Annotated in this window: 38 protein-coding genes and 4 tRNA genes (1 of these 42 only partly in view); 16 read left to right on the plus strand and 26 right to left on the minus strand. The window is 63.5% G+C overall.

What is annotated here, in order from left to right; all coding sequences use genetic code 11:
* The first annotated feature begins 84 nt into the window (after positions 1 to 84).
* A complete protein-coding gene (gene rluB, locus G520_RS0119035) occupies positions 85 to 1197 on the plus strand; it encodes a 23S rRNA pseudouridine(2605) synthase RluB (protein ID WP_246542793.1) in 1113 nt (370 codons plus the stop codon).
* Between the two features lie 44 nt (positions 1198 to 1241).
* Positions 1242 to 1796 carry a transcription elongation factor GreB gene (gene greB, locus G520_RS0119040; RefSeq protein ID WP_028537046.1) on the plus strand — a complete coding sequence of 185 codons (555 nt, stop codon included), beginning with the start codon at positions 1242 to 1244 and terminating at the stop codon, positions 1794 to 1796.
* A gap of 52 nt (positions 1797 to 1848) precedes the next feature.
* Here greB and G520_RS24135 read toward each other — a convergent pair whose 3' ends face one another.
* The 6 genes from G520_RS24135 to minC all read right to left on the minus strand — a co-directional run bounded on the left by G520_RS24135 (position 1849) and on the right by minC (position 7296).
* Positions 1849 to 3786: a M12 family metallopeptidase gene (locus G520_RS24135; RefSeq protein ID WP_028537047.1), complete on the minus strand. Its 1938-nt coding sequence runs from the start codon at positions 3784 to 3786 to the stop codon at positions 1849 to 1851.
* Positions 3787 to 4022: 236 nt separating this feature from the next.
* Complete coding sequence (locus G520_RS23485) at positions 4023 to 4454, minus strand: MarR family winged helix-turn-helix transcriptional regulator (RefSeq protein ID WP_156877018.1); 432 nt, start codon at positions 4452 to 4454, stop codon at positions 4023 to 4025.
* Positions 4455 to 4520: 66 nt separating this feature from the next.
* Complete coding sequence (locus tag G520_RS0119055; RefSeq protein ID WP_028537048.1) at positions 4521 to 5459, minus strand: LysR substrate-binding domain-containing protein; 939 nt, start codon at positions 5457 to 5459, stop codon at positions 4521 to 4523.
* A gap of 7 nt (positions 5460 to 5466) precedes the next feature.
* On the minus strand, positions 5467 to 5730 hold the full coding sequence (minE, locus tag G520_RS0119060) for a cell division topological specificity factor MinE (protein ID WP_028537049.1): 264 nt from the start codon (positions 5728 to 5730) through the stop codon (positions 5467 to 5469).
* A 2-nt stretch (positions 5731 to 5732) separates the two neighbouring features.
* Positions 5733 to 6545, minus strand: coding sequence for a septum site-determining protein MinD (minD, locus tag G520_RS0119065; RefSeq protein ID WP_028537050.1), 813 nt, complete (start codon positions 6543 to 6545; stop codon positions 5733 to 5735).
* A 31-nt stretch (positions 6546 to 6576) separates the two neighbouring features.
* Positions 6577 to 7296, minus strand: a complete 720-nt coding sequence (gene minC, locus G520_RS0119070) for a septum site-determining protein MinC (protein ID WP_028537051.1) — start codon at positions 7294 to 7296, stop codon at positions 6577 to 6579.
* A 372-nt stretch (positions 7297 to 7668) separates the two neighbouring features.
* Between minC and G520_RS0119075 the strand changes: the two genes are divergently transcribed.
* Positions 7669 to 8241, plus strand: coding sequence for a phasin family protein (locus G520_RS0119075; protein ID WP_028537052.1), 573 nt, complete (start codon positions 7669 to 7671; stop codon positions 8239 to 8241).
* A gap of 728 nt (positions 8242 to 8969) precedes the next feature.
* Here the strand turns inward: G520_RS0119075 and G520_RS0119080 are convergent.
* From G520_RS0119080 to ppa, 3 genes are all read right to left on the minus strand, one after another.
* On the minus strand, positions 8970 to 10019 hold the full coding sequence (locus G520_RS0119080; RefSeq protein WP_028537053.1) for a beta-N-acetylglucosaminidase domain-containing protein: 1050 nt from the start codon (positions 10017 to 10019) through the stop codon (positions 8970 to 8972).
* An 82-nt stretch (positions 10020 to 10101) separates the two neighbouring features.
* Entirely contained in the window at positions 10102 to 10809 is a 708-nt protein-coding gene (locus G520_RS0119085) for a hypothetical protein (protein ID WP_028537054.1), read from the minus strand.
* 188 nt (positions 10810 to 10997) lie between these two features.
* Positions 10998 to 11531: an inorganic diphosphatase gene (ppa, locus tag G520_RS0119090; protein WP_028537055.1), complete on the minus strand. Its 534-nt coding sequence runs from the start codon at positions 11529 to 11531 to the stop codon at positions 10998 to 11000.
* A gap of 153 nt (positions 11532 to 11684) precedes the next feature.
* On the opposite strand from ppa, the gene coq7 reads away from it, so the two are divergent.
* The 4 genes from coq7 to G520_RS0119110 all read left to right on the plus strand — a co-directional run bounded on the left by coq7 (position 11685) and on the right by G520_RS0119110 (position 17136).
* A complete protein-coding gene (gene coq7 / locus G520_RS0119095) occupies positions 11685 to 12305 on the plus strand; it encodes a 2-polyprenyl-3-methyl-6-methoxy-1,4-benzoquinone monooxygenase (protein ID WP_028537056.1) in 621 nt (206 codons plus the stop codon).
* 247 nt (positions 12306 to 12552) lie between these two features.
* A complete protein-coding gene (locus tag G520_RS23490; RefSeq protein WP_036666596.1) occupies positions 12553 to 13791 on the plus strand; it encodes an efflux RND transporter periplasmic adaptor subunit in 1239 nt (412 codons plus the stop codon).
* A gap of 4 nt (positions 13792 to 13795) precedes the next feature.
* On the plus strand, positions 13796 to 15745 hold the full coding sequence (locus G520_RS0119105) for a MacB family efflux pump subunit (RefSeq protein WP_028537057.1): 1950 nt from the start codon (positions 13796 to 13798) through the stop codon (positions 15743 to 15745).
* A 38-nt stretch (positions 15746 to 15783) separates the two neighbouring features.
* Positions 15784 to 17136, plus strand: a complete 1353-nt coding sequence (locus G520_RS0119110; RefSeq protein ID WP_246542680.1) for an efflux transporter outer membrane subunit — start codon at positions 15784 to 15786, stop codon at positions 17134 to 17136.
* Here G520_RS0119110 and G520_RS0119115 read toward each other — a convergent pair.
* Positions 17101 to 18255: a YbfB/YjiJ family MFS transporter gene (locus tag G520_RS0119115; RefSeq protein ID WP_028537059.1), complete on the minus strand. Its 1155-nt coding sequence runs from the start codon at positions 18253 to 18255 to the stop codon at positions 17101 to 17103. The genes G520_RS0119110 and G520_RS0119115 overlap by 36 nt on opposite strands.
* Positions 18256 to 18319: 64 nt before the next feature.
* Here G520_RS0119115 and G520_RS0119120 point away from each other — a divergent pair, with 64 nt between their 5' ends.
* The gene (locus tag G520_RS0119120; protein ID WP_051229527.1) at positions 18320 to 19219 is read left to right on the plus strand and encodes a LysR family transcriptional regulator; all 900 of its coding nucleotides are present in this window, start codon (positions 18320 to 18322) and stop codon (positions 19217 to 19219) included.
* Between the two features lie 21 nt (positions 19220 to 19240).
* On the opposite strand, the gene G520_RS0119125 is transcribed toward G520_RS0119120, so the two are convergent.
* The 4 genes from G520_RS0119125 to G520_RS0119140 form a co-directional block, all read right to left on the minus strand.
* Positions 19241 to 19315: transfer RNA gene (locus G520_RS0119125), tRNA-Glu, on the minus strand.
* 4 nt (positions 19316 to 19319) lie between these two features.
* Positions 19320 to 19396 (minus strand) — tRNA-Arg (locus tag G520_RS0119130).
* Between the two features lie 22 nt (positions 19397 to 19418).
* A tRNA-Glu gene (locus tag G520_RS0119135) sits at positions 19419 to 19493 on the minus strand.
* A gap of 5 nt (positions 19494 to 19498) precedes the next feature.
* Positions 19499 to 19575: transfer RNA gene (locus G520_RS0119140), tRNA-Arg, on the minus strand.
* Positions 19576 to 19735: 160 nt separating this feature from the next.
* On the opposite strand from G520_RS0119140, the gene G520_RS0119145 reads away from it, so the two are divergent.
* Positions 19736 to 21115, plus strand: a complete 1380-nt coding sequence (locus G520_RS0119145) for an exonuclease domain-containing protein (RefSeq protein WP_028537061.1) — start codon at positions 19736 to 19738, stop codon at positions 21113 to 21115.
* Position 21116: 1 nt separating this feature from the next.
* Here G520_RS0119145 and G520_RS0119150 read toward each other — a convergent pair whose 3' ends face one another.
* Genes G520_RS0119150 through flhB form a run of 6 tightly spaced genes read right to left on the minus strand, consistent with a single transcriptional unit; the run spans position 21117 to position 28220 of the window.
* Entirely contained in the window at positions 21117 to 21866 is a 750-nt protein-coding gene (locus tag G520_RS0119150; protein ID WP_028537062.1) for a flagellar motor protein, read from the minus strand.
* Between the two features lie 50 nt (positions 21867 to 21916).
* On the minus strand, positions 21917 to 22660 hold the full coding sequence (locus G520_RS0119155) for an RNA polymerase sigma factor FliA (RefSeq protein ID WP_036666597.1): 744 nt from the start codon (positions 22658 to 22660) through the stop codon (positions 21917 to 21919).
* Positions 22657 to 23532, minus strand: coding sequence for a MinD/ParA family ATP-binding protein (locus G520_RS0119160; RefSeq protein ID WP_248620857.1), 876 nt, complete (start codon positions 23530 to 23532; stop codon positions 22657 to 22659). Before G520_RS0119160 ends, G520_RS0119155 begins: the two co-directional genes overlap by 4 nt.
* Complete coding sequence (gene flhF, locus G520_RS0119165) at positions 23529 to 24959, minus strand: flagellar biosynthesis GTPase FlhF (protein ID WP_028537065.1); 1431 nt, start codon at positions 24957 to 24959, stop codon at positions 23529 to 23531. Before flhF ends, G520_RS0119160 begins: the two co-directional genes overlap by 4 nt.
* Before the next feature lie 6 nt (positions 24960 to 24965).
* Positions 24966 to 27050 carry a flagellar biosynthesis protein FlhA gene (gene flhA, locus G520_RS0119170; protein WP_028537066.1) on the minus strand — a complete coding sequence of 695 codons (2085 nt, stop codon included), beginning with the start codon at positions 27048 to 27050 and terminating at the stop codon, positions 24966 to 24968.
* Positions 27051 to 27056: 6 nt separating this feature from the next.
* Positions 27057 to 28220, minus strand: coding sequence for a flagellar biosynthesis protein FlhB (flhB, locus tag G520_RS0119175; RefSeq protein WP_028537067.1), 1164 nt, complete (start codon positions 28218 to 28220; stop codon positions 27057 to 27059).
* Positions 28221 to 28363: 143 nt separating this feature from the next.
* Here flhB and G520_RS0119180 point away from each other — a divergent pair, with 143 nt between their 5' ends.
* The 3 genes from G520_RS0119180 (at position 28364) to G520_RS0119190 (ending at position 30680) form a co-directional block, all read left to right on the plus strand.
* On the plus strand, positions 28364 to 29158 hold the full coding sequence (locus G520_RS0119180) for a thymidylate synthase (protein ID WP_028537068.1): 795 nt from the start codon (positions 28364 to 28366) through the stop codon (positions 29156 to 29158).
* Positions 29155 to 29646, plus strand: coding sequence for a dihydrofolate reductase (locus tag G520_RS0119185; protein ID WP_028537069.1), 492 nt, complete (start codon positions 29155 to 29157; stop codon positions 29644 to 29646). The genes G520_RS0119180 and G520_RS0119185 overlap by 4 nt, the downstream gene beginning before the upstream one ends.
* Before the next feature lie 362 nt (positions 29647 to 30008).
* Complete coding sequence (locus G520_RS0119190) at positions 30009 to 30680, plus strand: GntR family transcriptional regulator (protein WP_028537070.1); 672 nt, start codon at positions 30009 to 30011, stop codon at positions 30678 to 30680.
* Here G520_RS0119190 and ubiG read toward each other — a convergent pair whose 3' ends face one another.
* Positions 30681 to 31382, minus strand: a complete 702-nt coding sequence (ubiG, locus tag G520_RS0119195; protein ID WP_036666598.1) for a bifunctional 2-polyprenyl-6-hydroxyphenol methylase/3-demethylubiquinol 3-O-methyltransferase UbiG — start codon at positions 31380 to 31382, stop codon at positions 30681 to 30683. It abuts the gene before it with no gap.
* A 2-nt stretch (positions 31383 to 31384) separates the two neighbouring features.
* Entirely contained in the window at positions 31385 to 32704 is a 1320-nt protein-coding gene (locus G520_RS0119200; protein WP_028537072.1) for a TRZ/ATZ family hydrolase, read from the minus strand.
* Between the two features lie 287 nt (positions 32705 to 32991).
* Between G520_RS0119200 and G520_RS0119205 the strand changes: the two genes are divergently transcribed.
* Positions 32992 to 35817 carry a bifunctional diguanylate cyclase/phosphodiesterase gene (locus G520_RS0119205; protein ID WP_028537073.1) on the plus strand — a complete coding sequence of 942 codons (2826 nt, stop codon included), beginning with the start codon at positions 32992 to 32994 and terminating at the stop codon, positions 35815 to 35817.
* A gap of 92 nt (positions 35818 to 35909) precedes the next feature.
* Positions 35910 to 37550, plus strand: a complete 1641-nt coding sequence (locus G520_RS0119210; protein WP_036666600.1) for a methyl-accepting chemotaxis protein — start codon at positions 35910 to 35912, stop codon at positions 37548 to 37550.
* Here G520_RS0119210 and G520_RS0119215 read toward each other — a convergent pair.
* From G520_RS0119215 to G520_RS0119225, 3 genes are read right to left on the minus strand one after another with little or no spacing between them, the layout of a single operon-like run.
* Positions 37535 to 43288, minus strand: coding sequence for a TcdA/TcdB pore-forming domain-containing protein (locus G520_RS0119215; protein WP_028537075.1), 5754 nt, complete (start codon positions 43286 to 43288; stop codon positions 37535 to 37537). The two genes, G520_RS0119210 and G520_RS0119215, sit on opposite strands and share 16 nt — an antisense overlap.
* A gap of 24 nt (positions 43289 to 43312) precedes the next feature.
* Complete coding sequence (locus G520_RS0119220) at positions 43313 to 49063, minus strand: TcdA/TcdB pore-forming domain-containing protein (RefSeq protein WP_028537076.1); 5751 nt, start codon at positions 49061 to 49063, stop codon at positions 43313 to 43315.
* Positions 49057 to 54831 (minus strand): TcdA/TcdB pore-forming domain-containing protein, encoded by a 5775-nt coding sequence (locus tag G520_RS0119225; protein ID WP_028537077.1) that lies wholly within the window; start codon positions 54829 to 54831, stop codon positions 49057 to 49059. The genes G520_RS0119220 and G520_RS0119225 overlap by 7 nt, the downstream gene beginning before the upstream one ends.
* Positions 54832 to 55093: 262 nt before the next feature.
* Here G520_RS0119225 and G520_RS0119230 point away from each other — a divergent pair, with 262 nt between their 5' ends.
* On the plus strand, positions 55094 to 55888 hold the full coding sequence (locus G520_RS0119230; RefSeq protein WP_169449860.1) for an SH3 domain-containing protein: 795 nt from the start codon (positions 55094 to 55096) through the stop codon (positions 55886 to 55888).
* A gap of 33 nt (positions 55889 to 55921) precedes the next feature.
* Here G520_RS0119230 and G520_RS0119235 read toward each other — a convergent pair whose 3' ends face one another.
* Positions 55922 to 56644, minus strand: coding sequence for a DUF554 domain-containing protein (locus G520_RS0119235; RefSeq protein ID WP_028537079.1), 723 nt, complete (start codon positions 56642 to 56644; stop codon positions 55922 to 55924).
* A gap of 173 nt (positions 56645 to 56817) precedes the next feature.
* Between G520_RS0119235 and G520_RS23495 the strand changes: the two genes are divergently transcribed.
* Positions 56818 to 57671 carry the 5' portion of a LysR family transcriptional regulator gene (locus G520_RS23495; protein ID WP_211222883.1) on the plus strand. It continues 46 nt past the right edge of the window, so only the first 854 of its 900 coding nucleotides appear in the window; it begins with the start codon at positions 56818 to 56820; its stop codon lies off the right edge, out of view.

Here is a 57671-nt window from a genome sequence, read left to right on the forward strand (position 1 = left end):
CCGTTCAACCGCGACGAACGCCAGCCGTTCAACCGCGATGCGCAGCCGGGCAACCGCGATGCGAGAAAACCGTTCAACCGCGATGTGAAAAAAAGGGAAGGCCAGGACGAGCGTCAGCCTGGCACCGGTACATCGACTCGCGACGATCGCAAAGCGTTCAACCGCGACGTGCGTCAGCCTTTCCAGCGCGATGAGCGCCAGCCGGGCGTCGCCGCCGACCGCGTTCCGTTCAATCGCGACGAGCGCCAGCAGGCTGAGCGTGACGAACGCCAGCCATCCTATGTCCGCAGCGCCCAGGCCGCGCATGTCGCCGGTCTGGCCCGTGGCAAGTTTGCTCCCAAGGTGGCGCGCGCCAAGAAAATGTCCTTGCGCGATCCTAATCAGAAACTGATGGACAAGGCCAAGCGCCTGCGCGAGACGCGCGTCGATTGGGATGTGATCGAGCCTACCCGGTTGCAGAAGGCCTTGTCGCAATCCGGCGTCGGATCTCGGCGCGAGATGGAAGAATGGATTGAAGCCGGCCTGATCACCGTCAACGGGCAGGTTGCAACCCTCGGCGATCGCGTCGGTCCGCGCGATCGCGTGATGGTCAAAGGCCATCAGATCAAACTCAAGTGGCCTGACCGTCTGCCGCGCGTGATCCTGTATCATAAGCAGGAAGGCGAGATGGTCACCCGCGACGATCCACAAGGTCGAGTGACGATATTCGATCGGCTGCCGCAGGCCAAGAGCAGCCGCTGGATCGCGATCGGCCGTCTCGACGTGAATACCAGCGGTTTGCTGATTGTGACCACGAGCGGCGAATTGGCCAATCGTCTGATGCACCCCAGCTTCGAGGTTGAACGTGAGTATGCGGTCAGGGTGCTGGGCGAACTGACCGATGAGCAGCGCAAGGAGCTGTGCCGCGACGTCGAACTGGAAGACGGGCCGGCACGCTTCGAACGTATCATCGATCAGGGGGGGGAAGGCGCCAACCACTGGTATCGTGTCGTGATCAAGGAAGGCCGTAACCGTGAAGTGCGCCGCTTGTTCGACCACTACGATCTTCAGGTCAGCCGCCTGATGCGGGTGCGGTTCGGCAATATCGGTCTGCCGCCGCGTCTGAAGCGTGGTCATTTCTACGAGCTTAACGAGCTGGAAGTCGCCGCGGTAATGAAATGGTCAAACCTGACCGTGACCGGCAGCGTCAAGAAATAAGGTTCGAGGAAGGGAGCCCGCCGCTGGCGGGCTTTTTCACAGCGATGAACAAAGCTTTTACCCGAGAAAACGACGATCCCGAAGACGATCTGCCCATTGAGCGCAGATTGCCTCCCTCCACTAAAAACTACATCACGCCGCTTGGCTGGCAACGGCTGAAGGACGAGCTCTACCATCTGGTTCATCGCGAGCGCCCGGAAGTCGTGCAGATCGTAAACTGGGCGGCGAGCAATGGCGACCGCTCGGAAAATGGCGACTACATCTACGGCAAGCGCCGGCTGCGCGAGATCGACCGTCGTATCCGCTTTCTGACCAAGCGGTTGGAGATCGCGGAGGTGGTGGATCCCGAAGCGCGCGAGAGTACCGACCAGGTTTTTTTTGCCGCCACGGTCGTGATTTTGCGTGGCGACGGCAGGGAACAGCGGCTGTCCATCGTCGGCGTCGACGAAATCGACGTGGCACGCGGGCATATCAGCTGGATTTCTCCGATCGCGCGTACGCTGCTGAAGGCGCGCGAGGGTGACAGCATCCTGTTCCGTGGCCCGGATGGAGACGAGGACATCGAGGTGCTGGAGGTCGTCTACCAGCGGATTGGCTAGCGCCCAGTCCCTTTTCCGGCACCGGGCGCCAGCCCGGCGCATCTCCGTCCTCTCAGCGCCAGTCCCACTGATGACGCGCCGGTTCCTGTTCTCCTGCCAGTGTTTCGGCGCGCACGGCGTCATGGCGATCGTAGTGCAGCCCGAGGGCGCTATTTCCCGTATTGATCAATTGTCGCTGCGCGTTGTACTGCCATAGCTGGTCGACCGTGTTGCGGCAAGGCTGCAGCACGGCAAAGCTGCGATCGGGGCCGGATTTGCCCAGGCAGAGTCCGGGATAGGCGGTGTTGACTATTTCGCCACTGCCGAGCCGGATCCAGTCCTGCTCGCTCGCCGGGCGGCAGGCCTGCAACCGCAGGGTGCGGTTGCCATTGCCCGGGAACGCGCTGTGGCCATCATCCATTGCCTCCAGGCACAGACCGTTGGCGCGTGCCACCAACTGGTGCCGGGTTCTGCGTTCGGCGGCGCGGGCGACGACACGGACCGGCAACTCCAGCTGCTGCTCGCTGCCGTCGCTATAGCGCGCGCGCAGCGCGAGCCGGGCCTCTCCGCGGAAATGGCGCTTGGGGGTGATCACCAGATTGCGTTCGTTGTACGGCCTTTGCTGGATGTCGACTTCGAGCGCGGCGTGCGGTCTCGACTCAAGGCCGCGCAGGGTGCGACTGCCGCCATAGAAGGCGATGTGGCCGACGCCGTCCTCGTCTATCGTCAGCGCGCGACTGCCGAGCGTGCCGGGACGAACGGCAGCCGGTGGCGTCGATGCCCGGATGGTCGCGGGGACGGTGGGGGAAGGGGCAATGGCGCCACGGGTATTCACGCTGATGGCCAGAGTCAGGGTCTCGCTTGTGTCGTCGACATGTCTGAGATCCAGCTTCAGTGTGGCATGACCGGGGCTGCCGGCCAGGGCCGTGATCCGCAAGGTCGGGGCCGCCGTGCTTCCGGGCAGCACTTCAACCTTGAATCCCGTGGGAATCTGCATGCTCGCATCGAAGCCAGGTCCGGCGTCGAGGATATGGACGAGGGCGCTGCGGTTGCGCTCCAGCGCCAGCGATGGCAGGTCGAAGCGCGCCGTCCGGCGCGCGGGCTGCCGCCGATCGGGACGCGGCTGCGGCGTGCCGTCTGGCCGTCCGGTGATGGCGGGAGGCGGTCCCGGGTAAAACGCGTTGATGGACCGGATGTCGCCAGCCGACAGGAAATCATGGCTGAGGATACGCTGCCGCGGGTCGAGCGGACTCAGGCCGGGCAGATTGTAGTGGGTGACGGATTCTAAGTCATAGGGAAAACGCGTATCCAGCCGCGTATCGATATCCATGCCGTCGACGGAATCATAGGCCGCGTCGAGAGCGAGATAGCTGCCGCGGTCTGGGCGCTGATGTTCGTGGCCGAAGCCGAGTGCATGCATGATCTCGTGGATAAGGGTATGTTGAGCCGGGCAGCGTATCTCCATCGGTTGCGGGCCGCCGGTATAGCCGAGACTGGACAAGCCGCAATGGCTGCCGTCGTCGGGCAGGGTGCGTACGTCGATATAGCCTGGCTGGGTGCTGCGCTCGACGAAACGGACCGCGGTGTGGCTTTCAATATCCTGTACGGCGGCGGCGAAGGCGGTGCGAGTGTCCTGGTCGGCTCGCCGCAGTGAATAGTAGACCGTGTTGTTGGGCCACAGCCGTATATAGCTTGCCTTGACTGCGGCGGCCCGCTTGTTTCGCCGCCCGCGTTGATCGTCCGTTTCATTGTTGGCGCGCTGTATTTTGAACGGGGCGAACCCGTGCTCTTGCAGTTCACTATGCCTGCCGACGATCATGTCCTGAACGATGGCGTCGTCGTCGCGCACCCGGTAGCGCAGTTTTTTCCCCGTTGCCGGGTCTATGGCTTCGGCACTGCTCAAGTCGCGCGGGATGCCTGCTTGAGCGGCGGCGAGGACGGTGCCGCATGGCAGCAGGATGGCAACAAGGCTGCACAGCAGGACTTTGTTCCGGGGTGGGCGGTGTGGCATTGCATTCTCCTGGTGGTTGCAATGGAAACGATCGGCCATCCTCGTGCAGTTTATTTTAAATACTATGTTATAAGTAAAGAAGACTACAGGGGGTATGAATAGAGGTAAAGAGGTCGCGGCAAAGACTGACATCAGCTTGCCCGGTACGCATTTGTCCCCGGGACTGAAGACGTGAAACCGGAATTTTTACGTGCCTGTACGGCGTTCGCACGGTTGGCAAGGCCGTGCAGGCCGACTCAGCGGGAAGCGTCGTCGCTGGCAGGTGGGGCTTCCGGGCCGCAGCCCGACATCAACTGATTGACTTGCAGCCAGCCGTTGACGGCCGTCGCTTCCGCTTCGTTGAAGGCGCGTTCGAGCAGTCGCGCCTGTTCCTTGTGCAGCAGTTCTTCCAGTTTCTTTCCTTCTGGCGTGAGCTGCAATTGCTTGACGCGTTTGTCATGACTCGCGACGTCGGCCACGACAAGGCCCATCTGCACCAACTGGCGCAAGGGGATATTGATGGCTTGTTTGGTCACGCCAAGCGCCTTGAGCAAGTCCTTCACGCTCAGCCCCGGGTAATGGGCCACAAAAAACAGGATGCGGTGATGGACGCGTGCGAGCCCCCGGCGGGCCAGAATTTCGTCGGGCCGGTCGGTGAAAGCCATGTAAGCGTGAAAAAACGCTTCCATGGCGCCTCTGAGGTCGATGTGGGGCGTTGGGCGGGATGGGCCGCGTGTGTCGGACATGGTGTGCGCTCAGGCCTGCATGGCTTCGTCTTCCAGCATGTCGACACCGGGAAGGCCGGACTGGAAAACGGCTTGCTGCAGGGTGTCGATGGCCTTGCGCCGGAAAAATTGCTTACGTGTCACCAGCAACACGCGCCGATTGGGCACCGGTGCGGTGAACGGGCGCACCGTGAGCAGCGGCGCATCGGCACTGCTGACCGAGGTGGCCGGCATGACGGTGATGCCCATGCCGCTGGCGACCATGTGGCGGATCGTGTTGAGCGAACTGCCCTGCAGGGTGCTGGCCAGCCCGCCGCTGCTGTTCTGCCGGCTGGAGAGATCGCTGCAGGCCTGCAGCACCTGGTCGCGGAAACAGTTGCCTTGCGTGAGCAACAACACGCTCTGTTCGGCGAGTTGCGAGGGATTGACCTGCGACAGGCTTTCCCATGGATGCCCCTTGGGCGTCGCGACGACGAAAGGCTCGTCGTACAGAGGCCAGGCCATGGTGCCGGCTTCGTCGAAAGGATCGGCCACGATGATGGCGTCGACTTCGCCGCGCTTGAGCATCTCGGACAAACGCGCGGTGTAGTTTTCTTCGATGAACAGCGGCATGTCGGGCGCCAGCTCGCGCAGCGCCGGGATCAGCTTGGGCAGCAAATAGGGGCCGATGGTAAAAATGACCCCTAGCTTGAGCGGACCCACCAGCTCGTTCTGGTGCTCTCCAGCCAGTCGCTTGATGGTATCGGCTTCTTCCAGAACCCGCTGCGCCTGTTCTACGACGCGTTCTCCGATTTCAGTGACGGCGATTTCCTGCCCTCCCCGCTCGAACAGGGCGATACCCAGCTCGTCCTCGAGCTTTTTGATGGCGATGGACAGGGTGGGTTGGCTGACAAAGCAGCTCTGCGCGGCACGGCCGAAATGCCGTTCGCGCGCCACTGCTACGATATAGCGCAGTTCGGTTAGCGTCATGGGTGGGTCAGCGCTGGTTATTTTCCGGCAAGACGATATTCACCTCCAGGACTTCGTAATTGTCCTGGCGCTCGAGTTGCACTTTGATATCGTCCTGATTGACCGATACGTATTTCGAGATGACTTCGACCAGCTCGCGCTGCAACGCCGGGAGGTAGTCCGGCGTGCCGGTCTTGCCTCCGCGTTCATGCGCCAGGATGATCTGCAGTCTTTCCCGGGCGATGGCGGCGGTCTTCTGCCGTTTTCCGAAGATCATTTCGATCAAGGACATGTTCAACTCCCAAACAGGCGCTTGAGCAGACCCACTTTGGGCGCATCGAGGAAGCGCATCGGGCGATCATTGCCGAGGAATCGCGCTACTACATCCGAGTAGGCTTCGGCAACGTCGGTTCCCTTTAGATGGATCGCCGGTGTCCCGGCATTGGATGCTTGCAGCACGGCCTGGGACTCGGGAATGACGCCGATGAGCGGGACGCGCAGGATTTCCTTGACGTCTTCTACCGACAGCATTTCGCCCTTGTCCACGCGTTGCGGTGCGTAGCGGGTTAGCAGCAGGTGTTCCTTGACCGGTTCGCGGCCTTCCAGTGCACGGCGCGACTTGGCGGACAGTATGCCGAGAATGCGGTCGGAGTCGCGTACCGAAGAGACTTCGGGGTTGGTGACGATCAGCGCTTCGTCGGCGAAGTAGAGCGCCATCAGGGCGCCCTTCTCGATACCGGCCGGCGAGTCGCAGACGATGAATTCGAAGCCCATCTCGTCGAGTTCCTTGAGTACCTGCTCGACGCCGTCTTCGGTCAGCGCATCCTTGTCCCGGGTTTGCGATGCAGGAAGAACATAGAGATTGTCGCAGTTCTTGTCCTTGATCAGCGCCTGATTCAGGGTTGCTTCCTTGTTCACGACGTTTATCAGATCGTAGACGACGCGACGCTCGCAACCCATGATCAGATCCAGGTTACGCAAACCCACGTCGAAGTCGATAACGGCTGTCTTGTGGCCGCTGAGTGCCAGGCCCGAGGCAAAGCTGGCGCTGGTCGTGGTCTTGCCCACGCCTCCCTTGCCGGAGGTCACGACGATGATTTTTGCCACGTGTCATTCCTTGCTTGTATTGAATTAAGCGTCATTCCCCGAGCGCCTGCATCACCAGGCGCTCATTTTCCAGAAAGACCTGTGTTGGTTTCCCTTTGATACTGTCGGGCAGGGCCTGCTCCAGCGTCCGGTAGACGCCGGCGATGGAAACCAGCTCGGCCTCCATGGAGCGTACGAATATCCGTGCGCCCGTATTGCCCCGCGCGCCCGCCAATGCCCGACCGCGCAAAGGGGCGTAGACATGGATATTGCCGTCCGCGATGACTTCGGCTCCGGCGCTGACCATGGCCAGCACCACCAGGTCGCTGCCGCGGGCGTAAATCTGCTGCCCGGCGCGGACAGGGCGTTCCACGATCAGCGTCCCCGCGGCTTCCGTCATGGGGGCCGGGGCGGCGGCAGGCGCCGCATCCTGTGTCACCGTTCCGCGCGCACTGTTCGCGCCGTTGTGGTAGGCCAGGCCATGGCGGGCAGCCAGCGTGGCCAGGGCATGGTCGGGATGGCGCAGGCCGAGGGCACGAATGCCATACTTCTCAAGTAGCGGCAGCAGCGTGGCCAGATCCAGCTCTGCCGGTCGCGGCAGTGATTCCAGATCCAGCACGAAAGCTTCAGCCAGGCCCTGAACGCCATTGGAGGTGCCGAAACGCGCATCCAGCGCGGCAGTCAGCTCATCAAGGCGTGCGGTTTTCAGTATTAACGCCAGCACATCCAGGCTGGCGGATTTTATGTCGAATGCGTTGGCCGTCTGGCTCATTTTTGTCTTGGCACTTTATAGATAGATTTATTCTATTGTGCGAGTGTACTGTGTTGTGCACACCCTTTCAATGTAACCGAGGCACAACACCTGCCTGTCCTCTATGCCGGTTGACAGCGCGTAGACGGCGGCGACGACGACGGGACTCTTGCGCTGCGGCCTGCTATTATTGAAAATTGTCATTTGCCGCAATGACGATGAAATTATGGTGTGGTAAAAAACCAAATAAAATAGATGCTTACTTCATTGTGCAGTGCAATAATCAGTTGACCCGCACAGCAATAGTGCGTAGAGTCGTAATTGTTGCGGTGCAGCATTCAGCCGCAGGATTTACCGTGTTGCCGAGTTGTCCCACACAATACAGGAGTGAACATGTCTTACAACACACAGGATATTTCTGCTCTCGGGCAGGCCCAATTCGACAAGGCGGTACGCCTGTCCTCCATCGTTCTGACGGGAGCCGAACGCTTTGCCAATCTGCAGCTGGAACTGTCGCGCAAGCTGCTGGCCGATCAGGCTCAAGTGTTCAAGTCGCTGGCCGATGTGAAGGATCCGAAGGCTTTCGCCGAATTCCAGTCCGGTTTCGCTCAGCCGAGCATCGATCAGGCTTTCGTCGTTGCGCGCAATCTGTACGATGCTGCCGTTGCGACCCAGAACGAACTGGCCGCCTTTGTTGAAGAACAGGTTTCCGAAAACAACAAGACCCTGCTGAGCTCGCTGGATCGTTTGGCCAAGAATGCGCCGGCGGGTTCTGACGTTGCCGTGTCCGCCATCAAGAGCCTGGTGAATTCTTCCAGCGCCGCTTTCGAAAGCGTGAGCAAGACCGCCAAGAAAGTCAGTGCCGAAATCGCCGAAGCCGGAGTCGAAGCGGCGACCAGTTCCGCCAAGGCCGCTTCCGCTGCCGTTTCGCGTGCCAAGAAAGCGACGCCCGCCAGCGCTGCCTGATTGATTGCACTTCCCGCATCCAGAACCCCCGGGGCCAGGCTCCCGGGGGTTTTTTGTGTGGTGCGCCCGGCAGGGCGCACTCCCGCGGGTGCAGGTCCGGCCGCAAGTTGATCACAGCGAACGAAGCGAAGCGCAACGGCATGCGGGCGGCCCAGTGCGGGGAGGAAGCGTGGAGCATAAACGGTGAGCCGATGAACAAAAATCGGATATGAGGCGCTGCCGAGCAGGGCAAGCGGGCACGAAACCGCGAAGCTCTCGCGATCAAGGCGAAGTGGCGTAGATCGGGCGGTTGTGCAGTGAAGGAGTGCGTGCTTACCTGTGGAGATCTCGCCTGATGCCTGAAAGGGCGACGGCTTTGCCGGAGCGATGAAGTCAGCAGCGGTCGTAGCAGTCGGGGCTACCTGGTGAAGGAGCAAACGAGAAGGAGCGTCGAAGGCCATGTCGATGTCAAAGGCAATGCGTCAGATGCCTGCGCGAGCGGGGCGGGTCGGCGTAGCCAGCGGTGACGCCGCTGACGATCCGATCTGCGACGAAGCCGATGGCCCGCGACATGAAACCGGAGACACAGGGTCAGCATCGATCAACGCGATGCTGACGATAGCCTGCTTTGACCAACCCGGGGCTCCCCGACTCAGCTACCTCAACTTATCTAACCGCCCGGTGCGGACCCACATGCCGGGTGGCGTGGCAGGGTGCGGCCTAAAGGCCGCCCCCCATGCCGATCGCTCTCAGGCCGGAGCATTGATCCAGGCGATGATTTCTCGGGTGTAGCGCTTCTCGTTTTCTCGGGTGAATGCGCCGAATTCCTTGAGCAGGCGCTTGCGGGTGAAGTCGCTGAAGCTTTCTCTGCCCTCGTAGACCAGATACGGCAGGTTGTCGTCTATGGCCTGCGCCAACCCTTCTCCGCACAGTCCGCGCAATGCCTTCAGATAGGAACGCCGCGGCTGATAATCCTGCTTCTGCGAGAAAAGGTCGAACAGGGTCGACAAGGGGATCAGCGACAGGTTCGGCTGCGTCATCGGGTTGGCGGCGAGGCCGCGGATACTGTCCTGCAATTGCCACGGTCGTCCGGGTATCGCGAACAGGGGCAGCCGGTTGTGCAGCCAGGCCGGGTCGTTGACCGGCCAGTTGTCCCACACATACGGTTGGCGGCCGAACTGCCCGGCCATCCTTTCCATCTCGTCCGGGTCGTGGCCGAGAGAGATCACATGCTGGCCGGTCCAGAAAATGTCGAAAGAGGACGCGATGCGGCCCAGGTCATGCCAGTAGTCGGCCGGCATCGGGCCATAGGTCCTCTCCAGCAAAGGATCTTTCGAATAGTAGGTGCCGACCAGGAAGAAGCGCTTGGCATTCGATACGCTGGCCAGGTATTCGGCGATGTCGACCTGGCGCCGTGCGAGCTCGGGCAGCTTGCTGGCGAAGTCGTCGAAGGCGACGCTGAGCAGATCAGGCTCCAGTGCGTCGTCGATCTGCTGCATCCGTGTCTTCAGCGCCTGCCGCGTGTCCGTGTCCAACCGCTCGACCTGATATGGCGTGAAGCCGATGCCGAAAGCCACGCCGCGCTCGCGCAAGCGGTGTCTGAACTTGCGCAGCGAGTCCAGTACCGGTTCGGGCCAGTTCTCGCGCCAGTGCTCGCGCAAGTAGATATCGCTCTTGGGGGCGTACAGGTAGTAGGCCGCCCCCTTGTCATGGCAGAAGTCCGCAAAGTGCATTCTGTCGTCCCAGTCCCATGGAGTTTGGGTATACAAGCCTTCGATGATTCCGAGTTCCAGCGTCATGGCGTTGTCCTCAACATGTCGGCGCAGCAGAGTGCTGCCTGCTTATTAGACAATGTTTAAAATACGAGTCAACGGCAGGCGGTCAGGTGGAAGGGGGTAGCGAGAGGAGCAGATCGCGCAACGAGGCGCTTTGCCCAAGGGTCAGATCGATAAAGCGCGCGAGGTTGAGGGCATAATGCGTGCCGTCCGGCACCGGCCAGTGCTTTTCGCCGGCGTCGGCGTGCGGTGCGGATGATGTGGGGTAATAGCCGACATAGTGTTGCGCTAGCAGCAAAACCATGCGTGCGAGTTCGGCTTGCCCGAGCAGGCCGGCTTGCCAGTCGGGAGGAGCGGGGGCGTGCCCGGAGATCGGGCACTGTGTTTGCAGCGCGAGCTGGACGCTACGGCTCAGGACATCGAACACCCGTGCCGTGAACCCGGCGGCGCCGGGCGGACCGCAGGGTAGCCAGGCGCCGGGCAGGGGGGCGAGCGGGTCGGCGATGGCGGCAAGCGCGGCGAGCGCTCGCTCGTCGCCGCCGGCTTGCATGACAAATCCCCATTCTTCGCCGACGGGCTGCCAGTGTGCCGCAATCTCGGCGAAGAGCAGACCTTCGCCGCGGCACAATCGCCCGAGCCGCTGCGCCCTTTCCATTCCGGCCGCTTGCAGGTCGACGCGCAGCGTGCCGAGCGCCAGGCCGTTCCATTCCGGCCATGGCGAGTCGACGCGCGCGACGTCGATTCCGCCTTGCGCCAGGCGGCGCGCGACGAGGTCGAGAAAAGGGGCCTTGCCCTGTAGCATGACGGGATGCATGCGGTTCTCAGGCAGCCATCGGCAAAAGCGGTAGCGTGGGCACAGTCGTGGTTTCTCATGGCGAAGAAGATTCAGTCAGCATGGTAGCATGGCGCCGACCAGGGCTGTGTGACGCGCTCGAGGCGGAAAAGAACGCGCCGCATGCGCGGCGCGCCGTGCGACCGGAGCGAATGCCCGGTCGCAGTGGATTACTTGGCGGCGGCCGCGCGCTTGATGCCTTCGTTCAGCTCGACAGTAGCGTCCTGCAGCGTGCCCCAGCCCTGGATCTTGACCCATTTGCCCTTTTCCAGATCCTTGTAGTGCTCGAAGAAATGCACCATCTGGTTGCGCAGCAATTCCGGCAGGTCTTCCAGCTTCTGGATCGCCTTGTACATGGGACAGAGTTTTTCGACCGGAACGGCGATCAGCTTGGCGTCGATGCCGGATTCGTCTTCCATCTTGATCATGCCCAGCGCGCGGCAGCGGATCAATACGCCGGGCGGCAGGGGGAAGGGGGTGACGACCAGCACGTCGACCGGATCGCCATCGTCGGACAGGGTTTGCGGGACGAAACCGTAGTTGGCCGGGTAGAACATCGAGGTACCCATGAAGCGGTCGACGCACAGGGCGCCCGAATCCTTGTCGAATTCGTACTTGATCGGTGCGCCGTTGGCGCTGATTTCGATCACGACGTTAAAGTCGTTGGGCATATCCTTGCCAGCGGAGATACGGTCGAGATTCATCGGATTCAATCCTTTCAGGTAAGCCGTTTAAACGTGCGAATGACATCGCGCATTATAGCGCAGTGGCCGTTCCTGTTCGATGGCAGGGGAGGTCGTCGTGCGCGGGGCGCGCTATACTCGGCATTATTGTCATTTCAGTGGGATGTTTCCGCCATGTTTGATCAGTTGATCATCGAGTTCGACAAGGGGTTGCGCACCCTGTTTGCTTCGAGTCACAGCGCCCGGCCGCACCCCGACCAGGACATGGAGCAACCGGAACTGGACGAAGCGGCCACGCGCCATGCCCTTGGCCTGATGCGTGTCAATCACTGCGGCGAAGTCTGCGCCCAGGCCCTCTATCAGGGACAGGCCTTGACCGCGCGCGATCCCGTCGCGCGCGACGCGCTCAAGCAGGCCGCGTTCGAAGAAGTCGAACATCTGGCATGGACGGAAAGGCGTATTCGCGAGCTGGGCGGTCGTCCCAGCGTGTTCAATCCCCTGTGGTACGGTGGCTCGCTGGCCATCGGCATCGGTGCCGGCTTGCTCGGCGACAAATGGAATCTGGGGTTTCTGGAAGAGACCGAGCACCAGGTGGCGGCCCACCTCGACGGTCACTTGAAAACGCTCCCCGAGGGCGACGGTAAAAGCCGTGCCATCGTCGAGCGCATGCGCGACGACGAACAGCGCCATGCCGCGATGGCGCACGAGCATGGCGCTGCACCCTTGCCTTTGCCGGTGCGCGGCTTGATGAAGCTCAGTGCGCGTTTGATGACGACGGCCAGTTATCGGGCCTGATCCGGCGGCGGCCGGGCATCCATGATGTGCCGGCACCGCGTTCTGCGGCGCCGGCACCCTGGTGCGCTAGCGTTTTTCTGCCTGCCTGTGACGGAAAACGCGAATCCCCTGCCGCGATTTACCTCCGCCAGTGGTGCTCTCTCCACATTTCGTCCACCATTTGAGCCTATTGTTGCTGCATGGCGCCTGTCGTCGCGGCTTTATGGCATGCGATGCGGCGTTCCCGTGACCAACGTTCAGGATACGCATGACTACGTTTCGCGCTCATACCCGGCGCTATCTGCTCATCATTCTGCTGCTGGCAGTGGCCGCCGTGGCGATCAAGAAAGTCTATTTCACTCCCCCCGATGGCCCGCATTTCCTGACCGGAACGGTCCATCGTGCGGATATCGAAGACACCGTTCTGGCAAGCGGGACCCTGCAGGGCATCGACGAGGTCAGCGTCGGCTCGCAAGCGTCGGGTCAAGTCAAGTCGCTGTACGTGCAACTGGGACAGCGCGTGAAAAAAGGGCAGCTTGTCGCCGTGATCGATTCCCTGACGCAGGAAAACAGCCTGCGTGCCGACCAGGCCGCCCTGGAGAACGTGCTTGCGCAGAAGCGTTCGAAACAGGCGACGCTGCATCAGGCCGAGCTGACCTTCGCCCGCGAGCAGACATTGCTTGCGCAGGATGCGGCGGCACGCGCGGACTACGAATCGGCCGAAGCGACGCTCGCGTCGACGCGGGCCGACATCGCCGCCCTCGACGCCCAGATCCGCGAGGCGCAAGTCACCGTCGATAATGCCAAAGTCGACCTCAATCACACCCGCATCACCTCCCCCATCGATGGCACGGTGGTCGCCATCGTCACCAAGCAGGGGCAGACGGTGAACGCGACCCAGTCGACGCCGACCATCGTCAAGGTGGCGCAGCTCGATACCGTATTGATCAAGGCGGAAATATCCGAGGCCGACGTCACCCGCGTCAAGCCGGGGCTGGAGGCCTACTTCACGATCCTGGGCGAGCCGGATCACCGCTACGACACGCGCCTGAGCGCGATCGAACCCGGACCGGAGGCCATGAGCGAAGACAGCTTCAGTTCGTCGTCGAGCTCGACCTCCTCCACGTCGTCGAGCAGCTCCTCTTCGTCCTCGTCGAGCACGGCCATTTATTACAACGGCCTGCTGATGGTCCCCAACCCCGATGGCAAGTTCCGCATCTCGATGACGGCACAGGTCAACATCGTGCTCGCGAAGGCGCGCGCGGCGCTGATCGTGCCGGCTTCTGCCCTCGGCCCGCGGGCGGGCGACGGCCGCTATGCGGTGCAGGTGGTCGGGGCGGACGGCCGTACGGTGCATGCGCGGCAGATACGCATCGGCATCAATAATCACGTCAATGCGCAGATTCTCGACGGCCTGCAAGAAGGGGAGCGCGTGGTCATTCGCCAGGCTGCGGCCACGGCCAGCACCGAGTCGACGCACCCGGGCCCGCCACCGGGAGGAATGTAAGCCGATGACAGCCCCCTTGATCGAGTTGAGTGGCGTACGCCGCGAATTTCCGGCGGGCGAGACGACCGTAGCCGTGCTCAAGGATATCGACTTGAGCGTGCATGCCGGCGAGATGGTCGCGATTGTCGGCGCTTCGGGTTCTGGCAAGTCGACGTTGATGAATATTCTCGGCTGTCTGGATCAACCATCCTGCGGCAGCTATCGCATCGCCGGGCGCGAAACCGGACAGCTGCAGCCCGACGAACTGGCGGAATTGCGGCGCGAGCATTTCGGTTTCATTTTCCAGCGCTACCATCTGCTGCCGGATCAGACGGCCCGCGGCAATGTCGAAATACCGGCCATCTATGCCGGACGGGACCGGTCGGCGCGGCGGCGCCGTGCGACCGAACTGCTGGAGAGGCTTGGCCTGGGCGAGCGCGGAGATCATCGCCCGGGGCAGTTGTCGGGCGGGCAGCAGCAGCGCGTCAGTATCGCCCGTGCGTTGATGAACGGCGGACGGGTGATTCTCGCCGACGAGCCCACCGGCGCTCTCGACAGCAAGAGCGGGCAGGAAGTGATGGCCATTCTGGCCGAGTTGCATGCGGATGGCCACACGATCATCCTCGTGACCCACGATATGAAAGTGGCGGAGCATGCTGATCGCATCATCGAAATCAGCGATGGCGAGATCATCGCCGACCGGCGGCGCGACGATCGTCCGCTCGCCGCGCCGCGGCCACTGGCGCCGGTCGAGCGCGAAGCCGGCTGGCTCGCCGTGCGCGACCGCTTCGGCGAAGCTTTGCGCATGTCGCTCGCGGCGATGCTCTCCCACCGGCTGCGCACCTTTCTGACCATGCTCGGCATCATCATCGGCATCGCTTCCGTGGTGTCCGTGGTGGCGCTCGGCGACGGATCGACCCAGCGCATCCTCAAGGACATCAGTTCGATGGGCACCAACACCATCGATGTGTTCCCCGGCAAGGAGTTCGGGGACATGAAGTCGTCTTCCATCCACACGCTGGTCCCATCCGATGCCGATGCGCTAGCCCAGCAGAGTTATGTCGACAGCGTGACGCCGTCGGTGTCGACCAGCGTCACCGCCCGTTATCGTTCGATCGCGGTTTCGGCTACCGTCAACGGTGTCGGCGAACACTATTTCCGTGTGCGCGGTCTGGAAATGGCGCAAGGGCAGGTCTTTGACTCGGAGAGCGTCAAGCGCCTGGCGCAGGACGTCGTGATCGACGATAACACTCGCAAAGGCCTGTTCCCCGGCGGCGAGAATGCCGTGGGCGCGGTCATCCTGCTCGGAACCGTACCTTGCCGCATCATCGGCGTCGCCGAGAAAAAGGACAGCGGCTTCGGCAACAACAGCAGTCTCAACGTCTGGGTGCCTTACACGACGGCGATGAGCCGGATGCTCGGTCAGTCCTACCTCAAGGGCGTGACCGTCCGCGTCAGCGATTCGGTCGCGAGCCAGGATGCGGAACGCGGCATCATCGAGTTGATGACGCAGCGGCACGGCACCCGCGATTTCTACGTCTTCAACACCGACAGCATCCGTCAGACGATTGAGAAGACCACGTCGACGCTGACCTTGCTGGTGTCGCTGATCGCCGTGATTTCGCTGGTCGTCGGGGGCATCGGCGTGATGAATATCATGCTGGTGTCAGTGACCGAGCGCACGGGTGAAATCGGTGTGCGCATGGCTGTCGGCGCGCGGCAGAGCGATATCATGCAACAGTTCCTGATCGAGGCGGTGCTGGTCTGCCTGTGCGGCGGCATCCTCGGCATCAGCCTGGCCCTGCTGGTCGGCGTCGTGTTCGCCCATTTTGTCAGCGGTTTCAGCATGATTTATTCGACGACGTCGATTGTCGCCGCTTTTGTCTGTTCCACCCTGATAGGGGTGACTTTCGGCTATCTGCCGGCGCGCAACGCCGCGCGCCTGAACCCGATCGAAGCTTTGGTGAACGAGTGATGGCTTTATATTCCGCTATTTTACGAGTGCTCCCACTGTTGGCACTGAGCGCTTGCGGTTCGCTGCTTGCGACGCCTTACTCTTCTCCCGCGACCGAGATTCCCGCGCAGTGGGCGCACGGCGCGACGCGCATCGGGGCGGCGGAGCGGCTGAGCGATCCATGGTGGCGCGCTTTCGGCGATCCCGGGCTGAACGCGTTTGTCGACGACATTCTCGCGCGCAACAACGATCTGGCGGAAGCGGCGATCACGGTTCGGCGCGCGCAGTACAAGGCCGGCCTCAGCGACGACAACCGCTATCCCGCTCTTTCCGCCAGCGTGACGACCAGCAGCAGCAATCATCTGCGCGGCGACTCGCAGACGACGCGCTCGTCTTCGGCGAGCGTGAGCGTGAGCTACGAGGCCGATCTGTGGGGCAAACTGTCCAGCGCCAACGATGTGGCGCAGTGGGAGGCAAAGGCGACGCAGCAGGATCTGGAAAGCAGCGCGCAGTCGCTGGTGGGCACGGCGGTCACCCTGTACTGGAAACTTGCCTATCTGAACGACTATATCGGGCTGCAGCGGCAGAGTATCGACTATACGCGCAAGGTTCTGGCGATCGCCGAGGCGAAACACGCGGCTGGCAGCGTTTCCGCGATCGATGTTTTCAGCGCGCAGCAGACGCTGGCCGGACTCGAGGCTGATCTGAGCACGCTGGAGGAAAGCCGGGTAGAGACCCGCAATTCGATCGCCCTGTTGTACGACAGCCCGCAGACGGCCAGCTACCGCGAACCGCAGAGCTTGCCGGCTTCGGCTTTGCCGGCGGTCGATGCCGGTCTGCCGGCCGGTCTGCTGGCTCGCCGGCCCGACCTCAAGGCGGCCGAGCTGCGCTTGCGCGAGTCCCTGGCGACGGTCGACTATACTCGCGCCAGCTATTATCCCGACCTGACATTGACCGGATCGCTCGGAGGCAGCAGCACGGGGCTGTCGCGAGTATTGAGCGATCCCATCGGCACCCTGAGTGCGGAACTGACCCTGCCGTTTCTGCAATGGACGCAGACGACGCTGAATATCAAGGTGGCACGCGCCGATTACGACAAGGCGGTCATTTCGTTCCGCCAGACCCTGTACCAGGCGTTGGTCGACGTCGACAATGCGTTGTCGGCCCGTCAACAGTACGCGGTACAGGCCGAACGTCAGTCGGCCTCGCTCGAGGCCGCGCGCAAGTCGGAACGTTTGTACGAGGCGCAGTACCGCAACGGCTACGTTGCCCTCAAGGGCTGGCTCGATGCGCAGGATACCCGGCGCAGTGCGGAAATCGCCTTGCTCAAAGTGCGCTACAACCAGTTTGCGAATCACGCCGTGCTGTGTCAGGCGCTAGGTGGGGGCACCCGGTTGGCGGAGGAGCGCTAGCGTTCCGGCCATCAGGCCGAGTCCCGCCAGCCATGCGATGAGGGCAGGCGACATGGCGGCCGCGGCCGCCGCCCCGACCAGCAGGGGGCCGCAGAGCTGGCCGAACGCGAAAGCTGCAGTCATCCTCGCCATCAAGTTTTGCGCCTGCCTGCCCGCGACGGCGCGCGCCTCCTGCATACCGAGCATGGTAAGCAGCATGAAGGTTCCGCCGACGCAGAGGGCGGCAGCAAGCAAGGCGCCCAATCCCTGCCGCCACTGCGGCAGCAGTACGCCTGCCGCCATGACCCATTGCGCGCCGGCCCACAGGCGGCGCCGCGGCACATGCCCTTCCAGCAGGCTGCCCGCTAGCGTCGAGATCAGAGCGGCGAGCCCGAAGACGGGCCATACCCAGCTGAAGACGGCGGGGTCGGCCACCAGCGCGCGTGCCTGTGCCGGCAGGAAGGTTGCGGGCAAACTGTAGCCGAATCCGGCCAGGCCATAACACACGATCAAGCCGCCGTGTCCGGATCGGGTAGAGGCCGTCATGACGGCCGGCCGTGTCTCCGCTACGGCGGTGGTCCCCGCCCGCAGGCGCGGCCAGACGAAAGCGCTGCCCAGCGCCGCCGCCGCCGCAAGCACCCCCCATCCTTCGCGTGACGAACCGCCGCAAGCGGCGACGGCGGCGCACAGCAGGCCGGCAACGAAGATGCCCGCACCGACCCCGGCGAAGCTCATCCCCGCCAAGGCGCTACGCTCGAGCTCGGCCAGCCGCGCCATGCTGATGCTAGCCGTCGCGACCAATACCCAGGCGCTGGCGATGCCGGCGCCAAAGCGCAAGATCAGCCAGACCGGGTAGTCCAGAGGTGCAGCCATGAGCGCGGTGGCGGCCACGACCAGAATCAGGCCGCCGCGCAGCAGGCCTTCGGGCCGGAAGGTGGCGCGCGCCGCGACCAGAGCGCCGACCAGATAACCGGTGTAATTGGCGAAGGCGAGCGTGCTGCCGCGCGCGAGCGACAGTCCGGCGTCGGCCTGCATCAGCGGTAGCATGGGGGTAAAGGCAAAGCGCCCTATGCCCATGGCGACGGCCAGTGCCGTCAGGCTGGCGAGGACGATGACAAGAGCGGGGCGGTTCTTTTGCATGCCTCACTGTACCGCACGGCCGAGTATGAATAATATTGAATACTCATAAACGTGGATTCTCAAATTGAGAACATTGGAACTGGAGGTGCTGGCGATGTTCCGTGCCGTCGCCACCCTGGGGGGAATTACGCGCGCGGCCCAGTCTCTGCATCGGGTGCCATCCAATGTGACGACGCGGATCAAGCAACTCGAAGCACGGCTTGGCGTGGCTTTGTTCGAGCGCCGCGGGCGCGGCCTGGTGCTGACAGAGGAAGGGCAACGGCTGCTCGGCTATGCCGAACGACTGCTGCAGCTGGCCGCCGAGGCCGAGTCGGCCATCACGTCGGGGCAGGCGCTGGGAGCGCTCAGGCTGGGGGCCATGGAGAGCACGGCCGGGGCGCGGCTGCCGCCGCTGCTATCGCAGTATCACGCTGCGGTGCCCGGGGTGCGGGTCGAATTGCAGACCGGGACCAGCGGCGCGCTGATCGGGCGCTTGTTGCGGCACGAGATCGAAGCCGCTTTTGTCGCGGAACCCTATTCGGCGCCGGGACTGTCCGGGCGGGAGGTGTTTGCAGAAGAACTGGTGCTGATCAGCGAGAAAGGGCGGGGGGCCGTCGCATCGGCTGCCGAGCTCGGACGCACGACGCTGATTGCGTTTGCCGGGGGCTGTTCCTATCGTCGGCGTTTCGAAGAATGGCTGGCGGGGGCCGGCATCCTGCCCGACCGCGTGCTGGAGTTTTCGTCCTACCCGGCGATCGTGGCGTGTGTGGCGGCGGGGACCGGAGTGGCGCTGGTGCCGCGTTCGGTACTGGCTTCGCTCAGTGCCGCGGTGGATGTGAAAACGCATGAAGTGCCGCCTGCGATACGCGATAACCGCAGCCATTTGCTGTGGCACCCGGCGAACACGTCGCTGGCCTTGCTTGCCTTGCTGGATCTGTTGCCGCCCTTGCCTGCGGCCGAACGCAAAAAAACGCCCAAAGCGTAGCATTGAGCGTTTTCCGAATCCTGGCGTCCCCACGGGGAATCGAACCCCGGCCGCCGCCGTGAAAGGGCAGTGTTCTAACCGCTAAACTATAGGGACTTGCTGGTGCACCCGGAGCGATTCGAACGCCCGACCCTCTGGTTCGTAGCCAGATACTCTATCCAACTGAGCTACGGGTGCAGCTTGTGAAACTGGGTGAAACTGGCGTCCCCACGGGGAATCGAACCCCGGCCGCCGCCGTGAAAGGGCAGTGTTCTAACCGCTAAACTATAGGGACTTTACTGGTGCACCCGGAGCGATTCGAACGCCCGACCCTCTGGTTCGTAGCCAGATACTCTATCCAACTGAGCTACGGGTGCACTGCTTACTGCAAGAGAGGCGGATTTTATATACCCGGTTTCTGCTTGTCAACATTCCCTGTGAATTTTTTTCCCGAAACGTTAAAATGACCGGATTCGCCTGTCGTGCGGCGTCCACATTCACCACCGAGCGGTAGATCCGCCCGCGTAGAGACAGAATATGCTGTTTGATCGTCCTCTTGCCATCGTTGACCTGGAAACTACGGGTGGACACATCGTTCGCGACCGCATCACCGAAATCGGTGTCATCTTTATCGACGGTGCCAGGGTCGAGCGTTTCTCCACCCTGATCAATCCCGGGCAGCCCATTCCACCGTTCATCGAACATATGACCGGCATCAGCGACGCCATGGTGGCCTCCGCGCCGGCGTTCGCCGATGTGGCGGCGGATTTGCTCGAGCGTCTGCAGGGGCGCTTGTTCATTGCACACAATGTCCGCTTCGACTATGGCTTCCTGAAAAATGCATTCAAGCGGCTGGGGCTGCGCTTTCAATGCGACGCGCTGTGCACCGTCAAGTTGTCGCGCCGCTTGTATCCGCAATTCTACAAGCACAATCTGGACAGCCTGATCGAGCGGCATGGTCTGGTGCTGGCCGATCGCCACCGCGCTCTGGCCGATGCCGAAGCCCTGCGCCTGTTTCTGGATAGCGCGCGTACCGGGTTGGGGGCCGCGGCACTGGAGGCCGCCGCGGCCGAGGTGCTCGCGCAACAGACCGTGCCGCCGGGAGTGGACAGCGAACTGGTGGATGCGCTGCCGGACGTACCGGGCGTATTCATGCTGCACGGAGAGGGCAACGAAGTGCTCTACGTCGAGCGCGCAGACAATCTGCGTCAGCAGGTGCTCGCGCATTTTTCGTCGGCAAGCCCGCAGGACCGGGTGTTGCGTGTCGATTGGCACGAGACCATCGGTGAATTCGGCGCCCGCTTGCTGGAGCTACGCTTGCAGCGCGAGCACAAGCCGCGACTGAATCCCCGCGCCAGGCTCGCCGAATGCTGTTCGATACAGCTGGAAGCGGGAGAGGGCGGGTTGCTGCGTCCGCGCATCGTGACGCCGGAAGAGATCGACTTTAGCCGTACCGACAGTCTTTTCGGCTTGTTCCGCGGTGCGCGCGAAGCACGCAAGGTGCTGCAGGAGATGGCGCGTGCGGCCGGTTTATGCCAGTCGGTATTGGGAGTGGAACAGGTAACGAGTCGCAAGGGCGAGGCCTGTCACGGCCATCGTGGCGGCTATTGCCGCGGCGCCTGCATCGGCCGCGAGTCGGCCGAGTCGCATAATGCACGCCTGAGAAAGGCGCTGGAGCGGGTGAAAGTGAAAGCATGGCCGTTCGCTGGCGCCATCGAGATCGAAGAGTGCGACGAGGTCAGCGGTGAAACCGCCACCCATGTCTTCGACCGCTGGTGCTATCTGGGAAGCCGCCGGGGCGGCGAGGCGGCCGCGGCCGGAAACCCCTTGTTCGACAGCGACATCTACCGCCTGTTGAGCGGCTATCTGCGCAAGCCGACGCCGGCGTCGATCTTGCGCGAAGCCGGCGCCGCCTGAATCACTCGTGCATTGCCAGGAAGCCGCGCAGACGGCTTTCGATGATGCGCGGGTTCTCGCCGTTGGCGATGGCGACGATGCCCTCGACGACCAGTTCCTTCATCGCGATTTCCGAAGCGACGATGTTGCGCAGCTTGCTGCCTATCGGCAGGAACAGCAGGTTCGCCGAACCGACGCCGTATACTGTCGCCACGAAGGCGACGGCGATGCCGGCGCCGAGTTTGGAGGGGTCGCTGAGGTTTTCCATCACATGGATCAGCCCGAGTACCGCGCCCAGAATCCCCATCGTCGGGGCATAGCCGCCCGCCGATTCCCAGACACGGGCCGCCTGCTTGCGCGCATGCTCGAACATCATCATCTCGACTTCCATCACGGCGCGCAGGGTATCGGGCTCGGCGCCGTCGACCAGCATTTGCAAGGCTTTGCGCGTGAACGGGTCGCGCTGGCTGTTGACATAGCCCTCCAGCGACAGCAAGCCGCCGCGGCGGGCGCTCTGACTCCAGGTGATCACTTCGCGTATCATTTTTTCATGGTCGAACGGCGGGGGGAAAAACACCCAGCGCATCATGCGCAGCCCCGTTAAAAACTGCTTGGGGGTGCACTGCAACATGACTGCACTGGCGGTGCCGCCGATGACTATCATGAAAGCCGTCAATTGCACCAATGAGCCGACGTTCCCGCCTTCCAGCGCCTGGCCGGCGATGATGGCGGTAAATCCCCCGATAATGGCGACTATACTGATCTTGTCCACAAACGCTTTCCGTGAGTATTCCGCCGCGGCCTGACCCCGGCGATCGGGTCTTACAACCAGTCTCTCAAATGAGCACGCAGGCGGACGATCGCCTGCGTGTGCAACTGACTGACGCGCGACTCGGAGACTCCGAGCACGGCGCCGATTTCCTTCAAGTTCAAATCCTGTTCGTAGTACAAGGCCATCACCAGCCGGTCGCGTTCGGGCAATTGCCCGATGGCTGCGATCAGATCCTGGCGGAAGCCCGAATCCGCCAGCGTGCCCAGCGGGTCGGGCGACTGCGGGTCTATGATGTTGGCCAGTGCATCGGCGACGCCTTCATCGGCATCGCCGAAATCTTCGAAATGCAACAGGCTCATGCCCTTGCAATCACCGAGCGCGTCCTGATAGGCGTCCAGCGACAGATTCATTTCCGCTGCAATTTCCGAATCCAGCGGCGCGTGGCCGAGGCGATGCTCGAGCCGGGCGACGGCTTCTTCGATCTGGCGCGCCTGCCGCCGCACATGGCGCGGCATCCAGTCCTGGCGGCGCAGCTCGTCGAGCATGGCGCCGCGCACGCGCTGGCTGGCGAAGGTTTCGAATTGTACGCCTTGCCCCGGGTCGAACTGGCGCGCGGCATCGATCAGGCCGATCACGCCTACCTGAACCATATCATCAATGTCGATCGAAGCTGGAAGGCGCGCGACCAGAATGCCCGCCAGCTTTTTTACCAGAGGAACATACTCTGTTACGTCGATGCCGATTTCGCCCGACGCACTCAGATAGCCCGAGCGTTTGTATGAGCCTGCGATCATTGGCCCCCGCCTTTTTCCTGTTCCGCCCAGTCGCGCGAGGCGGCGATCAGCATATCCATGAAGCCGGTGCCTGCATGTGTGGTCTCTGCGGTGTGCCATTGTGGCAACATCGAAGCCAATTGGGCGAAGGCGACGCTCGATTCGCTGTTCGCAAACGCTTCTTGCAGCGGCCGATGCAGGGCCTGGCTGCGGCGTATGGCCGGGTCGCGCGGGACGAAACCGAGCCAGCGCAGCGAAACAGTGAGGAATTCGCTCGCGACCGACGCCAGCCGGGTAAACAGCTCTCTTGCCTGTTCCATATGTTGCACCCTGTTGACCAGGACATTGAAGCGTTGCCGTCCATGTGTATTCGACAATCGCTTGATTGTAGCGTATGCAGCGGTCAGTGATTCGGCGTCGGGGGTCAAAATCAAAATAAGATTGTCGGCGACGGCGCTGGGAACCGGATCCAGCACCGGACTCGGCACATCGACCAGCAGCACGCCGGCGTCGCGTTCGAGCGCGGCGAACTCGCTGCCCAGTCTTAGCCACAACTGGGCCGAGAACAGGGCGCGTTGATCCGGGCGCGCGAACAGGTTGACCAGAGTCACTCCCTGGCGCGACTGCGTCATCATCTCGTCGAGGCCGCCCTGGCTGACCACCTGGCTTTCCAGCGTGGCGGTGGTGGGTACGCCGAGGTAGCGCGCGAGCACCTGCCCCTGGCGGCAGTCGACCACCAGCGGCCGCAGACCGGCATAAGCCAGGCCGACGGCCAGTTCGGTGATCAGGGTCGTGGCCCCGGAACCGCTCGAGCCGAGAAAGGCGAAGCTCGGCGCGCGCAAGGCCTGGGCGTGCAGCAATCGCAGGCTGGAGGCTTGATCCTGCATCGTCATAACCACCCGGCCTGGGCCGCATTCATGATCGGCAGTTCATCCTGCTGCAGGGCGAATGGCGAACCGCCCTGCGGAGCCCGCAACGCGCGGTCGATCAGGAAGCCTCCGTTGGACGAGTGCAGATCCTCGGGGACGCGCTGCCCATTGGTGATGTAGTAGACCTTGAGCCGGTTGCGGATCAGTACGTCCAGACTCGCGCCCATGGCTACGCATTCATCTATCTTGGACAGGATGCAGCCAGCCAGTGCATCGCCGCGGTAATGGCGTACGACATCTTCCAGCGTATGCCCGTCCGCATTGGCGGCCAGTACCAGGATGCGTTCGACCGGTCGGCCGACCGAGCGGAACATTTGCGACTGGTTGCTGACGCGCGCATCGCGCTGGCCCATGCCGACGGTGTCGATGAAGACAATGTGGCGCGAGCCGAGGTCTGCCAGCGTCAGTTGCAAATCGGCTTCGCTTTGAATCGAGAAGACCGGCACGCCGAGGATCTTGCCGTAGATGCGCAGCTGATCTTGGGCACCGATACGGTAGCTGTCGGTCGTAATCAGGGCCACGTGTTGCGGGCCAAATTTCATGGTCGCGCGTGCTGCGAGCTTGGCCACCGTGGTGGTTTTGCCGACGCCGGTCGGACCGACGAGGGCGAACACGCCGCCGCGTCCCATCAGCTCGTGGTCGGCTTCGACGCATTTGAGGTTGTGCAGCAGGGCCGAACGTGCCCATTTGAGCGCCAGTTCGCCTTCGTACTGGGCGGGCATTTTTTCTATCAGTTGCCGGATCAGGGTCGCACTCAGGCCCATCGACAACAAGTGGCGGAACAACTCGAGGCGGTTGGGCGCGCGTCCCTCCATGTCCGACCAGGCGAAGCTGGCTAGCTGGCTTTGCAGCAGGCTGCGCAAGAGTTTGATTTCGTCGCCGATCTGCTTGAGTTCGTGCGCCATCACTTCGGGCTCTTCACTGGCGGCGGCCGGCATGGCGGGCTGCGCGGCCGGTCGCGCGGCGGCGGGGATCGGTGGCGGCGGCGGTGGTGGCGGTGCGGCAGTCTTGACCGGACGGGCCGGTTGAGCGTCGAAGGACTGCGTATCTAAAGCGGGACGGCTCAGGGTGGGGCGCAGGGGTTCAGGGCTTTCCAGCGGTTCGACCGGCAAGGCGTAGGTCCGCGCGAGCGCCCGGTTGACCGGAGCGATGCTCGCTTCGGTCGCCGGGCGGCTGACCGCCGGCGCGTTGCGCGGCGGATGCTTGCTCGTTGACGTGGTCGACAGCGTCGACGCCAGATTGGCGACATCCGCGTCAGCAACCGCCATGATCTCGACCCCGCCCCCTTGCGTGGGGCGGTTCGATAGGATGAGGGCATCCGCACCGAGTTCTTCGCGAACTTGCCTCAGTGCATCACGTGTGGTTTTCCCGAAAAACTTTTTCACCACCATCTGTTGTTAGCCCTTGCTGCCCCCGATTACCGCGATTATACGAATGGATTTATTGTCAGGTATTTCATTATGCGAAATAACACGCATCTGCGGCAAAGGTCTTCGTAAAAAACGCGCCAGCAGCGAACGCAGAGGAGGCGGCGTCAGCAAAACCGGATTGTGTCCTTGTACTTCCACCTGTTCTGTTTCGTGCGCGGCGCTGGTGAGCAGCGTTTCCGCCAGGCCCGGTTCCAGCCCCCCGCCGGCCTTGGATTGCACAGCTTGCATCAGTACGTTTTCCAACGCCGGGTCGAGCGTCATCAAGGGCAGTTCGCTTTCGCCCGGGAACAGCTGCTGCACGATCACGCGCGACAGCGCGGCACGGACGGCCGACGTCAACTCGTCGGTATCCTGCGTGCTGGCGATATGATCGGCCAGCGTTTCGACGATGGTGCGGAAGTCGCGGATATGAATCCCTTCGGTCAGCAATTGCTGCAATACTTTTTGCAGGGTGCCGACCGGCACGACCTTGGGTACCAGTTCTTCTATCAGCTTGGGCGAGACCTTGGCCTGGTGGTCGATCAGCGCCTGGACTTCTTCGCGTCCGAGCAATTCCGACGCATGCATCTGCAGCAGGTTGGAAATATGCGTCGCCACGACCGTGCTGGTATCTACCACGGTATAACCGAATGTCTGCGCTTCGTCACGCTTCGCGGTTTCTATCCATATCGCAGGCAGCCCGAAAGCGGGGTCGGTGGTCGGCTGCCCGGCCAGATCTCCACTCACGCGGCCCGGGTTGATCGCCAGCAATTGACCGATGAAGGCTTCGCCCTCGCCGAGTTCCACCCCCTTGAGCAGGATACGGTAGGCGTTGGGTTTGATCTCGAGATTATCGCGGATATGCACCGGGGGGACCAGAAATCCGAGTTCCTGGGCGATTTTCTTGCGTATCCCCCTGATGCGGCGCAACAGTTCCCCGTCTTGCGACCGGTCGACAAGCGGAATCAGCCGGTAGCCGACCTCGAGGCCGAGCTGGTCGACCGGCTGGACATCGTTCCAGCTGACCTCCTGCACCTGCGGCTCGGGCGGGTGGGCCGCCGCGTGCTTGCTCTGCGCTTCGGCTTTCGCCGTCGCGATCTGGCGCTGCCCCATCAGCCGCGCGAGCCCGGCCAGTGCGGCGGCGATGCTGAAAAAGGCCAGGTGCGGCATATTCGGCACCACGCCTATCAGGGCGATAACGCCAGCGGTGATGTTCAGTACCTGGGGTTTGCTGAACAACTGTCCGAGCAGCATCTCGGACATGTCCTCCGTTGTTCCGACGCGGGTCACGACGATACCGGCCGCGGTCGAGATGATCAGGGCCGGCAATTGCGCGACCAGACCGTCGCCTATGGTCAGCAGGGTATAGGTTTCCGCCGCCTTGCCGACCGCCAGATCATGCTGCAGCATGCCGACGATCAGGCCGCCGACAATATTGATGATGATGATCATGATCGCGGCGACGGCATCGCCGCGCACGAACTTGGATGCACCGTCCATGGCGCCGAAGAAGTTGGCTTCTTCCGAAATCACCCGCCGGCGCTTGCGGGCGTCTTCTTCGCCGATCAGCCCGGCGTTGAGATCGGCGTCGATCGCCATCTGCTTGCCCGGCATGCCGTCCAGGGCGAAGCGGGCGCTCACTTCGGCGATGCGGCCGGCACCCTTGGTGATGACGACAAAGTTGATGATGGTGAGGATGACGAATACCACCACGCCGATGGCGACGTTGCCGCCGACCAGGAAGTGGGCGAAGGATTCGATGACATGGCCGGCAGCGTCGGGACCGGTATGGCCTTCGAGCAGGATGATCCGGCTCGATGCGACGTTGAGCGACAGCCGCAGCAGGGTCGTGACCAGCAGTACCGACGGGAAGGCAGAGAATTCCAGCGGCTGGCGCACATTGATGCCGACCAGCAGCACGATGACCGATACGGCAATGTTGAAGGTGAAGAAAATATCGAGTATGACCGGCGGCAGGGGCAGGATCATCATCGTCAAAATGAGGATGATGAGCACCGGCCCGGCCAGGCCGGTATAGTTGAAGCGCTTCAACAGATCGAGAAATGTATCCATACCGCCTTAGGGTAGTGCATCTGGCGCCGCATCTTGCGGGCGTTTGCTCTGTGGGTCAAGGTCCGCGGGAACCTCGATTTTTTCGGGGTAGGCCGGGGCCAGTCCGCCGTTCATTTCGTACAGCTTGAGCTGGTAGACGTAGGCGAGAACCTGCGCCGCCGCCGCGTACAGCCGTGCCGGAATTTCCTCTTCCAGCTCTGCATTGAAATACAGCGCCCGGGCGAAGCTGGGCGCGCGCATGACGGCCACATTGTTGTCGCGGGCGGTGTCGATGATGCGCTCGGCCAGTTTGAGCGCGCCCTTCGCCACCAGGCGCGGTGCTCGCATGCCCTCGGTATAGCGCAATGCGACTGCATAGTGGGTCGGGTTGGTGACGATCACGTTGGCGCTGGGAATCTCCTGCATCATGCGCCGTCGCGCCGCCTCGCGCTGCATCTGCCTGATCCGGCTCTTGACCTGGGGCGAACCTTCCTGTTCCTTGAACTCCTGTTTGACCTCTTCTTTGGTCATGCGCAACTGCTTATGGTAGTGCCACAACTGAAACGGCACATCCATCGCGACCAGCAGAAACATGGCGCTGGTGACGATGAAAAAAGTATGGAACGCAATGTCCAGCATTTTGGGCAGCCCCGACAGTAGCGGCATCGTTGCCAGCCCCAGTATGTCGGCGCGTTCGTTCCATATCACCCAGGTGGCGACGCCGCCGATCAGCATGCTCTTGAGCACGGCCTTGAATGCTTCGGCCGCCGCCGAGGCCGAGAACATGCGCGCGATGCCCGGCAGGGGGTTGAATTTGCCGAACTTGGGACGTACCGCGCCGAAAGTCAGATTCCAGCCCCCGATCAGCAAGGGGGTGAAAATCGCCACGAGTACCAGCGCGCCGAACATCGGCATCATCTGCAGCAGGGTGCCGACCAGCGCATCCCTGAAACGCAGCAGGGCGGGGTCGGGCGTGAGTACGGTCGTGTGATCGAAGCTCAGCGTCGTGCGCATCATCTCCTGTAGAAACTGGCCGATTCTTCCGCCCAGCACCATCAGCATGACCACGCCGGTCATGGTGATGCTGAAGGTCGACAGTTCCCGCGAACGGGGAACGTTGCCTTCTTCGCGTGCCTTGCTCAGCCGTTTCGCTGTCGCGGCTTCTGTGCGGTCGTCTGAATCTTCAGCCATAAATTACATTTAATGTCATCTGCCAATTTTAAACACGATGGTAGCCTAATTATCCGATCTTCATCCAGTATCCGGCAGGCGGCGGTTTATCCGGGAGCTGGGCATCGGTTACAATCGAGGCACCGAATCTGAAAGTGCCCTCGATGAAACAGTATCTCGACCTGATGCGCCATGTGCTGGAAAACGGCCACGAAAAGACCGATCGTACCGGTACCGGCACCCGCTCGGTGTTCGGCCATCAGATGCGTTTCGACCTGGCCGATGGCTTTCCGCTGGTGACGACGAAAAAACTGCACCTGAAGTCGATTATCCATGAATTGTTGTGGTTTCTGGCAGGCGATACCAATATTCGCTATCTACAGGAAAACGGCGTAAGAATTTGGGACGAATGGGCCGACGCCGACGGCGAGCTCGGCCCGGTCTACGGCTATCAATGGCGCAGCTGGCCGACGCCCGACGGCGGCCACGTCGACCAGATCGGCAAGCTGGTGGATATGATACGGCGTACGCCGGATTCGCGCCGACTGATCGTTTCCGCCTGGAACCCGGCCCAGGTCGACGACATGGCACTGCCGCCCTGCCACGCCCTGTTCCAGTTCTACGTGGCCGACGGCCGCTTGTCCTGCCAGTTGTATCAGCGCTCGGCCGATATCTTCCTCGGCGTGCCGTTCAATATCGCCTCTTATGCACTGCTGACGCTGATGGTGGCTCAGGTATGCGGCTTGCGCCCGGGTGAGTTCATCCATACCCTAGGTGACGCGCATCTGTACAACAACCATCTCGAACAAGCGCGCGAACAACTTGCGCGCAGCCCGCGCGCCTTGCCGCATATGCGGCTCAACCCCGAGGTCAGCGATCTGTTCGCCTTCCGCTTCGATGATTTCACGCTGGAAGGCTATGATCCGCATCCTCACATCAAGGCACAGGTGGCCGTATGAGTAAACCGAAACTGACACTGGTGGCCGCCATGGCCCACGGAAGGGTCATCGGCGTCGGCAATGGCCTGCCATGGCATTTGCCGGAAGATTTGCGCCATTTCAAACAGGTGACGATGGGAAAACCCATCGTGATGGGTCGTAAAACCTACGAATCGATAGCCCGGCCGCTGCCTGGCCGCCTTAACATCGTCGTCACCCGCCAGCGCGAGTGGCAGGCCGAAGGGGTGGAAACCGCGTGGAGTATCGAGCAGGCGCTGCATCTGGCCGGGCAAGCGGAAGAAGTCTGCCTGATCGGCGGTGCCGAACTGTATGCCCAGTCGCTGGCTTTGGCCGATCGATTACTGCTGACCGAAATCGATGCCGAGTTTGCCGGCGACGCCGTGTTCCCGTCCTTCTCCGAGGGATGGGTGGAACTCAGCCGCGATAGCCACGTCAGTGCCGACGGCATCGCCTATGCTTTCGTCGAATACGTGCGCGCCCAGGCCTGAGCGCATGAAAAAAGGGAGGACGGCCCCCCCGGGCTGTCCTCCCCCACTACCGTCCATTGCCCTTGTCTGCATCGCCCCTGGCCTCAGCGCTTCCTCGTGTTGCGTGCCGGTGTCAGAATCCGTGTCCGAACGCATGCCCAGCCTGGGCGCGGTTTCGATGCACATTACCGTAATGGCATGAACGCGTCGGATTAGACCAGCTTGTCTCGGGAAATGCAACTGCTTTGAGGTGGAATCATCCTAAATGCCTTTTTCCTGAACGCATGGTTGCCACACGATGCGTCTACATACGAAAATAGTATTAGAAATGTCGGGAGGTGAGTCATATTGGTCTGCCTCATTCCCTCGCATCTGGAGCCGCCATGACTTTCAAGGCCAAGGAGTCACTGACCGAGCAAATCGCCCATTATCTTGAGCAGCGCATCATCATGGGAGAGATGGAGCCGGGCGAGCGCATCCAGGAGTTGCGCATCGCCGCCGAGATGGACGTCAGTCGTGGCTCGGTACGTGAGTCGCTGCTGATTCTGCAGCGCCGCCATCTGGTGGAGATCTTCCCCCGGCGCGGCGCCATCGTGTCCAGCATCAGCGGCTCGGATGTGCGTGACTTTTTCGAGTTATGGCTGTTGCTGATCGAGCGCGCCGCGGTCGACCTGGCCGCGTCGTGGAAAGGGGAGGATCTGGCCCCCCTGTTCGAAGACATGCAAGGGTTGAGCGACTGTCTGCATAACGACGACTTGCCGGGTTTCTACCGCTATGGCATCGCTTTCATGAACAACATCGGCAACGGCTCCGGCAACCGTTATCTGCGCGCGACCTTGCAGGATCTGGCGCCGTTGACGCAGCGCTGCTTCTACGCCATCTTGCGAGCCGGCCGCAGCCAGATCGATCGCGGCCATCATTTCATGGAAGCCTTGCTGCAGGCGCTGATTGCGCGGGACGCCGAGCAGGTGCGCGTCATCGCCAGCGAGTTCGGCAGCGACTATACCCGTCTGGCACAAGCCTCGGCCGACGCATTGGCCGGCCGAAAAACCTGATCACGGGGTGCGTTGGGTGGCGATCATGTAGTTGACGTCGGTATCGCGTCCCAGTGCGTAGATCCGGGTCAGCGGATTGTAGGTCATGCCGCGCACGTCCTTGACGTCCAGTGCCGCTTCGCGCGCCATGCGTCCGAGCTCCGAAGGTTTCAGAAAGCGTGCGTATTCATGCGTGCCGCGCGTCAACATCCCCAGCACGTATTCGGCGCCGATGATCGCCAGCAGATACGATTTGGCATTTCGGTTGAGGGTGGAAAAAAATACCCAGCCCCCCGGCTTGACCAGTCGCGAGCAACTTTGCACCACACTCTGCGGATCGGGAACATGCTCGAGCATTTCCATGCAAGTGACGATATCGAAGCTCGCCGGAGCCTCCTCCGCCAGTTGCTCGACGGCGATGCAGCGGTAGTCGACGGCAACGCCAGATTCGAGGCTATGCAGTTGCGCGACCTTGAGCGATTTTTTCGCCAGATCGACACCGGTGACCTCCGCGCCGCGCACGGCCATGCTTTCCGCCAGAATACCGCCGCCGCAGCCGACGTCCAGCACGCGTTTTCCGGCCAGACCGGCAAAACCGTCGATATAGTCCAGCCGCAGCGGGTTGATTTCATGCAGCGGTTTGAATTCGCTGTTCTTGTCCCACCACTTGTGGGCCAGCTGGCTGAATTTGTCCAGTTCCAGTTCGTCTACATTGACTGTCATGATTATTTGCCCTGTATCCGGAGTTTCCAATCTTCGGCCCGCGCCTTGAGCGCCGGCTCGTCCAGGGTGGTCAGGCGGCGCGAGTCGAGCAGGCGCTTGCCTTTCACCCAGACATGGCTGACTTGTTCGCGGCCGGCGGCGTACACCACATGCGAGATCGGGTCGAAAGCCGGCGCGGTTTCCAGTGCGGACAGGTCGATCGCGATCAGGTCGGCCTGCTTGCCGAGCTTCACGCTGCCGATCTTGTCGTCGATGCCGAGTGCACGTGCTCCATTCAATGTTGCCATGTGCAGCGCGGTCGCGGCCGGTACCGCCGTCGGGTTCAGCGTGCCGACCTTGGCCAGCAAGGCTGCCATCCGTGTCTCGGCCAGCATGTCGAGTTTGTTGTTGGAGGCGGCGCCGTCGGTGCCGATGCCGACGTTGACTCCGTGAGCGAGCAGAGCGTCGACCGGGGCGATGCCCGAGGCCAATTTCATATTGGACGTCGGGTTATGCGCGATCGACAGTCCGTGGCGCGCGGCCAATTCGATTTCGCTCGCGTCGAGATGAACCATGTGCGCGGCGATCAGACGCGGCGACAGCAATCCCAGGCGCTGCAGGCGGGCCAGTGGCCGTTGCCCGTGTTCGGTCACGCTGTTGCCGACTTCGTCGGCGGTTTCGTGGATATGGCAGTGGATCAGCATGTCCTCCTGCTCCGCCAGCATGACCACGCGCTCGAAGGTGGCGTCGGACACCGTATACGGCGCGTGCGGCGCCAGGGTGAAGGTGACCAGTTCCTCGCCGAGAAATTCGCGCCGCTCCGCCAGACCCTTCTCGATGTAATCGTCGGCGTTATTGCCGTACGGGGTCGGGAACTCGAGGATGGAACAGCCGACGAAGCTGCGCATGCCGCTGGCGATCCCGGCGCGGGCCATCGCGCCATGAAAGAAATACATGTCGTTGATGGTGGTGGTCCCGCCGCGGATCATTTCGGCCATGGCGATGCAGGCGCCGTCGAACACGAAATCGTCGCGCACATGCTTGGCTTCGGCCGGCCAGATATGGTTGGTCAGCCAGTCCATCAGCGCAAGGTCATCGGCCAGGCCGCGTAGCAGTGTCATCGCGGAGTGGCCGTGCAGATTGACGAGCCCGGGCATCAATACATGATGATCGAGGTGGATGCGCTCGCCGGCGTCCAGCGCGGCCGCTTCGCGCGCGGGCAGCATCCCGGCGATGCAACCGTCGCGGACAAGAACGGCGTAGTTTTCCAACACTTCGCCGTCGTTCTCGACCGTGATGATCCAACGTGCGGTGATTATGGTGTCGTAGCGGGCCAGGGACATGCTGGGCATCCTTCTTATTTCGGGGCTGATCGGTTCGGGGATTGTAGGCAGCTCGCAACGGCAACGCAAATTGCGAGCTGCGATTGTCGGGTTCGCGGCGTGGTAGTATTTTGGAATATACTGTATATCGGTAGTCTTTGCGGGCGGCCTCTCGGCCGCGCCATGTTGCCATCGCGAGCCGCTACGCGGCCGAGAGGCCGCGGAGAGGGGCGGTGGGGTTTCAGACAATCAATCATAACAAGGCGGACGCCTGATCCGTCGACACAACGGGTAAGTGGATAAAGCACATGGCACTGTCTCGAACAATGGCAGAAAAGCAGCATGTGTCCTCCTGGCTTTCTTTGAGGGCGGTATTTCTTATCGCGGTGGTCCTCGGTTTACTGATTCCTGCTTTTCTGATCACGACGCTCGACTTCAGCCTCGAACGACAGCGTCTGACGACCCAGCTCGATACAGATGAAAGGCGCCTGCTCGACATCGTTGCGCTAGGCATGCAGGAACCGCTGTGGAATCTGAGCCGACAGGCCGGCAGCCCGCTGCTCGAGTCGGTGATGGACGATCCGCGAGTGATATCGCTGCGAGTCACCGATACCCAGTCCAATACTGTCTTTCTATCGGGTTTGCATGCGGAGCGCCGCAGCGGCGGCGTGTCCATGCTGCAGAAACCGGTCATCTACCGTGGCGAAGAAATCGGACGCGTTCTCATCGAATTCGATACCGAGCATCTTTCCAATGCGTTGCGCAGCCAGATCAAGAATCAGACGCTGATTTTGCTGGCCCAGCTCGCCTTGTCGATTCTGTTGATCATGGCGATCCTGCATTCCCGTTTTCTGCGCCCGATCCGTACCTTGACCGAGCAGGCGACGAAACTGGCGGGACTCGAGCTGGAAACGCCGTTCTCGTGGTCGCGTCGCGACGAAATCGGCAGGCTCGGACGTCACCTGGAGTGGATGCGTTCGGAGCTCAAGCGCCTGATCGACGAGCTGCGCGCCAAAACCCTGGCGCTGGAAGCGGATATCTCGCGCCGACGCGAGGCCGAGGATGCCTTGCGTCGCTCGGAGAACAAATACCGCGAGCTGTTCTGGTCCAATCTGGATGGCATCGTCATCAGCTCGCTCGAAGGCCAGCTTATCGATGCCAATCCCGCTTTTCTCAACTTGATGTGCTATAGCCTGGATCAGCTCAGGCAACAGAATTTCTGGTCGCTGATCGCCAGCGAAAGCGAATCGCTGGAACGTCATAACCTCGACAATAAAGTGCTGCGCTTCGGGTATTGCGACGAGTTCGAGGCCACGTATATCAATCGCTTCGGCAATCCGGTTCCGGTCAGTGTCAAGACGGTGGCGATGCGCGACGCTTTCGGGCGCATCAATGCCGTCTGGCGCATGGTGCGCGACATCTCGGAGCGGCGTGCCGCCGAAGAGCGGATGCAACTGGCCGCGAAGGTGTTCGAGAACACGGTGGAAGGCATCATGATCACCGATGTCGACCAGCGCATTCGCAGCGTCAACCGCGCATTCAGCGAAATCACCGGCTACGGGCAGCAGGAAGTTCTCGGTCAGAAGCCGAGTATTCTGTCCTCCGGTCGCCACGATCAGTCCTACTACATGCAGATGTGGCAGGCGATCGGCGAGCAGGGGGCATGGCAGGGCGAAGTGTGGAACCGTCGCAAGAATGGCGAGGTGTATCCGGAATGGCTGGCGATCAATGCGGTCAAGAGCTCGCTGGGAGAGATCAGCCACTATGTGGCGATTTTCAGCGATCTGTCGGAACGTAAAGCCGCCGACGAGCGCATTCAATTCCTCGCCCATTTCGACGTGCTGACCGGGCTCCCCAACCGCATGCACATGCATGAGCGCGTCGAGCTTGCCATCCACAACGCCGGGCGCGACAGCGAGCAGTTGGCGCTGCTCTTGCTCGATCTCGATCGCTTCAAGACCATCAACGAGTCACTCGGGCATTCGGCGGGGGATACCCTGTTGCAAGTCGCCGCCGATCGCATCAAATCGGTGCTCGGGCCGGGCGAGATGGTCGCGCGTCAGGGAGGGGACGAGTATATCGTGCTGTTGCCGGTGATCAACGATCCGGGCGAGGCTGCGGTCGTGGCCGAGCGCATACGCGAAGCGTTCACACCGCCGGTCGAACTGCACAACCATTCGATCACGATAACCCCATCGATAGGCATCAGCCTGTTCCCGGATGATGGCCGGGATTTCGAGACGCTGGTCAGTAATGCCGACGCGGCGATGTACCTTGCCAAGTCGTCGGGACGCAATAACTTCAAGTTCTACACCGCGGACCTCAATGCCCGTGCGCGCGAGATCCTGGCGGTCGAAAGCCAGTTGCGTTTCGCCCTCAAACGCAACGAGTTCGTGCTGCATTACCAGCCGCAAGTCGAGATGTCGAGCGGGCGCATCGTCGGCGCCGAGGCGCTGATCCGCTGGAACCATCCCTCACTCGGCTTGCTGGGCCCGATGCGTTTCATCGATGTCGCCGAGGAACGCGGATTTATCGTGCAGATCGGCAACTGGGTGATTCGCGAGGGCTGCCGCCAGCTGGCGGAGTGGAAGACGCTCGCTTCGCCTGGCTTCACGCTGGCGCTCAATTTGTCCGCCTTGCAGTTCCGCCAGCAGGATCTGTCGGTCACGATCGCGCGTGCGCTCGAGGCCTGCGGCCTGTCCGGAGACATGCTCGATATCGAAGTGACCGAGAGCGTGGTCATGGATGATGTCGAAGCGACCATGCAGACCATAGGCACGATCAAGGAGATGGGGCTGCAACTGTCGATCGACGATTTCGGTACCGGCTATTCCAGCTTGTCCTATCTCAAGCGCTTCAAGGCCGACAAGCTCAAAATCGACCGCTCTTTTGTGCGTGATATTCCTGGCGATCTCGACGACAGCGCGATCGCCAAGGCCATTATCAATATGGCGCAGACCCTGAACATGAAGGTGGTGGCCGAAGGCGTGGAAACCCTCGATCAGTGGCGTTTTCTGGCCGAAGCAGGCTGCGATCTGGTGCAGGGCTATCTGGTGGCCAAGCCGATGCCGGCCGATGCTTTCGCGCGCCTGCTGGCGCAGGAGTGCCTGCTGCCCAGTCTTGAGGACGACTGAAGATCGAGAGCGCAATGCCGTGACCTGCGGTGTTACACATGATTCACTCCGTCGCCTATCATGAATAATAATAGTGAAAGCCGGAGATTATCATGGGGCAAGCAAAAGGGTTGACGCTGAAGCTGCGCTTGTACGCGATGCTGGTGTGCACTTTGTTGGGATTGGCGATCTACGGCAGCTATTCCGTTTTTCAATTGCGCGAGCATATCCTCGAGCAAAGACAGCTCGAGCTGAAGGCGCTGGTCGACTCGTCCATGGGGGTGATCCAGCGGCAATACGATCTGTACCAGGCGGGCACGTTGACGCTGGAGCAGGCGCAACGCCTGGCGAAGGACAATTTGCGCAAAAGCCATTTCAACGGTGGCGGCGATTACTTCTTCATCTACGATTTCAATGGCGTCAACCTCATGCACGGCTCCAAGCCCGAGCGCGAGGGCAAGAATTTTCTCGCTACCAAAGATCCGAATGGCAAGCCTTATATCCGGCAGTGGATAGAGCTGCTGCAGCGCAACCGCCAGGCCTATATCGATTACCAGTTTCCCAAGATGGGATCGAAAGTCCCCTTGCCCAAAGTCTCTTACGCCAAAGTGTTCGAACCATGGGGTTGGTGGCTGGGGACGGGGGTCTATATCGAAGACGTCGACCGCGACTTCCATAGTGCGGCCATCGGTTCGGTCATATTCCTGTTTGCCATCGGTCTGGCGGTGGCATTGATAGGCTGGTCGATCAATCGCAGCGTGTTACGGCTGATAGGCGGCGAGCCGGCGGAGGCTGTTGCCGTGGTCGACGAATTCGCCGCCGGCGACCTGACCGGCCGCGGAGTCGGGAGCAATGTACGCGAAGGCAGCTTGCTGGGCACTCTGGGCAGCATGCAGTCCAAGCTTGGCGATATCGTGCGCTCGATACGCGGCAGCACGCACCAGTTGGCGCAGCAGTCGGGCGAGTTGTCGGTGTCGTCGCAGGAAATCAGCAAGGCGGCCGGCAGTCAGGCCGAGTCGAGCGCCGCCACCGCGGCCTCGGTCGAAGAATTGACCGTGAGCATAGGTGAAGTCTCCGAAATCGCGCGCGCGACCGAAGAGAACTCGCGCCAGACCGTTTCTCTGGCCAACAAGGGAGATGGGGTCGTGCGGCTGGTGACCCAGGAAATCGACAATATCGCCCAGGCGGTCACGGAATCGACCACGCGCATTCAGTCGCTGGTGGAACGGTCGCAGGAAGTCGGCAAGATCACCCTGGTGATCAACGAAATCGCCGATCAGACCAATCTGCTGGCGCTCAACGCGGCGATCGAAGCGGCGCGGGCAGGCGAGCAGGGCCGCGGCTTTGCCGTCGTTGCAGACGAAGTACGGCGCCTGGCCGAGCGCACCAGCGTGGCCACTGCCGAGATCTCGCAGATGATAGACGCGATACAGAAAGATACCCGCTCGGCTGTCGCCGCCATGGAGAGCACGACCCCGCGCGTATCGCAGGGGCAGGCGCTTGCACAGCAGGCGACACAGGTGCTCGGCGATATCCAGCGCCAGGCCGAGGACTCCCTGCACAAGGCGCGTGAAGTCGCCAGCGCCAACAGCGCACAGGCCGACACCGCCAACGAAATCGCAGGCCATGTGGCCAATATTGCTTCGATGACCGAGCAGACCAATGCCGCCTCGCGCAATAACGCGGAAGCCTCGCAGCGCCTGCGCGACCTGTCGAACGAATTGCAGCAGGCCGTGGATTACTTCAAGGTCTGAGCCTGGGCCAGCGTGAGGCGGCCCGAACGGTCGAAATCCGGTCGGGCGAGCCGCGCCAGGCTCACGGAGGCCGCCAGACCGGCGACCTGCAGCGACAGCTGGCGTCGGCGCTCGCCGCTTGCGCGCAGTGCCTGCCGCAGCTCGATCTGTCGGCCATTGTCATGTGCGCGCAACAGCAAGTCGTCGTCGCGTGCGACGATGGCGAGTCCGGCTGCGCCTTCGAAATCCAGGGCCAGGCTGCTGGATCGTCCATCGAATGCATGATCGTCGAGTACGATGCGGCGGAAGTGTCGCCAGGCGCCTTCATCGATCCGATAGTCGGCATCGCCGTCTCCCCCCAGCCAGATCCGTTCGACACCGTCCAGCAGCGGCAGGTGCAGCGTATCAGGGCCTTGCCCGCGAAGAAAAAGCCAGTCGCCGACGCGGCAGGCATCGCGATAAAGCCCCTCGGTCCTGGAATTGCGATTGCGGTCGCAACTGCGCATGACTCCGTCCGCCCTGTCAAAATAATAAGCGACATCCCCCGCTGTCGAGTTGCCGATAAAGACCGGATCGCGCGCCAGCATCGAAGTGATCAGGCTATCGCTTTGCCGGCGATACCAGGCCGGGCGTGCGCCATCGAGCCGGATGACTTCCGGGTGCGGATAGCGCGCGGTGAGTGCTTGCAGAGCCGCGCGCCGCTGGCGGTCGGGGGCGTGGATGGCCGGCCAGCTGCGGTCGACGGCCAGCAAGCGGGCGCGGCCGTAGTGATCGATGCCGAGCACTGCGCCTTCGGTGTTGAGCGCGTGCAGGTGACCGGCGACAAGGGTGGCGGAGACGATGTTTTCATTGACCAGCACGGGGGTGGCCGCCAGGGCGGCGTCGCCGAGCAGGCGGCCCTGGGGGTCGAATAGTGCCGGCAACAGCTCCGGCGCGAGCGGGGCCTGCGCGTAGATTTTTCCTGCCGAGGCATCGAAGAGCCAGGCCAGCGCGCCGGCGTCGACGCCTATCAGCCGCGTTTCGACGTCGGCCAGTGCCGCCGGCGCGATGACGAAGCAGCGTCGCAAGCTGTCGTACCAGGCGTTGCGGGTGCGATTTTCCCCGTCGCGCAAGGCGGGTAGTGCAATGATGGCTTCGTGGCGCGCCGGCTCGTCCCCGGACAAGGCGACCAGGGCATGCCACCAGTCGCTGCGGTGGGCCTCGAACCAGGTGCGGTTGACGGCGAGCAGGTGCGTGCTGCCGTCATCGCCCAGGCGGTGCAGCACCCCCGTGTCGTCGCAGAGAACGGGGCAGCCATCGATGCTGGAGACGGAGCGCGTAGGCGGCAGTGGCAGCCGTACGGCCGCCGCCTCTCCGTTCTGGCGGTAGAGTGCGCGTTCGGATGTGGAATGGAAAAACCGGTTTTCGCCGGTCGCCTCATCCGGGGGCGGGATCAGCATCAGATCGGTGGGCAAGGTCTGACCGTCGCCCGCGCGCGGGCGCAGAATGAAACCGTCGCGCGAACGGCGCCAGGCGGGGGGGCTCGCGCTTGGCGGGTACAATGCGACCCAGGGGGCAAACTGCGCCGCTCGCGCGGTGACGCCTGCGAGCGGCTCATCTTCGTGCCCTGCATCGTGACGTCCGGCGGCCCGCTCCAGCCATTGGCGCCAGGCCGTCTCGCCGCGCATGGCCGGCGCTTCGAGTGCACAGTGCACGCCGGTGAGCGTGAGGCTGGCCCGGGCGGCGTCGAAATGGTAGAGCAAGGTCAAACCCGGGGTCCCGGGGCCGATGTGCTGCTCGATCAAGGCGCCGCCCTCCTGGTGCTGAACCTGGGTCAGGCGCGCGTCGTCGCCTTCGAACAGAAAGCGCAGCCGGGCCTTGACCATGCCGTCGTCGCCGCTGTGCCACAGCGAGGGCCGTGTGCGGTCGATGAAGAAGGCCGAATCGCTATCGATCCACAGCAATTCGGCATCGAGCGCGCGCGAGTCGGCGCCCGGTTGCAGCAGGCGCTGAGAGGCACGGTGGTAGAAGAGGCGGCCGGGCGCATTTTCGATGACGACCACATCGGCGCAGTCGCTGCGTGCCGCCAGCACGGCCAGCAGAGCGGCGTTGCTCCGCGCAGGCGGGACGAGACGGCCCGCGTCCAGTGCGAGCAAGCGGCAGCGACCCTCGCTGCGGTCGACGCGATAGATTTCGCCGTTGGCCTGGCGCACGCTCACGCTGTCGGCGGCAGTCTGTACCGCGATCGGAATCGATCCGATGCGAAAACCGCCGGTGGCGATGGCGGTGATGGCTCCATCGAGTGCGGCATCGACGTCAAGCATCCAGTGGGACGGCGCTTCGCCCCGGCTGTGCAGACGGTAGCCGGCGGTCGCACTCGTCAGTGTCAGCAGATAGTGCCCGCCCGCGCCGAAGAGCGTGTATGACAGATGCTTGGCAAGGGCGGGCGCGAGAGGAGGGCTCAGCAAGGTGCGTGCCGAGGCATCGAGGCGGACCTCGATCGGAGTGTCCCGGTACTCGAAATCCAGGTCGACCATGGCGACGCCGTCATTGTCGAAGAAAAAACCACCACCTTGTGCCAGACCTTGCATGACGGCGTAGCCGGGATGGTTTCTTACCGCTTGCGGCGCGCGCTGATAGGGCTTGCGCAGGCGCTGGTAACGGTAGCGGATGAGGCTGCCCGGCGTCGCCGGCAAGACGACATGGCGCGCCCGCGGTGCGTTCAGTGCCAGCGAGGAGGCAAAGCCCAGCCGTTCCCGTAGCGGCAGCGCGCGCGAGGGATCGTCTATCATCCGCGGTTCCAGTGTGTACAGCGTCTGGTTTTCGCCGGCAATGGCGCTATCGATATAGGTGCTGTCGAACAGCTCGGAGGCCATCAGAAGGTGATCTCCGAACTCGATGCGGCCCTGCTCGAGGTCGAGCAGCGTGATCACGCAGCCGGGGCTGGGCTCCAGCGTATCGGTGTCGGCGTGGTGTTTGCAGCCACCGTCGCGATGCGCGGCCGCCATGCGGGCGAAATAGTCTTCCACCGCTTCCTCGGCGGCGAGCAAGGCCTGCTGACGCTGCAGTATCTGCATGAAGGTCTGGACGGTAAAGCCGAGCAGCGCGATGGCCAGTCCGATCGGCCCGGCCGCCTCGGCGATGGCGGCGGCGCCCAGCCGTGCCGCCAGCAGCGCGCCGGCTTCGATCAGAGTCGCGCTGCCATCGAAACCGAGCTGGGTCGCGAACAAGGCTTTGTCGGCCGGGGTCATGGCATGCATGAGCTCATAGATATCGAAGCTGAAACTGGCCAGACCCAGCGCCGGACCCAGCCCGCGATTGGCCAGTTCCAGTCCGCCGTACACCGTCTGCGCGAGACGGGAGTTCGGCGCCAGCGCCCGCCCGCCATCCAGCAGGGCGTGCGCCTGCCGCGTCAGGGCGGCGATGTCGTTGAGCGCGCCATGGGTGAACTGGACCCGTCCGAGCTCGGCATGCAGCCGAATGGCATTGCCAAGAGGGTCGTCCGCTCCGACTGGCTGCTCCGGCTGGCTGAGCAGCGTTGCCAGGCCCAGACCGTAACTGAATACATGGCCGAGAGTATGGTAATCGCCGTGTCCCGAAGCCTGCAGGGCCGTCAGGCGCGTGTCGAGGCGGGACACGAAGGCGGGTAGCAACGGGTCGTCGGTAACGAGATCGTGGGTCCGGCCGCTGGCCGGATGCAACAGGCGCAGCGCGCTGCTGCCATCCGCGCGCGTGCGCAGCGATTTGAACAAGGGCAGCCAGCCGCTGTCGAGCCCGGCTTCGCGGGTCAGCCGCGCGAGCAGCTCGCGCATGCGCCCGCCTTCCAGCCTGTGATCGAACACAACATCGTCCGGCGGGAGCAGTGATCCCAGCGGCCCGGCCGAATCCAGGGGAGGGGCATCCAGCGTCGCGTCGATGCCGGGCAGGGGATCGGGGCGTACGAGCAAGGCCATGCTGACCGGGTCGAGGCTGACCACTTCGCGGGTGCCTGGGCCGTGCTGCCAGTGCGGCGGAGACCCGACGGAGACCCAGGCGCGCCCGAACTCGGTCAGCAGGACCTTACCGCGGCGGCGAACCACGTCGATGACATTGATGCCTGCGATATGCAGCGTCTCCAGCAGAGTCTGCACAAAGCCGAGGCCGGGGCGGCAGGCGAGCAGGCTCAGGCGCTGAACGTCGCAGCCGGCCGGCAGCAACTCGGCGATGAAGGCGCCGAGTTCATCTCCGAACAGTCCGCTGACGCGACTGCTGTCTTCGCGCTCCGACAATGACTGCCCCTCGCCGACGACGACGAGCTTGAGCGGAATCCCGGGAGCGAGACCGGGCCGCTCGGCAGGCAGCCATTGCCTGTCTTGCCAGTACTGCCAAAGTCCGTTGCGTCGCAGCCGGTAGCGGTCGGCTGCGGGCAGATAGAGTCTCATGCGACGCTCGGCGGCCAGGGCGACCTCGGGATTCGGTAGCAGCGGTTCGATCTCAAGCACCAGCACGCGCTGCAGCGCCGCTTGCGGATCGATCGCCTCTGCGCCGCTGTCGTGGTAGTCGGCCAGCAGGCTTTCGACCAGTGAGTGGGGTAGTACTTCAAGCGCGTCCGCCTCCTGTCGCCCGACCGGCGAGGCGGCGAGGGCGGACAGGGTCTGCTGGTTGACCGCCTCCGCCGGCAGGCCGCTCCGGGCGGCCATTCTGGCGACGATGGGCGTTGCCGCGCGCTGCAGGTCGCCGGCGCTGACGACCGGCCTGGCCGCCAGCTGTTGGCCGAGCAGTGAACGGGAGGACTGGGCGCCGTCATGCAAAGTGTTGAGCAGATGGCGCAATATGGAATGGGCGAATTCAGGCGCCAGAAAGGGCGAACGCCCTTGATGCGAACTTCCGGCCTGCTCCGGCTCCTCTTCCGTGCCGCTGGTTTGCATGAGCAGATGGCAGATGGTGTCGTTGAGCAGTCGCTCGCGCTCGTCGCCGAACTGGTTGGCGGCGGAGGCGACCGCCGCCTGCAGGTGCGCCCACAGTTCGGCTTCGTCGATGGCCGGGCCCAGTTCGAGTTGCACCAGGCTGTCGGCAGTCGCCGCGGCCAGGGCTTGCGGAATCAGCGGCGCGCCGGGCACCGTGCTCGGAAGCGGAGCGGCGCCGGGCGCGAACCATGTCGCAGCGAGGTGTGCTTCGCTGCGGGGAGCGATGCGGCTGCACTGCCACTGCTCGAGCAGGCGTTGGCCGACAGCTTGCAGCACGAAGTCGCTGCGCGTGTCCTGCTGGTATCCCCCGTAGTGCACCCTGAGCAAGAGATCGCTGCGTACCAGTTCGAACAATATGCTTCTGGCGGCTTCGTCCGAGGCCTCGCCGCCGCAAAGCCGCCGCACATGTTTGGCAAGGGCTTCTGCTTCAAGGGTGCCGACTTGATGCGGCGTGCGCTGTCTGGCCAGGGAGTGGAAGGCTTCGATGAACTGGAGTTCTTCGCCAGGCAATAGAACGCTCTCAGCAACGAGAACCCGCGTCGTCGGCTGCATCTGCCATTCGAGCACATTGCGCTTTCCCGACGCAAAAAAGGGCGTACGGCGAGAGTGCAGCAGGTGCATCTGCTCCATCCGGCGCAGGTGGCCGCGCAAATTGGGCAGCAGCAAGGTGACCTTGGCCCAGCGACGTCGCCCTGGATCGCGTTCCTGGCGGCTTATATGGTGCAAGCGTGTACGTAGGGCGGACTGGGTGAAATTACCGCCGGCGCTTAATTCGACAATGACGGTCCACAGGAAATGCAGCAGCGAGTGAGGGTAGAGGGTGAGTGTGAGCACGATGGGTGTCCTGTTGCATGGGGTCTAGCCGGCACGGGCCTGTGCCAGCGTCAGGCGACCGGAGCGGTCGAAGTCGCCGTTGGCGAGCCGGGCCAGCGCGAGCGGGCCGTGGTCGCCGTCAAAACGCACTATCAGCCAACGCCAGTGTGGGTCATTCGCCGACAAGGCGTGGCGCAAGAGAATGCGTTTGCCGCCGGCCGCGCGCAACAGCAGGTCGTCGCCGCATTCGGTAACCGAAAGTTCGCCCGCGCCGGCGAAGTCCAGCTTCAGCGTGCTGCGCTGCCCGTTCGCGGCGTAGTCGTCGATCACGATCTCATGCAAGGCATTCCAGGCGGTGGCGTCGACCCGATACCGTTCGTCGCCTTCTCCCGCCAGCCATACCCGTTCTACGCCATCGAGCGCCAACGGACGCAAGTCTCCGCCTTCGGCGCCGATCCCGCGCAGCAGCAGCCAGCGTCCGCCGCGCCAGGCATCGCGGTACAAGCGGTCGGGGAGGGTGGAAAAGCGGTCGCGCTGCATGCGCATCAAGCCATTGGCTCTGTCGAAGTAGAAGGCCGAGCGCTGCGCTGATGCGTAACCGATATAGCGCGGCGCCACGGCCATGTCGGGCACGATCAGGCTGTCCGATGCCGGGCGGTACCAGGAGACGGGGCTGTGCTCTGAATTGCCGAGGCGGATGACCTCCGGGTGTGGATAGCGCGGCGCCAGCGCCCGCATCGATTCCTGCCGCGCGCCACGCGGCACGCGCTCGAGCCAGCGCTGACCGACGGCGACCAGGTCGCAGCGGCCGGCGGCATCGAGCTTCAGCAGCAGGCCGCCATCGCTGGTGGCCTGCAGACGCCCGCCGACGATGGCGGCATCGACGAAGTTTTCGCCGCTGAATCGCGCGAGCGCTTGCAAGGAGATCTCGCTGACCAGGCGACCCTCGCTATCGAACAGGGAGGCGGCCCACTCGGGTTCCAGCGGGGCCTGCGCACAGAGGGTTCCCGTCGCGGTATCCAGTAGCCAGGCCGAGCCGGCGGCATCGATGCCTATGAATCGCGTCGTATCCGCGCCCGCAACGGCGGGCGCGATAACGAAACGACGGCGCAGGCAGTCATACCAGACTCCGCGTTCGCGTTCCGCGGCATCGACAACCGGCGGCAGGGGCAGAGTGTTCTCGTGGCCGAAGGCCGCGTCCTCATCGCCTAGCGCGGGCAATGCGCGCCACCAGTCGTGCCGGTGGGCAGCGAACCAGGTGCGGGTCAGAGCCTGCAACTCGAAGCGCCCATCGGCAACGAGGCGGCGGACTACGCCGTCGCTGGCAATCAGCAGCAGCGTGTCTTCGATATGGGCGATACGCGTGATGGCGGGCAGTGGCAAGCACTGCGCATCCGAGCGGCCGGTCTGGTGGTAGAGCAGGCGCCGGGACGGCGAGTAGAAATACATTCCCGAGCTTTGCGCCGCCGCCAGTATCAGGTCGGAGGGAAGATCCTGGCCGAACGCCTCCAGCACCCGACCCTCGATCGGCTGCCACCACTGCGTCCCCGCCGCGCCCGCAGGCGCCCGGCGTACGACCCAGGTGGCCAGACCGGCGGGCAGGGATCCTTCCATCGCCGTCCGCCCGGGCGCCGACTCGCGTCCGGCAGCGCGCGCGAGCCAGTGCGCGAAGTCGGCGGCGGCCAGGGAAGCGGGCCAGGAGAGCGTACACTCGAGTGCGATCAGCAGGGGGGAGGCGCCCTCTTTCAGACGGTAGCGCAAAATCAGTCCTGCCTTGTCGGGCGGGCCGATCTGCTGCTCGAACACGATGCCATCCTGCTGGTGTTCGATGGCGGCGATGCGGCTGTCTTCACCCTCCAGCAGCAGGGGCATCGTGGCGAGGAGTCGGCCGGCATCGTCGCAACGCCACAAGGCGGAAGCGTGGCGATCGACATACACGGCCGAGCCGGATTCAAGCCGAAGCAGTTCTCCCTTGCGTTGCGACGGTGTCGCCCCGGGGCGCAGCAGACGGCGGCTTGGCGCATGAAAATAGGCACGCTCCGCGCCATTGGGCGGTGCATTCTCGATCAGGACCCACTCGGCGCAGTTGCGCGCCGCCAGCAGCGCGAGTAGCGCTTGATCGTCGCGCGGCGACGGGACTGCGCTCGCGGCATCCAGTGCGAGCAGCCGCAACAGACCGGCCGTGCGATCGAACTGCCTGAGTTCGCCGCCGGCCAGACGCAATGCGATCGTGTCGCCACCGGCGGGAACGACGATGGGAGTGGTACCCGCATGCAGAGTGCTTGCGTCATCTATCGTTACGGCGGCCTCGCCGAGGGAGGTGAGATCCAGCAGCCATTCCGACGGCGTGTTGCCCAGGGTTTCCAGGCGGTAGCCGGCAGTCGGTGCCGACAACGTCACCAGATAGCGGCCGCCGGCGCCGAGTAAATCGTATTTGAGCCTGGGGCCGATGTCGGCTGCCAGCGCTGGCGTCGACACGATGCGCGGCGCGGGGCCGAGAACGACTTCGACACCGGTGTCGCGGTACTCGAACTGCAGGTTCACGATCGCCATGCCGGCCCATTCCGGGTAAAAATCGCCATCGGCGCCGATGCGTCGCATCGCCTGATAGCCGGGGTTGGATGCGACTGTCGTCGGCAGAGGCGTATAGGGCTTGCGAACGCGTTGATAGCGATAGCGGATGACGGCGTCGGGCGTGGCCGGCAACACGATGTGTCTGGCCTGTGCATTGAGCAAGTCGGCTTGCGACGGCATGCCGAGACGTTCGCGCAGCGAAAGCGCGCGCGCCGGGTCGTCCATCATCTGCGGAACATGCGTCGGCAATTCCTGCGGTCTGACCAGGTCGGGGTCGATATAGCGGGATGCGACCAGTCGCGTGGCCATCACGTATTGACTGCCGAATTCGATACGGGCGCGGCCCAGGTCGAGACGGGTGACGACGAGCCCCGGGCGGGGCTGCAGCGTGTCGCTGTCTGCAGCGTAGTCGCAACCGTCGCCCTGGTGGGCGGCGGCCAGACGTGCGAAGAAGGCTTCGACGGCTTCTTCGGCGGCAACGAGCGCGTGGTGTCGCATGCTGGCCGCCATGGCGCTGGTGATGGCGAAGCCGATCAGCCCGATGGCCAGGCCGACGGGGCCGGCGACTTCGGCGACAAGACCGGCGCCGGTTGCCGTTGCAACGATCGCGCCGCCCTCGATAGTCAGTATCGTGGCGTCGAAACCGAGCTGGGTGGCGAACAAGGCCTGCTCGGCCGGCGTCTGGGCATGCATGATTTCATAGATGTCGAAACCGGCGTTGGCGAGCCCCAGCAAGGGACCGAGTCCGCGGCTGGCCAGCCCGAGGCCGTCGCCGAGCGTCTGGGCAAAGCGCGAGGAGCGCGCCAGCGTCCTGCCGTCGCGCAGCAGATCGCGCGCATGCTGCGTTAGCAAGGCGACATCGCCGAGTGCGCCGTGGGTGAACTGGATGCGGCCGAGTTCGGCATGCAGCCTGAGCGCGCGGTCGAGCGGGTCGTCGCTGGCCGTGTCGCCGCGCGCTTGCAGCAGCATGGCCAGGCCGAGACTATAGCCAAACGCGCGCTGGCTGGCGTGCCAGCTTGCCTGTGCCGTCTCGTACAGAGATGCGAGGCGGCGGTCGAGGTGGGTGGCAAAGCCGGTCCATAGGGGGTCGCGTGTTACGATGTCGCGCGTTTCATCGCCGGATGGCGACAGCAATCGCAGACGCTGGCCATCCCCATCGGAGCGCAGCGAGGCGAGCGCGGGCAGCCAGTCGCGCGGCGTTTCGTGCTCCTGCGACAGTCGATCCAGCGCATCGGACATGCGCCCCCGCCACAGACGCCCGTCGAGCAGGCTTTCCGCCGGGAGGGGAAGCGCCCCCAGCGGGCCGGCGGCATGCTGCGGCATCGTCTGCAGGCTGTCGGGGCGGGCACCGGTATCCGGGCGCACCTCTAGTACGCCGCTGGCGGGGTCCAGCGTCACGATCTCGCGTGTGCCATGGCCATGCAGCCAGCGGTTCGGGCGGTCGACCGCAACCCAGCTGCGACCTCCCGGGGCCAGCAGCACCGGCCCGCGCCGTCTTACCACATCCACCACGCCGATGCCGGCCAGATGCAGCGCCTCCAGCAGCGACTGGATGAGGCCGAGGCCGGGGCGGCAGGCGAGCAGGCTCAGCCGTTTGACCCAGGTCCCCGGCGGCAGCAATTCGGCGAGATGCTGCGCGAGTTCCTCCCCATAGCGACCGCCGATGCGGTTGCTGTCGTCGCGTGCCGAGTGGGACTGACCTTCGCCGACGAGGACGATTTTGAGCATGCGCGCGGGATCGAACAACAGGGGGCCGCTCTGCAATTCCCATGCTCCGTCATGCCAGCGTTGCCACAGTCCACCCTGTCGCAGACGGTAGCGTTCGGTCCTCGGCGGGTAATGGGCCATGCGCAGTTCGGTGGCGCGTTCAACGATGGAGTGGGCGGGATCGGGCTCTATTTCGAGTACAAGGACCCGCTGCTGGGCATTGGTTTGCCACATCCCGGTAGCGGGCGGACCGATGTCGGCCATGTCATTGAACAGGGTTTGCAACAGGTCGGGGGAGAACCGGCCGGCAGAGCCGTCGCCTACCGTCGCCGGCGGACCCGCCAGTTCCCCGGCCGCCAGCAGCAACAAGGTGTCGCTGTCCAGCCCATGGTAGTAGCCGACCTGTCGGGAGGCGCGCAGCAGCAACTCGTGCGCATCCTGTTCGGTCATCGTTCCGGAGTCAGGCGGCAGCATGCGCTGGAATACGCCGGCCGTCTCGCGTCCTGCCAGATCGTGGGCGGCGCTGAGATGCTCGCGCAGGCTGTTGACGAAACTTGTGCTGAAGAAAGGCGAGTTGCCTGCATGCGAAGGGCCGGGCTGGTCGGGGGGAGGCATGGTTTGCGTTGCCAGTCGCAGCAGCTGAGCGACGGCCTCGTTGAGCAGCCGCGACGGATTGTCGCCGCTCTGTTCGGCTGCCGCATTGGCCTGTCCGTGCAATATCGCCCACAAGGCGGTTTCTTCGTTGACCCCGGGGGCGGGCTGCTCCAGCAGCCGCTCGGCGATCAGGGCGCCATGTCCGGAGAGAGAACTCAGAGCCGAGGCCCGCGCGGTTGCCGGCGGGGTGTCCTCCTCTTCGAGTGAGACTAGCGCGATGTCGGCCGATGCGGCACGCGGATTGAGATGGAGGCGCTGTTGGTGCAGGTCGTACAACAGCGATTGTCCGGTTGCGCTCGGACGGAAGTGGGGGGAGGGGCCGTAGGCAATTTCCGGTGTCACTCTGTTGATGAGGCGGCTTTCTATCATTTCTTCAAGTGCCAGCGTAGCCGCCGTCACCGACGTATCGCCGCCGTGGATTTGTCGGATTTGCTGGATCAGTGCATGCATCTCCGGCAGGTTGACCTTGTTTGCCGGATGCTGCGCCAGCCAACTGTCGAGGGCTTCCAGAATGCGTATCGCCTCGCCTGTCTCCAGTGTGCTGGGAGGAACGACGACATGGGTGCCGGCTTGCAGATTCCACACGAGGCTGTGGGGGCCGCCGACGGCCCGCAAACCCGGAGCTCGCTGCGAGGTGAGCAGATGCAAGGTCGCCAGCCGGCGCAACTCCTGATCGAGTCGCGGGCGTGCCAGCATCACGCGGGCCCAGCGCTGGCGGTCGGGGTTGCCGCTGTGCCGAGCCAGAGTGCGCAGGCGTTGGCGGACGCCATACGTGGTGATGGGGGTGTTCGTTCCCAGTTCCAGTATCACATGCCACAGGAAATACTGTGGAGAATGGGGGAGCAGGGTGGTGTTTACCATGAGCTGTTTCCTTGTTGCGTCTGTGCATGTCGCGAGCGGGCAAGGGGGAACGGACCCGAGCGATGCGTGCCTTCGGCGACCAGAGCGGCGACGGCAAGGATGGGGCCGCCGTCGAAGCGCAGTCGCAGTGTGCGTCGCCACTCGCAGGCAGGTGCCAGCGTCTGATGCAGGACGATGTGCCAGCCATCGCTTCCGGACCGCAATAGCAGGTCGTCGTCGCGCGTGGCGACGGTCAGCTCCCCTGCGCCAGGGAAATCCAGTGTCAGCGTTCTGTCCCGCCCGCTTGAGCCGTCGTCGTCGATCACGACCTCGCGCAGTGCGTTTCGTGCGGCGGCATCGATCCGGTACTGTGTGTTGCCGTCCCCCGCCAGCCACACGCGCTCCACGCCATCCAGCGGCAATGGGCGCAGCTCGCCGACCGCGCCTGAACCGAGTCCGTGCAGCAGCAGCCAGCGACCACCGCGCCAGGCGTCGCGGTAGCGCCCCTCGTATACCGAGTCGTGGCCCTGGACCTGGCTGCGCAGGGTGCCGTCCGCGCGGTCGAAGTAGTAGGCGCATTGCCGTGCGCTGTCGAAGCCGATGAAGAGCGGAAGTTGCGCCCCATCGGCGACGATGACCGCATCGCCGGCGGCGTGGTACCAGCCGTAGGGAGCGTCCCTGCTCTGCCCTATGCGTATCGCTTCGGGGTGAGCGTAGCGCGAAGCCAATTGGGGCAAGGTCGGGCGCGGGCGATCGCCGGCCGGTGCCGTTTCGTCGCCTATGGCTTGCAAGCGCGGACGTCCATGCGCGCCGAGACCGAAGATCAGACCGTCACGGTTGTGCGCCTGCAGTCGTCCTCCGACGATATCGGCACGGACGATCGTTTCATCGCCCAGTACCGGCGTCGCCACCAGTGATACCTCGCTCGCCAGGCGACCTTCGCTGTCGAGCAGAAGGTCGACCCAGTCGGGTTCGAGCAAGTCCTGCGCGAAAATCTTGCCGGCCGCGAGGTCGAACAGCCAGGCCACGTCGTCGATATCGACGCCGACGAAGCGGGGCGAGCGTCCGGCGAGCGGCTGAGCCGCAATCGCGATGCCGCGACGCAACACGTCGTACCAGACTGCGCGCTCGCGCCGCTGGCTGTCGTGGATGGCGGGCAGCGCGATCGTCGCCTCGTAGCGCGGTCCGCTGTCGCTCCACGATGCCACCAGCGTCGGCAGCACCCGCCACCAGTCGTTGCGGTGCTTGTCGAACCAGGCGCGGGTGAGGGCGGTCAGATGCGTGCTGCCATCGGGGTCGAGGCGAAGCACCACGCCTTCGGAGTCGGTCAGCAGGATGACGCCCTCGACGATGGCGGTGACGGCGATGGGAGGGAGCGGCATCGCGTCGGCGCCGTCGCGTTCCTGACGGTAAAGCGTGCGTCGGGAGGGCGAATGGAAAAAAAAGGGCCCGCTGCGGCTATCCGTTGGCATTCCGGCGAGCAGCACCAGGTCGGCGGGCAGGGGGGATAGCGGGTCGCGTGCGCGCGGCGTCACCAGCAGGCCATCGCTCGTGCGCCGCCAGTGACTGGGCGTGGCAGATGGGAGAGAGCCCAGTGCCACCCAATCGGCATAGCCGGCGGCGACCCGGGCCGTGTCGGCGACCGACAGCGCCTCGCGTCCGGCCGCGCGCGCGAGCCAGTTCCGAAAATCGGCCTCGCCGTCCAGCCGGGCCGGGATGTCCAGTACGCTGCGGACTCCGGTCAGCCGCAATTGCGGGGGTGTCGTCTGCAGACGGTAGCGCAGTATCAGCCGCGGCGCGTCGACGGGACCGATATGCTGTTCGAGCAGCGCGGCGTCACCCTGGGGACGAATGGCGGCGAATCGGGCGTCGTCGCCGCCGAATATCCCTTGCAGACGCGCGACGATTTCGCCGCTGTCGCGCGTCTGCAAGACGGTACCGGTGTCGCGTTGCGCGAAAAATGCGCAATCGGGCTGAAGTGCGATCAGTTCGGCCTGCGTATCGCCAGTGCCCGCCAACACGAGCCGGTGGCTGTCGCGATGGTAAAAGGCGCGACCGCCACCGGGATGCGGCGGGTTTTCCACCACGACCACATCATCCTGGCAGCCATCCTCGCCCGCCGCGGCGTACCCGGCAAGGCGGGTGAGCAACTGCTCCTTATTGTGCACGGGCGGGCTCAGTCTGGCGGCGTCCAGCGCGAGCAGCGTGCGGCGGCTGGTCGGTCCCGATCGTTCGAGGCGCCAGGTTTCGCCCCCGCCCAGGCGCAGGCTCAGGCTGTCGTCGCCATCAGGTATCTCGACGCGCAGCGTGCCCAGGCTCAAGCCCGCCGCATCGTAGCGGGGCACGATCGCATCACTGAACTGACTGGCATCGAGCAGCCAGTCCGACGCGGTATCGGCGTCGGTTTCCAGGCGATAAGCGGCAACCGCTTCCGACAAGACCAGCAGATAGCGCCCGCCTGCGCCATGCAGGGTGTAGCGCAAATGCCTGGCGACGGCTTCGGGCAACGGCGGCGTCAGTACGCACCGTGACCGTGCTCCGAGACGAATGACGATATGGGTGTCCTGATACTCGGTTTGCACCGCCACGATGCTTCTGCCCTGGTGGTCGGGGAAGAAATCGCCGTTGCGGGCCAGGCGTTGCTGCAACTGATAACCGGGCTGGCGCACGACGATGGGCGGGGTCGTCTGATAGGGGCGGCGCAGGCGCTGGTACTGATAGCGGATCACACTGGCCGGCGTTGCCGGCAAGATCAGATTACGGGCGTCCGTCCCTGCACGCAGAGCGGCCCGGGCAGGGAGGGCCAGCCGTTCGCGCAGGGAGAAGGCGCGAGCGGAGTCGTCCAGCATGCGCGCCTCTTCGATCTCGTAGGTCGGTTCGCCCACGGCGCTGAAATCGGTGTAGCCGACCGTGGCCAGCCTCGATGCCATCAGCCGTGCGCTGGAGAAGTCGACCTCGCCTTGCACCATATCGAGGCGGGTGATGACGGCGCCGATGCGAGGACGCAGGGTGTGACTGTCGGCGTCGAAGTCGCAGCCGTCTTCTTGGTTGGCGTGGTCGAGTTGGGCGAAGAATTGTTCGACCGCGATCTCGGCGGCGAGCAGGGCATGCCGCTGCGCCTCGCTTTGCAGGACGGTGGTGACGACAAAGCCGATAAGGCCGATGCCGACGCCCAGCGGACCGGCGGCTTCGGCCAGCGCGCCCATGCCTGCCGCATCGGCGACCAGGGCGCCGCCATCGATCAGGGCGGAGGTGGCGTCAAAGCCGAGCTGGGCGCCGAACAGCGCCCGCTCTGCGGGGGTGGCGGCGGCGCGCAGTTCGCTGATGTCGAAACCGATGCCTACCATGCCGAGGCCGATGCCAACGCCGCGACTGCCGAGTCGCAAGCCCTGGCTCAAGGACTGGCCCAGCGCCGCGTTGCGCGCGAATGCCCGTCCGTCGCGCAAGACGTCGAAGGCCGCCTGTGTCAACTGCCCGATGTCTTCGAGCGCGGTGTGAGTGAATTGCACCCGGCCGAGCTCGGCATGAAGACGCAATGCGCGCTCGAGCGGGTCATCGAGCCGCGCCGCGGCCGTGCTTCGCTGTAGTATTGCCATCAGGCCGAGGCTGTAGCCGAAGCTGCGGTGCAACAGATGGAAGCCCGTTTGTGCCGGCCCCGGCTCCGACTCCAGTGTGTTCGCCAGGGCGGGCAGCAGCGGTTCGCGCGTGACGATGTCGCGGCTGCGGCCGCTGGCGGGCTGAAGCAGGCGCATGCTCCAGCCCCCTTCCGTTGCCGGGTGCAGCGATTTGAACAGGGGAACCCAACTGGAGTCGAGCCCGTTCCCGTCTGCCAGCCGCGTCAGCGCCGCGCGTGCGCGCGCGCCGAACACCCGGCCATCGAGAGCGGTTTCGTCGGCGGGAACGAGAGCGCCCAGCGGCCCGATGGCATCGTCCGCGACCATGTTCAGCATGGCGCTGCCGGGCTGGTTTTCCGGGCTGACCGTCAGCACCCCGCTGACCGGGTCGCGGACGATGATTTCACGCGTTCCCTGACCGCGGAACCAGTGTGCGGGCCCTTCGCTGGCCACCCAGCCGCGTCCGTCCCCTGTCAGCAGTACCGGTCCGCGACGCCGCACCACATCGTCGACGGCAATGTGGGCGTCGTGCAAGGATTCCAGTAGCGACTGGACAAAACCCAGGCCGGGACGACAGGCAAGCAGGCTCAAGCGTTTGATGCGACAGGGGGAGGCCAGCAGATCGCCGAGGCTGGCCGCCAATTCGCTGCCGAGACGGTCGCCGACACGGTTGCTGTCTTCGTGCGCCGACTGCGATTGCCCTTCGCCGACGACGACGACCTTGAATGCCAGCCCGAGCGGCACGTGCAGCCGTCGCGTTTCCCTCTGCCAGTGCCCTGCCCGCCAATGTTGCCAGCTTCCGTCGCGTCGCAAGCGGTAGCGCTCGGTTCCCGGCGGATAGCGTGCAAGGCGTGCCTGAGCCGCATGGTCGATCAGCGGTATGGGCAAGGCCGGCTCGATCTCCAGCAGCAGCACGTGTTGGCTCGAGCCCGCTCGCGGCGCAGGGGGCGGGGCGGGGAGCGGATCGGTGTCCAGCACGTCGTCGCGCATCGCTTGCAGCGGGTCATGTGCCGGGGGAGTCGGCGCCAGCGGCACCATCGGCTGTAGCAGCAGGGCATCCGCGCTCAAGCCATAGTGGGCGGCGACACGCCGCACCATGCGCTCGAGCCGCCACCGCATTTCCTGCCGTTGCGCCTCGCTCGTCAGCGCCGGCAGACGGTGATACATGCGTGCCACCTCATAGGCCGCGGTGCGCAGCGCGTCTTGCAAATGTTCGCCGATGGCGGCGGAAAAGTCGGCTCCGAGAAAAGGCGATACGACCGGCTCGGCGGCGGAAGTGCCCGGCTGGTCGGGCTCGAGCGCGGCCATTCCCGCCCAGACCAGCAGATGTTGCAGGATCTCGTTGCGCAATCGCACCGGGTCGACGCGATGACGGGTGGCGGCATCGGCGACGACTTCGTCCAGCATGCTCCATAAACCGCGGATATCGGAGGCGCTCACGTGCATCTGCGTCAGCGCTTGCGCGGTCTCGATGGCGAGCGAGCGGGGCGGCAATGGAGAGCTGGAGCGGGATTCGCTGTCGTCAGAGGAGTCCAGCGTTACGACGTCGGCGGGGGCGGGAGCGATGGCGGCGTTGGGCAGACGCAACTGCCGGTACAGCAGACGTCCCACCTCATGCAACTGGTAGAAATTGCCGTGCCGTCCCTCGTGTCGCAGTTGCACGCACCTCAGCAGGTGGGTGGTGCGCAATTGATGGATGATGGCCTCCATTTCGATGGCCGACGGATCCTGCCCGCGTGTGCGCCGCGCAAGACGCACGATGTTCTCCAGTTCGTCCTGCTTCAGAAAGGGGTCGGAACGGCTGCGGGCGATTGTTTCGACGGCATCCAGAATTTCGAACTCTTCATCCGTAGCCAGGATGACCGGGTTGATGACGACGCGATTGGTGCTATCGATTTCCCAATAGCGATAGCTGGATGGAGGGGAGGTGGGCTGGGACGGCGCATGGCGGGTGACGCCCATGCGTTCCAGGCGCTGCAGTTCGTCGCGCAGACGCGGCAGTTCGAGCAGAACCCTGGCCCAGCGCCGGGTCAGGGGATTGGAGGCATCCTGGGCGAGTGTGCGTATCCCTTGCCGCACTTGATTGATATTGAACGGGCCGTTGCGGTTCAATTCTTCCAGCACGTTCCAGAGGGTATGCGACATGGAGTTCTGGTACAGGATGATGTTTGCCATCGCGGGGTCCTCGGTGTTCGCTGCCGCACGCGGATTTGCGTCAGTCCTTCCGGGATGAGTCCGTAACCCGGCTGCGAGTTCTGTCGGCGGAGGCCAATTGAGGCGCGGGAGGCCATTTTGGGAATCGCCGCCTGCCGCGTTGCTCGAGAGCTGGCAGGGGCGTGGGAAAAGACCTGCATGGCGGCTGGAGGCGGCCGCGGATTTAAATTAGACTCAAAGGAATTAATTACCTCTTGCCCATATGCTGATATTCAGACCGGAAGTGAAAATAGCCTTTATCGTCGCTCTCGCGACTGTAGGTGCGGACGCGCTGGCCGCGCCGGTTTCGATCTGGACCGATGCCATCCAGTACACCGGTTCGGGAGCTAACGAATGCCAGCTGCGTGGGGCCGTGTCGTTCAGGGAGCATTTCCGGCAGGCTTTCGATAAAAAATTCGCTGCGCGTTGGGAGGGCAATTATCAGCTGCAACCGGGTGAGGACAGCAGCAACGGTCTCGACGATGGTTTGCACGTGAGCAATGTGCTTTTCAAGGCGACAGCAGTCGATACCCGCCTGTTTCATTTTCAGCGCCACTATGAGTTGAACTACGATCTGGTCTATATCCGCGACAGCAAGATCCGGTTCGTTTCCAGCCTTGGCAAGGAGGAGGTGCTCGCGCCGGAGGAATCCGGTTCGCAGTCGGGATGCGAGGCGCGGCGGCGTCAGTTCGGCAGCGCGCTCGACACGCTGCTGGACAAGAGCATGGAGGCATTGGCGGCAACCATTGCGAACCACTCCGAACTGGCGGCCGCGCTGGGGCAGGGAGGAGGAACGGTCGCTACCGGCACCGGGACGCATCTGCCCCTGGTGGTGGGCGCCATAGGTTACCGCGTCGGCGTCGGCGGGCTGGTCGTGCGCAAGACGCCGGGCGCGAAAGGTGCGCTGGTCATGAAGCTGGGGGCTGGCAGCCGGGTCGCGATAGCCGCGAAACGTGCTTACGGCTGGGTGCAGATCGAATATAAGGGGCGGCGTATCGGCTGGGCCCATCCTGGCGCGCGCGACTTGGTGGCGGAATGAGAGGCGGTGCGGCGCGAACGGTCGCGGCGCGCTTTAGCCGAACAGGTGCAGCCATAGTGCCGAGACCGGCATGATCAATAGCAGCGCAGGCAGCATGTTGACGATGGGGAAAATCTTGATCCCGCAGATCCGTAGCCCGGTGGCCAGCATGATGAGGCCGCCGCAGGCGGAAAAATCGGCCTGCATGACTGGCGTGACCAGCGGCGTCAGTAGATGGGCGCTGAAAAACAGCAGGCTCTGAATCAGAATTTGCGGCAGTGCGATCAGGGCGACCGCCACCCCGAGATCGGCGGCGAATACCAGCGCGGTAAACAGGTCCAGCACGGATTTGGTCAGCAGAATCGTGGCATCGCCCGTCATTCCTTCATGCATGGAACCGAAAATCCCCATCCCGCTTGCACAGAACAGAACCAGAATGGTCACGAACTTGAGCACGAACACCTGCGAATGACTTTCCTGACCGTCGCCGCCGCTGCCGAGCACGCGGCGCGCGCGCGATTGCAACCAGCCTATCAGCCATTCGAGTCCGCGCTCGAGCGCAAGCAGCTCGCCGATAAAAGCTCCGCTGAGCATGGCCAGCGACAGGGCCGGGATGGTGTGAACCTTGTTCAGCATGATGACGCCGATCCCGGCCGAGATCAAACCGCAGCTCAGCGGCAGAGCGTCGCGCACGCGTTTCGGAATGGCGCCCCCGAGCATCCCTCCCAGCCCGCCACCCAGTAGTAGCGCCGCACTGTTCATCCACGGACCTAGCATCCTGATTTCCCCCGTTTACGCATACCCCACTGTCCGCCGGCAGGTTTCAGTCGCGGGCTGGCGTCGAGGAGTATAATTGTTTTGATATGGATGACCGATGATAGTCTGGATTTTTAGCGTGTAAAAATACCATTTTGATTTGAATAAATACTATTTTGATATGGAGCCTTGCGGTGGACCTCAAGCGCATGCTGTATTTCTGCACCATCGTCGAACAAGGACAGATCAGCCGCGCCGCCCGGGTGCTGCATATGGCGCAACCGCCGTTGAGCCAGCGCTTGCGGGAAATGGAAGACGAATTCGGCTGCGAGTTGTTCACGCGCTCCGGGCACCGCCTGCAACTGACCGAGGCCGGCAGGCTGTTCTACCATCGTGCGCGCGAGATATTGCGCCTGGTCGACGAGACGCGCGACGAGGTGATCCGGCTGGCGACCCAGGCCGGGCCATCGCTGCGCATCGGTTTGTCCCCGACCTGCAAGAGCTTCTGGATGGCGCACTATCAGGATTTGCGCCTGCGCTTTCCCGAGCGACGCATCGGCTTGGTGGTGGGCGACTCCAGCTATCTCGAATACCTGCTCGAAACAGGCAAGCTGGATGTGGCATTGATGCAGCCGCCGCTGCATGTCGATAATTTCGTCGTGCATGCGGTGACCAGCAGCGCCTCGCTGGCAGTGGCGCCACGCGGCCTGCTGGCGCCGGGCGCCGGCAGGCTGAGCCTGCGCGAGCTGAGCCGGCACCCGCTGCTGCTGCTTAGACGTTCGGTCGGCGTCGGCAGTTACGAACGCCTGTTGCAGCTGCTGCACGATGCGGGGCTGAACCCGAATGTGGCGTTCTACAGTTCCGACGTGGAGATGCTGCTCGACTTGCTGAAGCAGGGCTTTGCCGGCATCGCCATCGTACCTGCGACCGAAACCGCCAAGCTCGGGTCCGACTACGAACTGTTGCCGCTGGAGGTGGAGTTGCCCGCCTACCAATTGTCGCTGGTGTGTCGCAAGGCGGACCAGGACGAGGCTCTGATCGCGCAATT

The organism is Paludibacterium yongneupense DSM 18731 (assembly GCF_000422925.1).
GTDB classification, from domain to species: domain Bacteria; phylum Pseudomonadota; class Gammaproteobacteria; order Burkholderiales; family Chromobacteriaceae; genus Paludibacterium; species Paludibacterium yongneupense.

Bases quoted from the DNA above. Each gene is read 5' to 3' on its own strand.
- greB (WP_028537046.1), top strand. From the start codon at position 1,242: ATGAACAAAGCTTTTACCCGAGAAAACGACGATCCCGAAGACGATCTG.
- G520_RS24135 (WP_028537047.1), bottom strand. From the start codon at position 3,786: ATGCCACACCGCCCACCCCGGAACAAAGTCCTGCTGTGCAGCCTTGTT.
- G520_RS23485 (WP_156877018.1), bottom strand. From the start codon at position 4,454: ATGGAAGCGTTTTTTCACGCTTACATGGCTTTCACCGACCGGCCCGAC.
- G520_RS0119055 (WP_028537048.1), bottom strand. From the start codon at position 5,459: ATGACGCTAACCGAACTGCGCTATATCGTAGCAGTGGCGCGCGAACGG.
- minE (WP_028537049.1), bottom strand. From the start codon at position 5,730: ATGTCCTTGATCGAAATGATCTTCGGAAAACGGCAGAAGACCGCCGCC.
- minC (WP_028537051.1), bottom strand. From the start codon at position 7,296: ATGAGCCAGACGGCCAACGCATTCGACATAAAATCCGCCAGCCTGGAT.
- G520_RS0119075 (WP_028537052.1), top strand. From the start codon at position 7,669: ATGTCTTACAACACACAGGATATTTCTGCTCTCGGGCAGGCCCAATTC.
- G520_RS0119080 (WP_028537053.1), bottom strand. From the start codon at position 10,019: ATGACGCTGGAACTCGGAATCATCGAAGGCTTGTATACCCAAACTCCA.
- G520_RS0119085 (WP_028537054.1), bottom strand. From the start codon at position 10,809: ATGCATCCCGTCATGCTACAGGGCAAGGCCCCTTTTCTCGACCTCGTC.
- ppa (WP_028537055.1), bottom strand. From the start codon at position 11,531: ATGAATCTCGACCGTATCTCCGCTGGCAAGGATATGCCCAACGACTTT.
- coq7 (WP_028537056.1), top strand. From the start codon at position 11,685: ATGTTTGATCAGTTGATCATCGAGTTCGACAAGGGGTTGCGCACCCTG.
- G520_RS23490 (WP_036666596.1), top strand. From the start codon at position 12,553: ATGACTACGTTTCGCGCTCATACCCGGCGCTATCTGCTCATCATTCTG.
- G520_RS0119105 (WP_028537057.1), top strand. From the start codon at position 13,796: ATGACAGCCCCCTTGATCGAGTTGAGTGGCGTACGCCGCGAATTTCCG.
- G520_RS0119115 (WP_028537059.1), bottom strand. From the start codon at position 18,255: ATGCAAAAGAACCGCCCCGCTCTTGTCATCGTCCTCGCCAGCCTGACG.
- G520_RS0119145 (WP_028537061.1), top strand. From the start codon at position 19,736: ATGCTGTTTGATCGTCCTCTTGCCATCGTTGACCTGGAAACTACGGGT.
- G520_RS0119155 (WP_036666597.1), bottom strand. From the start codon at position 22,660: ATGATCGCAGGCTCATACAAACGCTCGGGCTATCTGAGTGCGTCGGGC.
- G520_RS0119160 (WP_248620857.1), bottom strand. From the start codon at position 23,532: ATGACGATGCAGGATCAAGCCTCCAGCCTGCGATTGCTGCACGCCCAG.
- flhF (WP_028537065.1), bottom strand. From the start codon at position 24,959: ATGGTGGTGAAAAAGTTTTTCGGGAAAACCACACGTGATGCACTGAGG.
- flhA (WP_028537066.1), bottom strand. From the start codon at position 27,050: ATGGATACATTTCTCGATCTGTTGAAGCGCTTCAACTATACCGGCCTG.
- flhB (WP_028537067.1), bottom strand. From the start codon at position 28,220: ATGGCTGAAGATTCAGACGACCGCACAGAAGCCGCGACAGCGAAACGG.
- G520_RS0119180 (WP_028537068.1), top strand. From the start codon at position 28,364: ATGAAACAGTATCTCGACCTGATGCGCCATGTGCTGGAAAACGGCCAC.
- G520_RS0119185 (WP_028537069.1), top strand. From the start codon at position 29,155: ATGAGTAAACCGAAACTGACACTGGTGGCCGCCATGGCCCACGGAAGG.
- G520_RS0119190 (WP_028537070.1), top strand. From the start codon at position 30,009: ATGACTTTCAAGGCCAAGGAGTCACTGACCGAGCAAATCGCCCATTAT.
- ubiG (WP_036666598.1), bottom strand. From the start codon at position 31,382: ATGACAGTCAATGTAGACGAACTGGAACTGGACAAATTCAGCCAGCTG.
- G520_RS0119200 (WP_028537072.1), bottom strand. From the start codon at position 32,704: ATGTCCCTGGCCCGCTACGACACCATAATCACCGCACGTTGGATCATC.
- G520_RS0119205 (WP_028537073.1), top strand. From the start codon at position 32,992: ATGGCACTGTCTCGAACAATGGCAGAAAAGCAGCATGTGTCCTCCTGG.
- G520_RS0119210 (WP_036666600.1), top strand. From the start codon at position 35,910: ATGGGGCAAGCAAAAGGGTTGACGCTGAAGCTGCGCTTGTACGCGATG.
- G520_RS0119220 (WP_028537076.1), bottom strand. From the start codon at position 49,063: ATGGTAAACACCACCCTGCTCCCCCATTCTCCACAGTATTTCCTGTGG.
- G520_RS0119225 (WP_028537077.1), bottom strand. From the start codon at position 54,831: ATGGCAAACATCATCCTGTACCAGAACTCCATGTCGCATACCCTCTGG.
- G520_RS0119235 (WP_028537079.1), bottom strand. From the start codon at position 56,644: ATGCTAGGTCCGTGGATGAACAGTGCGGCGCTACTACTGGGTGGCGGG.